The sequence below is a fragment of the Eudoraea algarum genome (genome assembly GCF_050589645.1).
Lineage (GTDB): Bacteria > Bacteroidota > Bacteroidia > Flavobacteriales > Flavobacteriaceae > JBNGOQ01.
The window spans coordinates 290,297-334,407 of record NZ_JBNGOQ010000001.1 but is presented as its reverse complement, the minus strand read 5'-3'; the positions used below and the strand labels follow the sequence as shown (position 1 = coordinate 334,407).

Below are 44,111 nucleotides of genomic sequence, written 5' to 3'. Positions count from 1 at the left end.
ACATCCAGGTCGCCGTCCCCGTCCAGATCACCGGCGTGTACGCAAGAAGCACCGTCCGCCTCGTTGGAGATCATTAATTGTTCCCCAAAATGGCCCGCCCCGTCATTCGCGTACCAGGCGATCTTGTTGCCGTTGAACGAGGCCGAGAGCACATCCAAGTCCCCGTCGCAGTCCAGATCGGCCGTATGGACCGAACGGGCGCCGTCTATTTCAGTGGAAATGATCCGTTGTGCCCCAAAATGGCCCTGGCCATCGTTTTCGTACCAGGCAACTGTGTTATCATCGAACGAGGCCGAGAGCACGTCCAGGTCCCCGTCCTTGTCCAAATCCGCTGTATGTATGGAAGTGGCACCATCCGCCTCGGTGGAAATGATCCCCTGTTCCCCAAAATGGCCGGCCCCGTCGTTTTCGTACCAAGCGATCTTGTCATCATTGAAGGAGGCAGAGAGTATATCCAGATCGCCATCCTTGTCCAAATCCGCTGTATGTACGGAAGTGGCACCATCCGCCTCGGTACCGATTCTTGTTCCTTTAAAGCTGAGCTCATGGTCTATCACGGCCGTCTTGGCACGGAAGGTCCAGGTGTATACATGCGGTCGTAATCCCTGCATAACGGCTACGTTTACCCGTTCCCCCGCCTTAAAGGGTTGTTCCGGATGGAAATTGACCGTGCTGCCCGAGATCCTAAAACTGCCTTCCGCCGGGCCGCTCTCTTCCCCGCTTACCCTGAAGCTTTCCGAGTTGATCGCACCCGGATCGGGGGGAAAGCTGAAATGCACCTCGATATCGGCATTTTCCGGGATATCCGTACTGTTGGGCAGGGGCGAGACCGAAACGATGCCCAATCTTCTTTCCAGGGTATTGTTATACACGGAGATCTTGCCATCGGGGGACGAGACCGAAAATATATCGGGGTCCCCGTCACTGTCCATATCCGCGGCACGGACCGATAGCGCACCGGCCACAATGTTGGAAACGATCTGTTGTTCCCCAAAACTCCCGGCCCCCTCGTTCCGGTACCAGGCGATCGTATTGTCCCAGGACGAAGCGGAGAGCACATCGGGCCTGCCATCGCTGTCCATATCCGCCGTATAGACCGATCGGGGCCCTTGCGGCATGGTGCTGATCAGTTGTTGGCCGCCGAAATTCCCCCCGCCAAGGTTACGGTACCAGGCGACCTTGTTGTCCAGAAAGGAGGCCGAGAGCACGTCGGGCCTGCCGTCCCGGTCCAGGTCTGCCACAGCGACCGATAGGGCGCCGTCCGCCGCCGTGGAGATGATCCTCAGGTTATTCTGCGGTTCCCCAAAATTGCCCTCCCCCATGTTTTCGTACCAGGCAATGGTGTCATCGTCCCAGGAGGCCGAGAGCACGTCCTGGTCCCCGTCGCCGTCCAGATCGGCCGTATAGACCGCCCGGGCGCCCTCCGCGGCCGTGGAGATGATCCTTTGTCCCCCAAATTTGCCCTGCCCGTCGTTTGGGTACCAGGCGATCTTCTTGTCACGATAGGAGGCCGAAAGTACGTCCAGGTCCCCGTCACCGTCCAGGTCGGCCATATGGACCGATTCGGGATGGTCCACCCGGTCGCTGATGATCCTTCTGTTCCCAAAACTTCCGTCCGTGCCGTTCCGGTACCAGGCGATCTTGCCCGCTCCGGAAGGCAACTTCACCTCGGCGGAGACTATATCCAGGTATCCGTCATCGTCCAGGTCTCCCGTATATATGTCCCGTATAGATATCCCGTGGATAACGTCCGAGAACACGGTCCGTTGTTCCCCAAAATTCCCTGTGCTGTCATTGGGGTACCAGGAAATCTTATTGTCCAGATAGGAGGCCGAGAGCACGTCCTGATGCCCATCATCATCCAGATCGGCCGTATGGATAGAAGTGAAATTGTCGGTCGGGGCACTGATGACGTTCCTGTCCAGACTTTCCATATTCATATTATAGTAGGCACTAATTTTATCATCCCGGTAGGAAGCGGAGAGCACGTCCAGGTCCCCGTCATCGTCCAGATCCGCTGTATGGACGGATCGGGCGCCCCTTGCAGCAGTGCTGATCGTTCTTTGATTGTTGGACAGGTCGCCGACAAAATCCCCATCACCAAGATTTTTGTACCAGGCGATCTTGTTATCCCCGGCCGAGGCCGAGAGTACGTCCAGATCCCCATCGCCGTCAAGGTCCGCCGTATGGACAGATCGGGCATAAATGGCTGTGGCACTGATTATATGTAGTACAAATACACGTGAACTAGTTACTTCCCTGTTTTCATACCAGACAATCTTGTTATCCCTGACCGAGGCCGAGAGCAAGTCCATATCCCCATCGCCGTCCAGATCGGCCGCATGGACCGAGCTGGCACCGCTTGCTATGGTACTTATCGTTTGCTGCCTACCAAAGTTTCCTTCCCCATCGTTCTTGTACCAGGCGATCTTGTTGTCATTGTAGGAGGCCGAGAGCACGTCCAGGTCCCCGTCATTATCCAGATCGGCGGCATGTACCGATCGGGCGCCATCTGCCTGGGTAGAGATAAGATGGTTCTGGAATCTCCCCTCGCCCAAGTTCTCGTACCAGGCAATCTTATCGTCCGCGGCCGAGGCCGAGAGCACGTCCATGTCCCCATCGCGGTCCAGGTCGGCCGCATACACCGATTGGGCTGTCTTTGCATCTGCATTGATCAGCTGCTGGTTGGTCTCTCGATCACCAAAATTGCCCCTGCCAAGGTTCTTGTACCAGGCGATCTTGTGGTCATAGGCCGAGGCCGAGAGCACGTCCAGGTCCCCGTCATTATCCAGATCGGCCGCATATACCGATTGTGCGCCAGCTGCCTCGGTAGAGATAAGATGATTACGGAATTTTCTCCCGCCCAGGTTCTCCGACCAGGCGATCTTGTTGTCACTTTCCGAGGCCGAGAGGATGTCCATATCCCCGTCCCCGTCCAGATCTGCTGCATGGACAGAAGTGGCCCAAGAAGCATGGTGATTTACCACGACCGGAGCCGTATATTCGATCTTGTCCTCCTCCCTGGGAAAAACAGCATTTATCGCGTCGGCATAGGGTTTGGTCTTGGTATGGCTGTACCGGCCCGCATTTTCGTAGAGCCAATAAAAGCCCCCGCCGAGCCTACTATCGCAGTCGTTCTTCCAAACGGCCATTTTGGCCTTTACTTTTCTTGGATCTGTCCATGGAATTTTAGGTTTGGTATACGAAAGGCCGGGGTACACCGGGATTCCAAAATCCCATTTGGAGTCACAGGGATTGTTTACCGCTCCTCCGTCATAGCACTGCAGGTAGTTCCGATCTATATTGCCCGGATAAACTGAATTTACCTCATTGACCAGATCCTTCCAATAGCCTGCTCTTGTATAGGGAACAATGCTGTTCCTATACCCGAGACTGGCCAACATCTTGGTAAGTGCCGCTGTAGAGGACAGGTGGTAAGAACTTTCATCGTCATTGTTGAATGCCTCGATGCCCGGGATGGCCTCCTTTAGGGCCGCAAAGTTCTTGTAGAATACACTTTCCTCACCAAAGGCCTCTTCACCGTCTTCCTCGTATACCTCCCTGATGATTCCACCGGGCACGATCATAAATTCGAGCCGGGAAATCGTGGTGGGCGCGGTCTTGAGCTGTGCAACTCCTCTTGCAAATTTCCGGGCCAAAAGATTAGTCCCTCCTACGTAGGCCCCGTTACTTGCCAGCAGGACACTTCCACCCCCGTGCCAACCGGTGCCCGCTACAAGGTCTCCGTTTTTTTCAATATTAAGACCAACAATAACAAGGGTGGAAAAGCCGGAGGAGCGCAGGTCGTCTATAACGGTTTGCTCCCTGAGCCATAGGGATTCGGCCTGTACGTATATCATGGCATCCTGGCCTGTAAGCCGGAACATTATGGTCAACAAGACGATCAGGAAGCTGAAGTGTTTGAGCAGTTTTTTTGTCTTCATGGCTTTGAATTTTCCGTTTGTTTTAGTTTTTTGCCCAAAGCCGTGGGAACGGCAAAAACCCCTGCGTTCCCTAGGGGAAAAATACAAGGGTCCAAAGGCGGTCCGTAATCTACGGTCTTGCTTTGGGAGGGCAGGCCTGGAGCCTTATTTCTAATCCAGACCCGCAGTGATTTCCTCCAGTTCCGCTATGCTGATCGTATCGTCATAGACCCCGGCCCCTACCTGGTAGGGGAGGCCGGCTACCGAGATGATATAACTGAGCTTGCGGGAGGGGTTGCTTTCCCCGCGTCTGGGCCGCCTATATTCCACCCAACCCCCGCCCCATTGCGCAGCTTTTAGGCACAGGGCACGTCCGTAGGGTGTCCCCTTGTCATCGATACGTTGGGAGACCTTGGCCTGCTGCAGTTCCGGAAAAGCGGGGATGGCCAGGATGCTATCGGCATCACAGTCCAGTACAAACACGTAGGTGTCTTTCCAGATAAATTCCGAATTGCTGTCGCGAAGGATTGCCAGGCCCTTTTCGCCCTGTTCTTCCAAGAGTGCAGCGGCCTTGAGCACCTTGGCGACCACCTCAGAGGGTGTTGCCCGCTGCTGCTGCTTTTCCTTGTCCCTGTTACAGGCCGTCCGAAGGACCACTGCCAGGAGCAGCAGTCCCATGCCGGCAATACCTATGTTTTTATAGCTCATTCACATATAAATTTTTCTCCTGGCCCACCCATTTGTGCACCTTGTCCAACCAGCTGTGGAGCGCAAGGCGCTCGTCTTCGATAAGGGGCTCCGCAAAAAGTTTGGGGATCGGTATTTTCATTGTGTTTAAATCCATGTACACTCCCTGTACTTCGCGGTTTGGTAAAACCCTAGGTGGGGAGTGGTTTTTCTACCCTTCCACCCCTGACCGAAGCGTCAGGGGTACCTTCCCTAATCAAGGGAAGGAGCTTTTTGTGTGGTACTATAAAGGATGACTTGAGTCGGAAAGGGGCCAGTATCAAAGCTCCCCTCCTTGGCAAGGAGGGGAATGAATCACGCCTCTGGCGTGAGAAAGGGGAGGTTTTTATGAGGAAAAAGGGAAGAGCGATGAGGGGTTGGTCCAGAGATCAGAAATCAGAAATCAGAAGTCGGAACTGCCGACTGTCAACATACACCGCAGCCTGTGCCTCCGCTATCCACGTTTCGTCAAAACTTCAGTGGAGACAGAAGCTAAGGCGACATCCGGATGGCGTAGGTGTGCCGACTGCGTACTGTTTACTGTTAATTGTTCATTAGTACCTATATTGCACGGGAATTGATTTTTTCTCTCTTTAAATCAACTAAATGCCAACCCGTGATTTTGTTGTTGTACGCGATGTTCCCTACAAGGATGTCAAATCGGCACTTACCCAGTGGATAGCCCTATATGCGGACCAGCTTTCCCAACAACTTCGGTTTCACCTGTACAGGCAGGACGCCTATCACGTCATTTCCGTTGACGGGGAGCTGAACAATGAACTGTTCTTCTTTCTGGTGAATTACTTAAAATACCCGGAAAACATACGCTATGATGTGGATGTTGCCGGATTTACAACAGGCGACGCGTCCGGGAAATTGGAAGGGCAGGACGTATTGGTCTATATCCCTGAGGAAGATACCGAATATGACGTGGTCTATGTGGTGACGGGTGCCCAAGCGCACTATAAAATTGATTTTGGAGGTGGTATGCATCCTTTAAAAGAAGGGCGAACGTATACGGATGCTGCGGTTGATTTTTCCGGGAGTCCAGAAGTTTTAAAGGTTTCCAAGCGTATCTCGGACAAAACGGTACGGAAAGGAATATCCTTTTTTGAGGTGGGTTGGCGTTTTAAATTTATGGTCGCCCTGGTATTGGCAGCCCTCATAATCCATTTTCTCTTGCCCAGTATCATTAATGATCCCAAGTTGTATGACAAGACTTCCACGCTTTTATATTTTGGCGTTGGCATGTGGTTTTTTATGGATGCTGAAATGCTACAAAAAGATTCCCGCTACCTAGCCTGTCTGGTAATTGCTTTTGCAATTTTCGTTTATGGATTTCATGTTAAGGAGCAGTTACAATCAAGATTAACCAATCGGATTGAGCCCTTTATAATCATGCCACTCACTCTTTTAATGCTCCAATGGCCCAGCCGTAGATTGTACAAATTATTATTTAAACGGGAACCAGCTGTTGACAAGAAGGGAAAGTTTGCCGATATGGTGTATTCTTTAGTTCTTGTTTTCGGGGCAATATTTCTACCGTTTCTGATCGTGGACTTTTTAAAAGAACACTTTTGAAAAGGGCAGTGGTTTTTTCTACCCTTCCGTCCCTGACGCTGTTTGGAATTGCGGATGATGGATTACTGGTAAGTCGTGCAAAAGCCCTCTCCTCGGTCCTCTCCCAGAGGGAGAGGAGACTTCTCTGCACAAAACCCCCTTCTCCCTGGGGAGAAGGTCCGCCCACCACAGGCGGGTAAACCGGCAGGCTGGGATGAGGGGTTGATTCAGAAGTCAGTGGTCAGAAGTCGGAGCCTCTAACCGTCAAATCGAGTGATTTTTCGGAATGAAATGAAGAAAAATTGTATCGAGATTCGGTGGTTCGGCCAAAAAACACTGTTCTCGATACGATCTTCCACGCTGTACACAATCGGTACAGCCGAGCCGATCACTCGAACTGACGTGGTTTTTATACTCACTCAATCGGCTATTTACCTCATTGTAGTTTTTTCAAACAAATTCAAATGATTAGGTTTGAGAAAAGGAATACCATGAAAAAAACGCTTATTCCCATCGTCTTAATTTTATGTCATCTAGTGGCCAAAGCCGATACTTGGATCGATCCCAGCTGGAAAAAAATGATTTCGGGGTCTCATGCCATTGCCCTAATCGAATATGCAAGTGATGGTGACTTCAGGGCCCAAGCCAGGGTTCTTCAGGTGTATAAGGGCAAGCTTGGTCTGGATACGATCTGGATTTCGGGTTTTAGCAATAGATATGGCCCCATTGATACGGTAAGGGTTGGAGATAGGTACATTGTATTTCTCATCAAAAACAAGCCAACAAAGGAAAATCTCGATTACTGGAACCAGAAAATTAAGGAAGACAAATCATTGATACCCTATGTTGAGGCCATAAAAAAAAAGGAAGCATTTTATGTTTGGTCACCCACCTCCGGGGATTTAAAGGTTAGAAACCGCACTGTGCAATATGATTTGCTCCAAACCACTTACCATGAGGACCAACAATTCTATGCCATGGACGAATTTGAACGATTCCTTAGGGCGTCCTATAAAAAACGTGCCGGCTTTCACAAAGTGTCTTTGGCAACCCTTAAGAATAACATCAATACCAATAGGGCCGCACAGCTTTTGATGATGCTGTATTTGACCAACTACAAAAAATACGAGTCCCTCTATCAACAAATTAGGGAAACAAACCTGGATAATTCCCATTATGCACTTGCGAAGCTTTTGGGAAATATCGCTGGGGACAAGTCGCGAAAACTATTGGTCGATCTGCTCGACAGTCAGAACAGCATTGTCCAAGGAGAGGCGGTGAGACAGCTTTCAAAGGAGCCGTCGGATTTTATCGGTCCTATTTTGCTTTCCAAACTACCCGTGGCAGGCGAGGAAGGCTTTTTTCCAGGAAGTATAATGGATCCTGTTAGAAACACGCTGGATGGCGGAAAAATAGAGATTATAAAGGCACTGGGCGAACTCGATTACAAACCGGCCATTCCCGAGCTTCTTCCCTTATTGGAAACAGACAATGAGTATCTATTTACCATCACATTTGAAGTATTGGACAAATTGGGTACAAGAGACTATATCCCCTACTTGAATGCGCAGCTCCTAAATCTTGATTCCGATCTTACTCGCGGGATTTGCGACCTTATAACCGAACGGAACCTTACCGAGTGCATTCCATCTTTAATGTCCTTCGTTTCAAATCACGATAGATCCATCCATCCATCAAAAGAGTATACCATATCTTTTCACTCAGGATTGGGTGCATTCAATACTCCGGAAGTTAGGACCTTCCTTATGGAAGATTTCGAGAAAGTTTTGGCAATGGAACGGGAAGGTAGCATCGACAATAAAAAGGATTGGATCTTGGGATATATCCAAACGTTCGACCAACTTAAAATGACCGGGATGAAACCAAGCGTTTTTGATGCCATGTTCGAGTATTATGGTTTCAATAGTGCTTTTAAAAAGGATACCACCTTATTCCGAAAAAAACTGAAATTGGAAGAGACATTCAAAGACAGGCTTGCGAAATTCATGGAAGAACCGATAATAGACAGAATTGATGTTCAAATACAGATCGATTCCTTACCCCATTCCAACGAAATCCTGGATTATTCGCTGAATATCGTTGTTGATACGGACAAAAGGAAGTGGAAAGAAGTTCATCCCATCTTTGACGGTATTCGGGACAAGATGATCGCTGCTGGGTACGACAAGAATGCATTAAGGCTTACCACCGGTAATATGGTTCAGGATCTTGGGGGCGCTAAACCCATTGCATTTAGGGATAATCTAATGTTGGCGTTCCTAGATTACATTTCGAGCAATCCGGACAAAATGGACTTGGTATTTTTAAAACAGTTACGGCAATACGAATACGCAAAATCGGATTATGGCAAAAGAAGATTAAACAACGCCATTGACACTTGCGAAGCAATGTTGCGGGTCAAGAAATAGGATTATTAAGGTGCGGGGTAAGGCCTATTTTGATAATCATCCAAAAATTTACGAACCCAGAACCGTCAAATCGAGTGATTTTTCGAAACGGAGTGAAGAAAAATTGTATCGAGATTCGATTTTTTTCTACCCTTCCGTCCCCGACGCTCACTCTGAATGACAATACACCTTCATTTGTCATTCCGAGCCTGCGAGGAATCTCTAGTTTCAATACCTGCTCTATTGATTATTGCTAATTGTTCACTGTGAACTGTTTACTGTTCACTGTTAATGGAAAAAAGAGCCTCTGATCCCACACAGAAGCCCTTTTACTAACTAAACAAACACCACTTAAAGTTTTATGAACTACAGGGTCGTTTAGTACCTGTATACTTGCTATACGGGAAAAGTGGTGAAAACCCTAGGTGGGGGGTGGGTTTTTTAATCCGAAGGGGGGTTATCCACGTCTATTAGGGTATTGTTCGTATATTGGGTATAGGATTTGTATTCCTGTAGTATAAAGCTTTGGTGAAATGAGATTCCTTTTCTATATGTTTCTATTCTTGGTTATCTCTCCCGCTATTGGACAGCAAAAGTTGGTGAGATCCAAGATCTTGGCTGTGGAATGCGATGAAGCATTGAATACCAAAAGATTGTTAACCAGGATAACGCATGAGGAAATAAAAAAGGCCTCAAGAATACTCGAGTTTACTACGGTGGCATCCTGCTGTGTGGACTTTAACATCACCTCCCATTTGGAAAACAAGCTGGTCCATCTTAAACTGGAAGAAACCGGAGAAGCATGCGACTGCCGCTGTGGGTATCGTTTTAAAGTGGAACTCATGGAAACCTTAGCGCCCGATATCAAATTTCAACTGAACAATAAGGTCTTGGAAAAAAAAGAATTGCAATATCTTCCGTATGAAAAACGGTATTTCATCTTTGAAAATGACACTACGGGATTTGACGACGAAAACGGCTTAAGACAAGGACTCGTGGTCTTTAAAAGAAAAAATGGTCTTCTAAAACAATACTACCGGGACGGAAAACTACTAAAATATGAACTAACGGACGCCAGCGGAAACGTAGTTGCCAAAGGAACGGATATGGACGAACTGCTGGACCTGCAAAAGAATTAAAAACACCATACGGCACAGCTTATAGCACATAGTTGGCCCGTTACAACCCATTCGCGTAAAATGATCAAATCACTCCTTAAAAAACTGTTCTTTTCCAATAAAAAAAGAGATGGGTGTATCAATAATCTGAAAACCATCCCGGGTTTTAGAACGCTTGATGAAATTGAAAACGACAACTCCAATGATCTCCATACCCTTACACTCGAAAAAGGCGAAATCCAACCGCTTTTTTCTCCGGATTTCGGAAATCAAAAAGGATTTAAACTCACAAAATGGTATTTTAAAATTGGCAGTGTAATTCAAGCGGGGGATGTTATCTGTGATATAGAAAATGAGCATTTATTGATGGAATTTGAAAGCGCTTTTGCCGGAAAGATAATTTCTGCCTGCCCCTTAAACATGCACTTAAGGCCGGGCATGGAACTCTGTAAAATTGAGGGATTGTAATTCGTAACTGCACTTGTAAAACCAGCCTCAGCGGACCGGTCCCTTACTCCCCCTGGACAAAGCAAAATACGTATCTTTAGGTACAAACCAACAAGCCATGAAAAAATCTTATCCCATACTCTGGATCGCCTTGTCCCTTGTTTTTCTCGGATGCGGTCCATCCACCAAGAACGATTCCTCCGATACGAATAGGGCCACCCCCTCGCCCCGCCTTAGGGTCCTAAAGGCCGACTCCCCCGAAGAGCAGGAAGCCTTGAACGAGGCCTTTCTAGGGGTGACCAACAGTGGGCAGGTGCAAACCGGACTCTATTCGATAAAAGCCACCGGGGTACCCACGACCCCCATTAAAAATGCGGTCGAAATTTTTCTGTCCTCCCTGAGCCCCGAACAAAAAGCCAACTGTACCTTCCCCATTGATAGCAAGGAATGGCGAAGGTGGACCAATATTGATATTGGGGAATACAAGCGTACCGGAATTGGTCTGCCCGACCTGTCCGATGAACAACGAAAAATGGCCTTTCAGATTCTACAGGAAAGTTTGAGTCCGGCCGGCTTCAAAAAAACCCAGGACATCATGAAAATGGAGGGCTACCTGGCCCGCTTGGCCAATGATTTTGAAATTTTGGGGCCGGACCTCTATTGGTTCACCTTTATGGGCGAACCTTCCGATACCGAACCCTGGGGCTGGCAATTTGACGGGCACCATCTGATCATCAACTATTTTATCCTGGGCGATCAGGTGGTGATGACCCCCACCTTTATGGGTTCGGAACCCAATTATATCGTCGATGGGGAACATGCGGGCACACGGACTTTTGAAAAGGAAGAAGCCCTGGGGATCGCCCTGTACAACGCATTGGACGAGTCCTTAAAAGCAAAGGCAACGCTCTACGATCGCAAGGATTATGATTACAATCAGGGAGAATCTTTTCGGGATAATGCCGTTGTTCCCTATTCCGGTGTAAAGGTCTCCGCCTTTTCACCAGCACAATTGTCCATGCTCGAAATCCTGATCCAGGAGTATATTGGCAACCTAAGGGAAGGGCATGCCCAAATACGCATGGAGGAGATCCTTGCCCATTTGGACGCCACCTATTTTTCATGGATCGGTGCCATGGACGGCAGCGGACCCTTTTATTACCGCATACAGAGTCCCGTCGTGCTCATCGAGTTTGACCATCACAGACCGGTCTTCTTGGAGGGCGATAAGCCGACCAGGAAACATGTACACACGGTGGTCCGTACGCCCAACGGAAATGATTATGGCAAGGACTTGCTTAAACAGCATTTGGAACGGCATCCGCATTAGAACATCTTGGAGCTACAAATACAATTCGGTCGTTGTCGCATGGTCTTGAAAACTATTCCTATTTTTAGGCTATGAACGGGCAAGTAAGAATCACAACCTAAATCATTGGCTTTGTTTATGAAAAAAAATGTTTTAATCGATTTGTCGGGACTAATTGATGAAGAGACATTTCATGAATATGTCTCAAAAAAGTTAGATTTCCCTGGATATTATGGATTTAATTTTGATGCTTTTTGGGATTGCTTGACGGATGAAGACCAATTTGATTCCAATTTTCGGCTCAGGGTAGAAGGTTTGGGTGAATTTCAAAGGCATTTGCCTGATGTGCATAAAAAGTTTATTCAATGCATGCATGATTATAAAAGTAAATTTCCTGAGCGCAATCTGATTTTGATCGATGACAGTCCTTCAGGAAAAGGTATTGGATTTGAAGACGACTTCCGAAAATAGATCTATGAAACATGAATAAACGCTACTTGCTTATTCTGCTCTTTCTTTTTGCTTCGTGCGAAAAGAATTTAAATTTGGAAGGGATATGGATTATTGAAGAAATGTACCACTCGGGCAAACAAATCTATCCTAACACGATTGTTGCGGGAGTTCAAGTCATAATCGAAGTAGATCCTGCCGGCTACGAAAATGCTGAAAAAATCACTTTTGCGGTAACCGATTCTTCGGCCATTCTTCCAGGTTTCGAATCTGATGTACTCAAAACAACATTTAGCGTTCTAAAAGACTCTATCGTTTTTAAACAAAAAGGGGATTCCGTTTACGACCCAAGGGCGAATGAATTTGGGAGAAAAATATTTCTGGACAAATTCGAAATTATCAGATTTCCCAGAGAAGAAATACTTGGGCTGAAATCAAGGTCCACAACAATCAGGTTGATCAATCAGGATTACTTATTTCAACGAAGCTTCGACGAAATTTTTCACAGGTGATACCACGCACAACAATGACCATAATTCGGTCTCCCCTATCCAGACCGGAAATATGTCACCTTTAATCAACTTGATTTTGTATCCCGAAAATACCTGCGTATTTTCCAGGCTTAAATCACATCTTGGACCATTACCCATACATTTTTGAAATATGAACCCTAACCAACCCAATTCAGAATTAAAAACCGAACCCCATCTTGGGAATCGAATTTTGGCCGGACTGATAGACTACATCATCATTTACGGTTTCTTTTTTATCTACGGTTATATGTTTGGCGAACCCGACGGGGAAGGTGGATTTACGTTAAACGGACTCCCAGCAGTTGTTCCAGTGCTATTTTGGGCGCTTATGACCGTTGGACTTGAGCAATTTTTAGGAGCAACACTAGGAAATTCGCTGGTTGGGCTCAAACCCATTTCGATTAAAAAAGAAGTGGATACCCCAACTTGGGGAAATCATACGGACAAGCCAAGCTTTGGTCAATCCTTGAAAAGACATCTTATGGATCCCATAGATATGTTCTTTTTTGGACTTGTCGGCATTGTCACCATAAAAAATACACCCCTAAACCAAAGAGTAGGCGACTTATGGGCGAAGACGGTTGTGATTAGAGCAGTGGAAAAATAAAACGTATAGCTGTAAAAGCTATAACCTGTCTGCCCTACCACTTGACCTAAAAATCTCTACGTTTAACCGACCTCATTTCCCAACCTTAAATTACTGTGCTAACTTCGTTGAAGTTTTTGTGGGTAAATACGTAATTTACAAGTCGAAAAAGTAAGAATGAAGAAAACTGTATTTCTGACCCTCCTAATCTTAAATTCATTTATTGGTTTTGCCCAAAACCAGGGTAAAAACGTACTCTACGTTGTAGATTCCATTCCCATTATCGAAGAACCCAAAGAAGGATTTGGGATGTTGACCGATAAGGAAATTGACCGGGTCGAAGTCCTTAAAAACAAACAGGACATTGTAACGACAGGATATAAGGATGTCGACGAAATTATATACGTCTTCACCAAGGCATATGCCAAAAGACCCGATAGTATCCGGGCCATTCCCACGACAAATCTCATGGTCAGGAAAATGGGAACATGGTATCCGAAAAACGAGTCTACAGCCTATTCGGGGCCTTTCATAGATTATTATCTAAACGGAAAAAAGCAGGGTGAAGGAACACTTGTCAATGGGAAATTAAAAGGCAAACGATTCATCTATCACTTAAATGGAAAAGTGTCCGATGAAATCACCTACGAGAACGGAATCGCGAACGGGCCCCATAAGCGTTTTTATGAGGATGGGACACTGATGCAAAAAGGGCTGTTCAAAGATGGAAAAGAAAAAGGCGTCTGGGAAATGTACCACCCCAACGGACAATTAAAGCAACGTTCTACCTTTAATGAAAATGGAAAAATGGATGGGGAATCCCTTTCCTATTATTCAACCGGGGAATCAAAAGGTAAGAACGTTTATCAAAACGGCATTTATCAAAAAAAAAAGGATACGGACAAAGTTTTTGAACTGTATCAACAAGGGCAAGATTTATTCAAACAGGGCAATTTTAAATCGGCCATAAAAAAATACACCAAATGTCTTGAAATAAAGCCCAATTGGGCCGATGGCTATTTTGCCCGGGGTACGGCACATTTGAACAATTTCGATTTCGATACCGCCCTGGCCGATTTTGATAAAACTTTGGAGATCGAGCCATTCTTCACCAATGCCTATGCGAATCGGGCGTTTGTCATCATCAGAAAGAACGAATTCGGAAATAGTCGGACACTTTCAAAATCCAAGGATGTCCAAATCTTTGCCATGAAAGAAACCGAAATGTCGGAACCCGATTTGGCCAAAATCTGTGAGGATTTGGAAAGAGCTGTATCCTTGGGCGACAAGAACTGGATGGTGTTGGATGCGGCAAAAAAGTATTGTGAAAAATAAAAACCTGTTTCTAACACCGAATACAAACCACAACTAACAAAACATAAACATGGGAGCTAAACAAATCGGAACTGCGTTGACGACGCTTTTTATCTTGGCCCAAGGGGTCGCACAAGCAACTGTTGAGGATTTTGTCAAAGAAGGAGTGCAACACCACGACAACGGAGATTATGACAAGGCGATCGAAACCTATAAAAAGGCACTGAAAACACATCCAAAATCGGCCCTTGTGCATTATGAACTTTCCTTGAGCTATTTCACCAAGGGCGATTATGAACAGGCTATCCAACATTCCGATGTTGTGCTGAAACAAAACGGGGATTACATGCTTCCTGCATACCTAACGAAAGGGTCGGCCCTGGATGTATTGGGCAAAACAAAAGAGTCTATTAAACTTTTGGAGAAAGCAATTAAAAAAACGGAAGGACATCATTTGCTTTTTTACAATTTGGCATTGAATTATTATAAATTAAACGATTTGGGAAAGGCCGAAGAGCATGTAATCAATGCCATTGAAAAAAATGCAAATCACACCAGTAGCCATTTCATGTTGGCCCATATCCACAATCAAAAAGGGAACGTAGTTCAGACGCTCTTAGCATCCCATTATTTTCTTTTTTTAGAACCTAACACAAAAAGGTCGCGGGAGGCGTATCAATTACTTCAAAATAACTTTGGTGCAAATGTATCCAAAGATGCAAACAAGCCAAATACCATAAATATCTTGCTTTCCGCGAACAATGACAGCCAATTTGGGGCAGCGGAATTAATGGTTTCCATGCTTGAAGCTTCAAAGTCATTGGAAGAAAATGAAGGAAAGACCGAAGATGAAATGTTTGTTGAAAACACCGATTCGTTTTTCACTATTCTTGGGGAATTGAAAGAGGAGAAGAACAGGGATATTTGGTGGACTTTCTACACAAGTTTTTTTTATGAATTAGCCCAAAGCGAGCATATGGAAACGTACTGCAAGTATATCACGCAAAGTGCAAACGAACAATCTAAAAAATGGTTGGTTGAAAACGAAGGGAAACTGACCGATTTTAATAATTGGCTGAAACGTAATTAACACGCCAAGCTATACTGCCTGTGAAATTAGTGCAGGTACAAGATACCTGGCCCACATACTAAACTTAAGGTAATATTTGAAATGAAGAGAAAACTATGTATGCTTATCGTCCTTCTAACGATAGCTGGATGCAAGAATTCCGACAAAGGATTTCAAAAAATAATAACAACCGAAGATGGACGGGAAACTACCCAAGCGATATCGGATAATGAGCGATTTGTCAATAGTGGAGTGTTTGCCTATAACGTCCAATATGCCCATTTTTCCACAAATCAAATTGAAAGTAAAGGTGTATGCGATTTGGAAAAATTCCAGGCCGAGTTCAATAATTTTAAGTGGAAGGAACAATTGACCGAGGCAAATATTCGTGGAACGGTATCCCCCACTATTTCCGTCCGACATAATCCATCAAAATACGAAATGGGAATTTCTGTCGTCGGTAATGATTCGACCGATTATGGTTTTTGGATCTTTTTTGGCAAATCTGGTAAAATGGGATTGGTTGAAGTGCTGGATGAAGCAAGTGTACGTCCGTACATTGCCAAGTTTTTTGATAAAGAGTTCGAAAACCTACAGGCTGAGTTTTAAGCAACATCGTACAGCAATGGAACCCTACCAGAAATTCTTATTTGCTTCCCTCAAGTTTCCCTTTCTGTTCGGCCATTTGGGATGGTGTCACCAAGCACTACGTACTACCAACTGCCAACTGCCAACTGCTTACTGCCCACTTATCCCTTAGACTTTTCATCAAACGCCTCCCTGATCTTCCTATAGGCGGCGCCCATATGATATTCCACGGTTTTTATGGAAATGCCCAGGCGTTCCGCGATTTCCCGATAGCCTACCCCTTCCAGTTTGTTTAAACGTACCACCTCCCTGCACTTTGGGGGCAGGGCGTCCAACAGGGCACGTAATTTGGCCATGCGCTTTTCATGGGATTCCTTATCCTCTGTTATCCGATCTCTCAAGGTCCGTTCCCAGAGTTCCTCCAAGAGCCTGTCCTTGCGCTTTCTATTTTTTACGCTATCCACATAGCCGTTATAGGCAATGGCGTACAAATAATTTTTGGGCGATCGGTCCACATACAGCCTACTTCTATTTTCCCAAAGATCCACATAGGCTTGCTGCACGATATCCTCGGACCGTGCCAGATTGTGGGTATAACTCATGATATAGGCCACCAGACGCTGGTAGTAGCGATCGAACAACCATTTGAACACGGTCTTGTCATCCCGTTTTAGGGCCTTTGCCACCTCAATATCATCCATTTCCTCTCTTTTTTATAGCAGGGAGCTGTGTTTGTTCCTAAGCCAAGGGTTTGGGAGGTGGGAGTGGTTTTAGCGGATTGTTTTTACTTCATGCTGTCTTTTTTCTTTTTGTCATTCAGCGTAAAGCGACGCTTTGCAAAGAATCTCAGCGTTCGTGGATTCCCGCCTTCGGCGGGCAGGCCCGCCATCCAGTTTACCTGCCGATAGGCAGGCGGGAATGACAGTACGTTTGGTGTTTTGCATTGTGTTCCTCTTTCTTCCTTCCGTCTTTCGTCTTTCGTCTTTTCTCTTCCCCTTCCCTTCTTTTTCTCCTTTGTCATTCAGAGCAAGGCGAAGCTTTGCGAAGAATCTCGGTATTGTGCCCTTCTTTTTTCCTTCCACCTTTCGTCTTTTTTCTTTTTGTCTTTCCTCTTCCCTCATCGCTCTTGCCCATTTTTCCCTTTTCCCATCATCGGCTTGATCAGCTTCCCCATTTCCCCGGTCGTATTGGCGTCCCTGGTCAGTTCCCAATAGCTGTTTTGATCGGCCACAAGGACCTGGGTAGCAACGATCCAGCTTTGGATCCAGCCTGTAAGCGTGCACCAAGCGCCCCAACCGTGATCGGCATTGGAGGCCCAATAGTCCCACCGTCCATAATCAAAGGCCCGGAACCAGGCCCCGTCCAGATCGGGATGTGCTTTGCTGTCTACCTGTATGCGCGTAAGAAAATCGGATAGTTTTTTAAGGGCCCGATGGTATCTGGGATTTCCGGTGGCATGCGCCGCTTCGTTCAGACCAAAAAAGGCGAAGTTACTGGTGTACAGCATATCGGCCACGGAATCGCCGTTCTCAAAGATCAGGGGCGCTTCCGTTGTACCGTAGGTCGCATTGGAGGTGGTACGTCCAAAACCGCTATGGCCGGCGCCAAGCTCTTCCCGGATCGCTCCGGAAGGCTGCTGGTTGTCCAACAGTTTGGCAACCATGCGGTCTAACCATTCCCGATGTTCTGCTGTGTCCTCTACGCGGACCAGCCAGGCCAGGGGCAAGAGCATCCGGGCCCGTTCCTGTTGGATCCCATTGGTCCATTTCCATTGTTCGGGGTAGGCCTCCATGGTTAAGCGTATGGCTATTTTTGCCTTTTCCAACAAGGGTCGGTAGCCCGTCTTGTCGTATAACCACAGGTAACAGGCCCACATCCAGGACTCGAAATGGGGGTGTGGGTTTACAAAATCGCGCTTGGCAAAATGTTGCCATCCCTTTTCGGATATCGCCATATGGTCCAATCGCCCTTCCTGAAACCCCTGGATGCCGCTCAACCTAAAATTGGAAAGGATATTCGCGGCGATCTCTTTGTTCCAGGCCTCGGTCCCCAGATAGGCGGCAGCCCCGATCACTCCCAAGATGGCTCGGGCATTATCATCCCCATAATGCACGTTTGGATGGGTCAGGGACCAACTGATCAATCCAAAAACCGGGCTTTCCGGATCGGTCTTTCCCAGACCGGAGCTGTAGATAAAATCCACCAGCTTTTTGGCCTGGTCCAGGTATTCCGGTTTTCCCAGAAGGTTTCCGCCAGCAGCCAAAGCATGGGCGGCTTCCCCCTGTACATCGGCCCGTATCCAATACCGGTACTGTTGCGAACCATCCTTGGACACCTTGGAGGCATGCCCCTCTAAAATCCCCAGGCTGCCGTCGCCGTTCGGCATTTCCCGGGGCATGGGCGGACCAAAAGGGGTAACGCCATCTCCTTGATATTGCGACCAGCGTTCCCTTCCTTCCGGATGGATAAAAAACCGGCCCTTGTAAAACCAGTCGACACCCTTGGCAACGGATTTTTGCAACGCGTCTTTTGGCATGGGCTGGTTCCTGGCATACATGGGTGTTACATCGGAGGGCCAGGTCTTGAGCTGAACGGTATCTGCAGATAGCCAGGAAAGGATATATTCCCACACCTTTTTCCAGGAAGCCTGTGGACCATAGCGCGCCGAGCGAAAATTGGTAAGCTTGGTCATGGCTGCCATCACATGGTCTCGTTGTACCAAAAGTGGATAGGTATGAACGTCGTCTATACCATATTCGGCCCTATCAAAGCCCGCCACTTTGGCCAGGACCATCAGGGGATTCTCCGCCTTAGCCTCCAAAACGGTACAGGCATGCATCCCCAACAGTTCCATAGGCTTTAGTGCTTCCCCAAAAACGGTGCTGCTCACCACCCCTCGTTCCAACGTGGCGTGATGACGTTTTCCAGAAATTTCCAAGCCGGGTACCGATTGGGGATATTCCATATAGAGTCTCACCTTTTTTTGGGCTGCCATTTCATAGACGCTGTGTGGAACCACTGTCCTTTCTTCTGGATACGCATCGGCGGCAATGATTACCCCGCTCCCCTTGGGGGCATTCGCAACCGCCGCTTCGGGCGTATCGTAGCGGTGGACATTGAACTTTTCCGCGATCAAAAGTTGGTAGAGGTCATTTTCGGCACTGCCACAAAAGTGGAGTCGCTTTTTTTGCGCACAGCCGGTGACGATCAGCAGTAGGGTCAAAAGACATAGGGCATATTGACGTATTTTTTTCATGATCTATGACGTTTTACGTTATTTATGACGGTTTACGTTATTCATGACGTTTTACGTTATTCATGACGTTCCACGTTATGTTTGGTTTTGGGTCATTTCTGTCTGTTCCTGTCCAATCGCTCATTCCTCTTCGCTCATTGCCTTTTTCTTTCCGTCTTTCCTCTTTTGTCTTTTCTCTTGCCTCATCCCTCATCGCTCATCGCTCTTCCCCCTTCCCTTCTTTTCTCTTTTTGTCATTCAGAGCAAGGCGTAGCTTTGCGAAGCATCTCGGTATTGTGCCCTTCTTTTTTCCTTCCGTCTTTCGTCCTTTTTCTTTTTGTCTTTCCTCTTCCCTCATCGCTCTTGCTTCTTTTCCTCTTTAATTCTTTTCCTCTTTCCTCATCCCTCATCGCTTTTTACCCTTTCTTTCCTCCCTTTTGCCCATCCAATACCGTTCTATTTCCTCCAGGCTTTTGCCCTTGGTTTCCGGCACATATTTGTAAAAGAACAGGACCGCCAGGAGGCAAAAACCCGCAAATACAAAGAAGCCGGCGTCCATACCGATCTGTGCCACAAACCAGGGAAAAACAAAGGCGGTGGCAAAATTGCTGCCCCAATTGGCAAAGGTGGCCACGGACATGGCCCTTCCCCTTAAGCGAGTCGGGTAGATTTCGCCCAACAACACCCATATGACGGCGTTGATCGAAAAGGCCAGACCGGCCATATAGAGGCAGAGGACCACCACGATCCAGATTCCGGGCGGCTGGGCCAGGGAGAACAACAGGCCTATGACGAGGAGGGACATGCTCACGGAGACCATGCCTCCTATCAACAGGCTACGCCTCCCCCAACTGTCTATTTTCCAAAGCGCCAGGGCCGTAAAGATCAGGTTGATCAAACCGATGGCCACTTGGAATTTCAAGGCGCTGTCAAAATTGAAGCCCGCATCCCGAAGAATGTCCGGCCCGTAATAGACGATAATATTGACCCCCGTAAATTGGCCAAAGACCGACAGTCCAATTCCTACGATCAGGGCAAGTCTTAGGCCTGGTCGGAGCAGTTCGCCAAAAGCGGCCGGTGTTCGGGCCAGGGAATTGCGGATGGCCTGCAGCTCCTCCATGGCCTTCATGGCCCCGTGGTATTTTAGAAGGACATCATAGCCCTTTTGTACCTTGCCTGCCTTGATGGACCATCGCGGACTTTCGGGAACCCCGCGCAACAAAAGAAAAAAGAGGGCGGCGGGAATCATTTCCGCAGCGAACATGCCCCGCCATACTTCGGAAACCAGTATCTTATGCAACCATGGCACGCTTGTGAACGAAGCGGTATGCGTAGTGGAAAAATGCAACAGCGCCCAATTGGAGAAATAGGCCAGTAGTATGCCGAGTACAATAGACAGTTGATAAAAGGCCACCAGGCGTCCCCGGATCCTGGCGGGGGCCAATTCGGAAATATACAAGGGTGCCAGGACCGAGGCGATCCCTATGCCCAGGCCACCTACCAGACGGGCGGGAATCAACACGCTAAAGGAAGGAGGTATGGCCGACCCCAAGGCCGATATAAAAAATAGGAGCGCCGAAAGGATCAGTACCGGCTTGCGGCCATAGGCATCGCTTAAGATCCCGGCCGCCAAAGATCCTGCAATGGCCCCTACCAAGGCCGAACTCCCGAACCAGCCCACGGCTATTTTATCCAGACCAAACTGGGCCTCTACTAGGGCCACCGTACCGGAAATGACCGCGGTGTCAAAACCAAAAAGGATGCCCCCCAAGGAAGCTATGGCGCAGGTCAACAACAAATAGGGGGTCTGGGCGGCCTGGCGATCAATCTTTCCGGGACTATGCATGGCGCGATTCCGTTTTTGGGTAATGGGGTTCGCATAGCAGCTGATAAGCGCGGAACAACGCCCGGGGCAGATGAAAAAATCCCTTCCATCCATTGGCCTTTGCCTGCCAAACTGGGCTTCCTTCCCGATTGAGGTAGCCGTACCATTCGCCCTGTTCCTTGTCCGGGAAATGGTCAAAGGTGTAGCGGTGTACCTTGATATACCAGGTTTCCAAATCTTTCCGGCCCGTGCGCAAGTAGGCCAGCAACAGGGCATATAGGGCTTCCCCATGGGGCCACCAGAGCTTTAAATCGGCCTCCAGCGCATGGGTGGGGGTCCCATCTACATGGGTCAGGTACCGGATGCCCCCAAATTCCCGGTCCCAACCCTGCTCCAGGGAAGCGAGCATCATATCGATAGCCGTATCCATCAAGGGGCCCTCTTTTCTTTCCAAGGCGATTTCCATTAGCATCCAGGCGGTCTCGATAGCATGGCCCGGATGGGACAGGCGCCCTTCGGGCAGATTTAGGATGGCCGTGCCGTCCATGGCCACATTTTCCAGAAAAATCCGCTCCTTTGCCTTCCAGTGCCGACTTAGGATCGAATTGATGGAGGTATTGATATCATCCTCAAACTTCCTTTGGGGCCAGATATCCCTGAATACCCTGGCTACGGTAATGCGGCACATATCATGGGCGTGTAAGTGGAACTCCGTAAAAAGCGGATAGCCCAACATGGGCGTATCGGAGGCCTGGCCCAGCCTGGGCATCAGAAAATCGTACATAATCCTGGCCCGTTGCCTAAGGGCTTTGCTTTGGGAGATTTCGGCATATTCCGCCACGGCCATGGTAGCGAAAACCTCGGTATAGAGGCTCAATACCTTGGAAAGGGGCCGTCCCTCGCGGTCGAGGCGGAAGTACATTGTTCCGTCTTCCCGGAAGGCGTTTTTCATCATAAAATCCAGCCCGTGTTCTGCCAATTCCCGCCAGCGTTCTTTTTCTTCATGCTTGCGGTACAGATGACTGAACATCCATATCTGCCGTGCCGTCATCCACATATCCTTATCGCCCGCATAGGCCGTGCCATTTCGGTCCAGCCGCGTAAGGTATCCCCCGCATTCCCAATCGATGGAATGCTTCTCCCACCAAGGAATCATCTCATCGAAAAGTGTTGATCGATACATTTCCCTTAGCCCATTGATCCGAATTCCCTGTGTCATTTCAGTTTTCTATTGTGGGTTTGTTCTTTGTTCTTTGCTAACTCCAATTTTTTTTGGAAGCTGTGGTCCAAGGCCATCGCCTCGGGCAAATCCACGGTAATATTGAACCAATAAAAATTGAATGAAAATGCGACGTAATAAGTGGGCGTATACAATAATAAATGGGACTATTTTATGGGTTTTGTTAAAACTGGCCCAAGTTGCTTAGCGCACTGTGCGTCATCGTCTTTTTTCCCATCTCCTTAAAAAAGACCCCAGCTTCCGGGGCCAAAGGCTACCCGCTTTGAATAATTTCTTGTACCTTGATCATGGAAAGCGGTACGGCATTTTGTTTGTGCCGTTTCCTGAACGCAGCTAGTAGTATATCGTCTCCCTTAAATACCCGTGATCATGAGGTTTTTGGAAACGAATGGTTGGATGCATTTTTCTCTGGTTTTTTTTGATGCCCTAAAAAAACTACCCCTCCTTTTTTGTCTGTGCGGCACCCTCCTGATGGTATTCCCCCAAGATTCCAATGTTGAAACTCGCATAAACGAATTAAAGCTGAAGCTTGCAGCAGCTCACGAAAAAAGCGATCAGCTGGTGCTGCTCGATAGCTTGGCCAAGCTTGTTCGGGACCAAGCGGGATATCCCTATGATTCCCTTGCCCGTAGGGTCATAGCTCTGGCTTTTGAACTGGATTCCGAAAAAATCGGTACGGAACAGACTTCCAATCTTATCGCTTATTTGAATTCCACAGCGCAAAGGGCTTGGGAGGGGATGGCCGTGTTCCAGCGCTTTCAGGAACGGGATATTGTTTTGGACGATCCTCTGTTAGCGGCCCAATTGTACGCCAATGGGGCCGATAGCCATTATTTCTCCGGGGAACTGGCCGCCGCCATCCCCATCTATGCCGCCGCAGAGGCCTTTGCCCTAAAGGGACAGGATTCTATGTTGTATGCCCTGATCAGGACCTACAAAGCCGCGGCCTACTCCGATATCGGTAAATTTGCCGAAGCTTCCCAAGCCTTGTCCGAAAGTGCCCGGTTCTTTAAGCGGGCCCGGGATACGACATCCCTACTGCGTGCCAGGAACTCCCTGTCTATCCTGTACAGCCAAAACGGTTTTTTTGAGGAGGCCAAAAAAGAACGCGACGAAATCATGGCGGTGGTCAGGGCAAGGCAGGACAACAACGCACTGATTCCGCTATTGTACAATGCCGCCCGTGATTTTGACAAAATGGACAAGCAAGCAGAACGCATCGCTGCCCTTGGCGAAGCCTACGCCTATGCGCTTGGACCGGAATACGATCAACCCCTTAGGCCCGTATTGGCTTATGGCCTGTTGAAGGCCCATGTACAAAACGACAGTGTGGTGCAAGCGGAGCGGATGTACCAAAAAATACGGACTGATTTTGCCCAGGGCACCCCTGTTCCCTACGAATGGCTATACCATGAAGCCCTTGCCAACTACCACTTGGCCAAAGGAAATTATACCAAGGCCTTGGGGAACGCAAAATGGGTATTGGAATACGGAACCCGTTCGGGCGAATTTGAACTGGTGTATGATGCGAACAAGCTTCTGGCAGAACTTTACGAAGCCCTGGGCAATACGGCGCTTTCCTATACCCATTACCGGGCGTACATGCGACATAAGGATTCAATCGGCAGCGTTCAAAAGATAAAAGCCTTGTCGTATTACCAAACCTTGTACGAAACGGAAAAACAGGATTTCAAGATCAAGGCCCAGCATACGGAAATAGCCTTGCTGGACACTCAAAATAAACTAAAAACCCAATGGATCTTATTTGGCGGCTTGGGACTATTGGCCTCCTTTACCATCGTTATTTTACTCTATGCCCAAAGATTTAATCGAAAAAAAAGAAAATTACAGACCCAGTTCGCCCAGCACCTTATCAAAAACCGGGAGGATCAGTACACCCATGTATCCCGGGAGCTGCACGATAGTGTGGGCCAAAAATTGATGCTATTGACCAGGAAAATGCGAGGCAATGGAAACAGCGACACCACAAGCCTGGCGGAAAGCGCGCTGGAAGAACTGCGGACCATCTCGCGGGGCCTGTATCCGGCCGATCTGGAAAGTTTGGGGGCCACTAAAGCCATTGCGGCCATGATCAACGAAGTGGATGCCCATACCGATATTTTGTTTACCCATGAGCTAGATGATATAGACCGGGTATTGGACAAGGAAAGTGCGCTGCACCTATACCGCATTGTTCAGGAAGTGCTGAACAATTTGGTAAAACATTCCGGCGCCAAAGCCGCCTCGGTGCGTATAGCGCATCGGGGAAATACCGTTGAAATGGTCATCAGCGACAACGGTAAGGGATTCGATTTTGAAGAAAAGATCAAACAAAGTACAAGCCTGGGTATGCGTACCCTTTTGGAGCGCGCCAAAATAATACGGTCCCGCTTCCATGTGGAAAGTGTACTTTCCAAAGGGACGACCATAACCTTAACCATAGCCGTTCAAAAATGAAAGATAAACAAGACATCACCCTCCTGATCGCAGACGACCACCCCATGTTGTTAAAGGGACTTTATGAAGAACTGGTGGCCAAAAACTACCGTGTTATCGGGCAGGCGATGGACGGCATGCAGGCCCTGGAAGGTATTCTGACCCAACGGCCCACCCTGGCACTTTTGGATATTGACATGCCCCTCTTGACCGGATTTGAAGTGATAAAAACCGCTAGGGAAAAGGGCGTGGAGACAAAATTCATCGTGCTCTCCTTTCACAAAAGGCTGGCGTACGTAACCCAGGCGAAGGCCCTTCATATCCACGGATATTTGCTAAAGGAAGACTCTTTTTTTGAAATTGAACGCTGTATCCAGGCCGTCCTTGAGGGCCATACGTATTTCAGTGCCTCCTTTGGTACGCTGGCATTGGAAAACGCCGGAAGGGACCTAAAAAAGTTGCGCTTGCTCACCCCTTCGGAGCTTACCATCCTAAAGCTCGTGGCAAAACAGGAGTCCACCAACACCATTGCCGATAAACTGGGGGTTTCGGTCAGGACGGTGGAGAAACACCGAAGCAACATCATTGGCAAGCTGGCCCTGGAGGGCGGCACCAATACCCTTACCAATTGGGCCCTGACCAACAAGGAGACCATCCTGGAACTTTGACCCTTGCAGTACTACGTAGTACTACCTATATTTTACGTGTTGTCGCTTATTTCACCCCCTTGGATCGGTCCCTACCTTTGACTCCAAAAAGGTGTGCTATGAGAGCTCCCAAACTTAGGGCCTATATCGTAGAGCCCGACCCCCGGGCACTGCAGGCGCTTTTGTCCATGCTAAAGCACTACTTCCCGGAAATCCAGGTCTTGGGGTCCGCCCCCAATGGGGCCCGGGCCCTGTCCAAGATCAATGCCCTGGCCCCTGATATTGTTTTTTTGGAGATTGCCCTAAAAAATAGCTGTGGTTTTCAGCTTATAGAACGCTATGGCAGGCCCTGTAGTTTTATCATTACCAGCAGTGTGGATACCTACGCCCTTAAGGCCATTGCCCTTAACGTGACGGCCTATCTGTTAAAGCCCCTGGATCTGAAGGAGGTTTTGGTCGCCATCAACAAGGCCAAACAACAGCTATTGCCCTCCTATGAGGGGTATGCAAAGGACATCGGGACCGCCTATGCTATCGATATCCTTGCGCTGCCCTCAAAGGACAAGGTGGAACTGGTGGCCAAAAAAGACATTGTTTACCTAAAAGCCGAAGGGCGCTACACCCAATTTTTGTTGCGCTGTGGGGCCGCCAAATTGGCGAGTAGGAACCTAGGGGCTTTTGCCCGTTTGCTTCCTCCCAATCGGTTTATCCGAGTGCACCATTCCTACCTGGTGAACATGGCCTATGTAACCCATTTGGACAAGGCCGGGGGCTATTATTTGGAATTGATGAACGGGCGCTATATTCCCGTGTCCAAACGCAAGCTGGAGGTATTGAACCGCTTTTTGGGGATTAAGTGAGGCCTATCAACAATGGCCGCGTTATGGGGCATTCCGATAAAAACCACGCCTTTTGTTTTTATGATGGCCTTTGTTGTATTTTCGTGCTTAATCGACATTATTCGCCAAGTATTCCTTTAGGCTTTCCCCAATGAAATAGTTCCAGCCGGCCACCCCACTTTCCCGTTTAAATTCAGGGATATGGTCAGGAAATTTCTCAAGGACGGTGAAGGTCAACCTTAATTTTGTCCGATGCCCTTCCTCCATGAGCTCAAAGGTCGAGATCCCACGGCCCGGATACCCCTCGAATTGCCATTCATAGGCTATTTTCTTCAAGGGGATCACTTCTGTCAATTTCCATAGGTGTGGGAATGTTCTATCTTCCACCTGAATGACAAATCGCGTCTTAAAGCCTACCACAGGCTCAAAAGATGCGATGTTGGGAAAAAACCATTGTGTCATTTTCCCTTGTTCGGTTATCGCTTCCCAGACGTTTTCCAAAGCGGTGTCAAAAATCTGTTCTACAACAATGGGTTCATCTTCTTTTTTCATGAGGTGTTCATTTTATAGCTAGCTGTTCTTTACATGAAGCACAACGGTTTGGATAAACGCCCATTTTAATGACTTTTGTTTCTTGATATGTGCGGGCTTTGTTCCTTTATTATTTCCCATGCTTCAACATCTCCATCCACCACCGAAAAAAGTGGATGAGGGTCAGGTAATTCAATTTTCACTATTTCCTTGAATCTATTTTCATCCCGGGATTTCAATTTATGGAGCAAGTGTTCAAACTCATATCCAAGTTGTCCCTTCGTTACCTTCAATTTAACGACATTAATTTCCCAGTTGATTTTTTCCTTACTAAAATTATATCCTCTCTCAACAGCTTCGTGATATACTGATATCCAGTATTGATTGATACATGCACTTGGATTGATTGTTTCCTTGAATCGATTAAGTTGGGGATGATTTTTATACCCTTTAGTATTTCCTTCCAAAACATGTTTTGCCAGTAAAGTTTCGCGCCATAAAGCCACGAGCCCTTTAGTATCAAGGTATTTTGGATGTAAAGACCAAATTCTCATTGTTCATTTCCAGTTAGCACACAACGGTTTAGTTTTGATACGTTGCCGACATTTCTGCAGGAAACTGTCCGCAGAAGTCTTAAGTCAGTAAATAAGCCCTGGATTTCCCTGTCCGATAGGCAGCCAGGTTATAGGTTTTGTTGAGTGTAGTGATTTTATTTCAAATTCCATTTTTTTAATATTTTATCAATTTTCTCTTTTTCAAATCCCAACATAGATTGATTGACATCAAAGTTCACCAATAAATCTTCTCCATCTTTCATATGAGCGTGATGCCCATAAGTTTCTCCATTCATATTCCAATGAGTTGTTGTTTCCAACGCTTCATAATCTGCGAAATCAGCATTTGGATTTATGAAAGTATTATACTCAAAATCCATTCTGTTTTGCCACACCCAAAAACTTTTTGTAAAACAAATCTTTTTGCTTTTGTGGTAAGGTTTTGTTTTATCTACTTTCTTATTCGACCAATATTGGCAATACCATTTGTTTTCTAAAAAACGATAGCTGGTGGTATCAATAATTTCAGAAGGAAAGCCGTTCATTCCTCTAACTGGCGATTGTAATACAATACTGTCCAATTTCCAACTTTCTGTTATTGGCTTTAATCCATATTCTATCCGTTTTCTATTTAGTTCAACGTCATATTTGTTTGACAAATTATTGCTAATAGGAATTGCTAAAACTGAATAGGCAATAATCAGTCCTAGTGTCAGATAAACTATATTTCGGATTTTCTTATTCAACCTTCAGTTCGATTTACATTGCACACAACGATCCGGGCTATGATTCCTGCTTGCTCTTCAAAGGCAGGTTATAGCCATTGTTACTCCCGGTTTTTATCAACTCAAAACCACATATTTCGAAATAAAAAAGGAAAAAGGCCAATTACAATCCCGATTATTAAACTTAGCTTATCCCCTTTGATATTCCATTCAGATTCATTGGTCCGAATCAAGTATACGGTCAGTTTGTATATTCCAAAACCAATTAAAGCTCTAAATACTATTTCGATGGCCAACCACCAACCAAATGCATAAGTAAACGCGCTTAACGAAAAGGAAAAAACTAAATTCACAAGTATTCCTATGGTCAATGCCTTTATGGAATTCAACCAATTTTTGTTATTTACAAATATTTGAATTCCGGAAATACAGAGTAGGGTCCCAAAGATAAATTCCGCAATAATACTCGAATTGGAGCGCATTATTATAAATAGGGTTGTGGTAAAATTATAGGTAAAAAAATCTGTGAGGCTATGAATTATAAGGCCAATTCCAAAGGTTAGGAACATAAGCCCAAAAATCCAATTGATATTGTTCCTTTCAGTTATTGTTTTCAAATTGGTGGTAACAATTGCACATAGTTATTGCCTAATATCGGAAAACATAGCCAATTATCATCTACTAACGATATCCAATCCTGTATTTAAACCTGTACTTTGTTCTTCTGGACCTATTTCGAAAGTTGTTCGGACACCCATTGTTCTAGCCCGCCTTGTTCCTCAAGTTCAACCAATTTTTGCATCTTCTTATCCTTCCTTAGGCCTCCGGTTTGGTAAATTTTTATCGCGCTGCGTATCCCAGCCAAACTTCCTTGAAAAACATCTTTTGAATAATTGTTCTCCAAGGCATATTTTGTCCAGCCTGCCATAAAAAACACCAACAATTCACTATTCTTATTTGTGAAAGTCAGCACATTGGCATTCAATTCAAGTGTAACCGTAGGAGAATTGGTAAGCCACGCTACCAGGAGGGCATATTGCGCTTTATGCTTTTCCTTTTCCTCATTGATAGGTGTATTCTCTAGCCATTCAATGGTGCCGAGCACTTTTTTCTCACTGGCGATGAACTGCTCTTTGGTTACAGGTACTTCACTTAGGAGCTGTGATTCCTGGGCTGATGAGTAGGCGGTTAGGAATAAAAAAAATACGGCAAGGATACCTTTCGAATAGGTCATATTTTAGTTTTTGGATTTTTCATAATCAGGTGAATCTATTTTTTAAACAGGGCTAAAATGAGATTTATAGGATACAGTATTTGTCCAAACAGTACCCCAAGAATCGATAGCCATAAAACGAAATTTACATACAGTGTTTCATTGACGTCATCGGGTTTCAGCGGATTGTATACCGTATTTAATAGCGCACCCATAATAGTTATAAATAGGATTCCACCAAAGGTTAACAAAATATGTGCTAAAGTCATCCATCGCCTTAGTTGTCCCTTAAATTTTCGGGTCAACCAATACCCAAGTCCAATCCCCGTAAATATTATGGAAAACAAAACCGTTATGTCCTGGTTCGCAATTACAAAATAGGTGTCATGGACATTTATAGCCAAAGTGGAATCCTCCAAAAACAGGCCGCCGATTACCAATAGTGGAATCATGGCAAAAAAAATCAAATAGGGTTTGTCAATCAACCAGTTCATTCCAAAGGTGTCAACCACGTATCACAGGGTTAAAATAGCATTTTATCTTGTCAAATTTTAAAATAATGCTAAATTTATTCGGGACGGGCCAGTGAGGCCTATATTCGTATTTCCAAAGCAGGTTGAACGTAAAAAACATGACCTCTTTACCTGGCAAATGGGGGTTCATGACCTCTTGGCGAACTTAAAGACAAATCAACATTTACGGCTAGGATATGAACAAAAAGGAGAAGGTGATCAGCACCTACAATGCAGCGGCAGATTCATTTGATAAAGGACCTCTTGGGTTCTGGAGTGCGATAGGCAGGGAAACTGTTGCCTGCATGCAGTTAAAAAAGGGGGAGACTGTTTTGGATGTCTGTTGTGGGAGTGGTGCCTCGGCACTACCCGCCGCCGAACTGGTGGGCAGGGAAGGCATGGTAACCGGGGTGGATATGGCCGACAGCCTATTGAGCCTGGGCAGAAACAAGGCAAGGGCCAAAGCATTGGATTGGGTTCGTTTTTTACATGCCGATATCACCCAAACCTCTTTCCAGCCGGGTGAATTTGATGCGGTAGTCTGTGTTTTTGGTATTTTTTTCTTCGAGGATATGGCGGCACAACTCGCTAAATTCTGGGAGTATGTGAAACCTTCGGGCCAGCTGGTTATCACTACATGGGGCAAGGAAATATTTGCGCCGGCCTATTCGATTTGGGCCGAACAAGTGTCCGCAATACGGCCCGAGCTGATCGGCGATTTCAATCCCTGGGACGATATTACCACCAAAGAGGGACTGTCCGATCTTTTTTCCCAGGCGGGAATTTCAAATGTAAAAATAGTACATCTTGAAAGTCAGCAAGCCCTGCATCATGAGGAAGACTTCTGGACTATTGCCCTAGGAAGCGGGCTTCGATGGGTCGTAGAGCAATTGAACCCCGAAGAGCAGGAACTGTTGAAAAAGAACCTTATCTCGGAGATCAAAAAACACAATATCCAATCAGTAAAAACAGATGCCTTGATCGCCAGAGCCATCAAGGAACCTTAGCAAGCTTATTTGTCCGCGCCAATTTCCAAGCGAGGCAGATGAATCCCTATGACCGCAAAAATCGGGTCAATACCCCTGCAAAAGGGGCAATAGTTCTCCTTAAAAAGGGAATGGTGAAGTGTATTGATTTAGCTTTTGACCCATTATTTTAACAAAAATATGGGGGAAATTAAATGTAAAAAATTTTACTTTCCAGCTTACAAACTTCCAATGTGATACGATGAAATAGCTTCGGTGGTTATGAAAAGAGTTTCCGGTCGGATAAATAACGCTGCTCAAGAACATCTGGTTAGGTATTCTTTAATCTTTGCCCTGTCCTTGCTTATTGTCCATTTATTTAGCTACAACAAATTGCCCTTTTCGACAGATTATCGATTTCCCACCATTTCATTCCTGATTATTGTCTCTTTTGGAGTCTTTTTGTGCACGGTGAACTATATATTTTCCAAAAAAGTAAGCTTTAAAAAAGTTGATTCTTATAGGAAAAGAATGCTTTATGAAGCAGCGTTCCATTTTTCGATAACAACGCTTTTTTACAGCCTTCTATACGTATTGGTCAACCATGTAATCTTTGAATTTGATTTTATTTTCGTCAATTATCTTAAATACCTTTTCATATCCATATTGATAGTCCTGTTTGAATATGTTCTCAGAGAGGCGCTCATAAAAAAGAAGGTTGAAAAGGAAAATAACAGCAAACTTTTTGTAAAAACGAGAAATAAAATACTCACCGTGGACTTTGATGATATCGCATTGTTTCACTCTAGACAGGGAATCGTTTCCATCCTATTAAAAAACTCCAAAACCAAATGGATTACACAATTTAATTCCCTTAAGGAAATTGAAAACATATTGCCCCCAGCGAATTTTTTCAAGGTGAACAGACAATATATAGTGCACAGGGATGCTGTTCAAATCGTAGAGAAAGATGTCAATAGAAAATTGACGGTCCACTTGGATTCCTCCCTAAATAATGGACATCCTTCCGAAATAAAAATTAGTAGATACAACAGTCGCAACTTCAAAAAATGGCTAAATGGCCTCCCGGAGATCGCTTGATTCAATAGGTACAATAACTGCCAAACGGTTATATCAAAAAACTTGGGTGGTTATGCACCTCAATCTTCTTTCTTTAAAAAATTGTGGTAGTGGTGCTGCGCTTTAAACTGCGTTTTTAGATATACCTGTTCCCATTTTTCGTCCACATAGCGACCAACAATAAAATTATAGGTGGTATCATCAACGTATTCCCAATGATCCGTTATCAAGCTCCCATTATAGGAGTAGTGATAAAAGATGTCCTTCCCCCGAATGGACATCGTCCCTTCCGTAAGACTCCCAAAAACATCGAACTCCCAGAATTTAACACCCTTTGAAACCGGGTCAAACTTCCTAATCCCGTGATTTCGCAAACCATACCGGGTTTGTTCCTGGTTGACATAACCTTTTGATCTTGCAATGACAATTTGTTTGTTCAAAGCGTATTCAAATGTGCTTTCCTGCTTAAATTTGCTTCCATCTTCCCAATTCCCCTCGGCAATCCACGTTTTACCGATTAAATGTTCGAAAATGGCCAAATCCGACTTTTGACCGTGGACTATTTGCACAAACAACAGCGTCAAAATTGGTATATATTGCTTCATTGAATACGTTTTTATTTGGTTGAAAATTTTAAACCCTAGGGCATCAAAGAATCAGAATGGTATTTGTTATCTCCAACAGGTAGAAGCACATCGTTTGGGCGTAATTCAGTTATATCGAAGGAATTGAATCTGATTTTCTTATACACATGACGGTGCAGATAATCTTCCTTATCCAATGTTAGTTTGTTGTGAAAGGCGGTGGGCATCATAACCCCCTCAATGGCCTGATAATCTTCGTATATCACCCAGGCACTGGCAAATTTGCCTCCTTCTCTTACGGTGTATTGGGCCAATTCTAGCAGTTTTGTTTCCTTATTTATCCATAAGACATACTGATCATGTAGGGCATGGGGTGCTGCTTTCTCCCAAGTTGCATAAACCAATAGATATTTTTTTTTGTTCCTTTCCCTCTCCCCCGCATAGGATTTGATAGGGGCCTGGGCGATACGAAAGGGGAGTTCGGTCAAATAATGTGATGTGGACAATCCAAATTTTATACCGGTATTTTCCTTGAAAAGTAGCTCTTGCCCCGGTTTTTTTATATAGGACTTCCAGGATTGTATCCCCCAAACTTCCCCTTTTGATTCCGTGTTCAAAAACTCCACCCTGATGTTGAACGAATTAGGTTCCATTTTATAATGAAGATCTACGTCGGTTTCGGGCCAGGGACATCCCAAGCTCCCAAAAAACCCGTACCATGATGAATTGGCGGTATATTCGGCAGTTTTGATTTTTTGCCAGTTACGGATGCCATGAGCTTCCAACATCTCAAGCATGAGTTTATTGCCCTTCCTTTCCATTTCCTTGCTAATACCGTTTTCTTCTATTTCCGGAGGTCTGATATCTGCTATGTAGAGACTAAAAAAAATCCCCAGTACCCCTAATATCAGGACCAATCCGAAAATGACATACCGCATTTTTGATAATACTCTTTTCATAAGAATTGCTTTAACCAAGTTTTTAAATGCTGTACCACCGGACCATTACATTTGAATCTTCTCCATAGCTAAGGAAAGGCGACCGTTTCTCAAGTGTACGTCAACTCTTCCACCAAAGTGAACCTTCAGCGGAAATATCCCGATCGCCAATCCTGATCCATTATAGATAAATCCTTTTTATAGGCCTACTTGCAAACCATAGTATGCCTTCCTATGCTACAAAACCCAGATTCCTATGTAGGATTTCCATCTTACCTTCCTTCCAGTAAGATTATGGTTAAGTCAACAATGCCCGCCCTATGCTTTTTAGCTAGCGAATAGTTTTCTGAACTATACCAGTTCTTGGCATGCGCTTTTGATGGAAATTCCAAAAGAACAAATTTGTTATCGTCGCCCATGCCCTCTATAATTTCTGGGGCTTTGCCAGCGGATAATGTTTTGGCTCCAAATTCTTTTCCTGCCGCCCCCGCTAGTTTGGCGTATTGCTTAAACTTTTCCAAGTTCTGAGGCGCAGGTTCGTTGAATTTGATGAGCACATATCCGGGTTTGCTTTCCTGCCCAGATAAATTCATCGATACCATAAGTACCAGTACTGCTGTGAATAGTGTTGAAAGTGTTTTCATTTGTCTTCTTTTTTTCTTTTAATTTTTGGGAATTCATTGAACATTTTGATCGTAAAAAATACTTTTTAACTGCTTATTCTCTTTTAACAGGCGTGAAAGGAGCAGTAAGGCCCCGCCCAGTGCGGAGTCCTTTCCAAAATGCGGTAAACTTTCCTCCACACCTTGCAATATTTCCGGAAGTTGAACCGTGAAGGCAAAGGAGATGATCAATATCCCTAACCAAAAAGTAACCACCTCCTCCTTGTACTTAAAAAGAATACTAAGACCACCCACCCAAAGAAGTATTCCGGTTAGGACTACCATAAATTCGGGCAACACACTTAAAGGCACCTTCATGGATAATGCGCTTACCTTAATAAAATGCATTGTGGCAAAAACAAGCATGGGCACACCAAGCAAAAAATGCGGAATAAAATCGACGATTTTCTTTAGTGTTCTTTTTTTAACCAGATTCATTCTTAACCTTATTTTTTTCGTGCCCGAGCCTTAGCCCATAAATTGAAATATGCCATGGGACAAGAATTAATGGAACTAAAATCTCTATCCCAAGTATTGTCAACTGCAAGTTGCCGGGGACACCATAAATAAAAACAGAACTCATTCTTGCCAACCCCCCAATGAATAGGAAGATCAAGAGAATTCGAAACAACCTGGTATAGAAATCAAACTTGGGCAATATCCAGTAAAAAAGGAAGCCAAACATGAACAACAAAGAAGATAAATACCTTTGACTGCCATCCATGGAAGCCACGATATCAGGATGTTTTTCCAGTTGGTCCAAGACGGACGTGGGAATCCCTTTGATCATCCCATTGGCGCCAAGAAACAGTGGAAAAGCAGATATTATCGCAACTGAGATTTTCAGCATCTTCTTGCTCATGGTCTTAGCTTTCGTATTAATAATATCTGCAACATGCACCATATCTTATGTCTTATTCTTGAATTCCCCTCGTCGGCGAAAAGGAATGGAATCATCTGAATTTTTTGTTGGTCGGTCGGTTGGGATATTTATTCGTTGTGTATATCGCTCTGCCAGCAAGGACAGGTAGAGCGGTATTATCATACAGATTCTCCATAGAACTAGCGATAGAAAATATTTCTATCCTTTATCAGACCAAACAAAGTGAACCTATAGATTCTTTTTAAAGGCTATTTTTAATACTTATTGAAATCCTGACCTTTTTCTAAATGGCCAATATATTTTTTGATAACCTCATGCCGTATTTCAGGTGCTTTGGCCAATGCCTTCTTTTCCAATGCCAGCGCTTTTTTATAATTCCCTTCGGCAGAATACGCTCTTGCCAAACCATGTTCCGCCAGCCAAACATTTGGATAGCGTTTGGCACTAAGCCTGTAGACCTCCATGGCTTTTCCTATTTGGTTTTCGCTAAGTAATGACCTTCCATATACATACAGCGTTTGAGAATCTGCCGATGGATGATTTATGGCGGTTTTCATTAATTGAGCCGATTCTTCATTCTTGCCCATTTTAGCTAAAAATCCAGCTTTTGTTTTAAGGTTTGTAAAATTTTCTTTCTTGCCTATTGATGTATTGATCCAATCCAAGCCTTGCTCTAAAGCAACATTGTTTGTGAGGCAATAGTTAGCCGCATAATACCACGGTTGCCATTGTACTTGTCGTAAATCCTTTAATTGCGCTTCTACCTTTTTCATTACAGCAGTATGGACATCTACTTCCACCTTGAAAGGAATTCTTTTATTGGCCCATAAAAGAGAGGCAACCGCAAAATCTTGACCTTTGTCCGCAAATTCATAGGTCAGCCACTCATAAAACGTTTTGGTTTCTTCCGGACTTACCGTTATTCTAAGTGCATCCTCCGCCTCTTTATAACCAAAGCTTCCCCATGCAGAATTCGTTTTGGAAAACATCACTGTCCAATCTCCTTCGGTCGGAATCATATGAATACCATAGGTCCCTGCAGCTAATTTGTTCCCTTCAACTGAAACATCATCTGTAAAAGTGATCGTTGTATTTTCATTGGCGCCCGCTCTCCAAGGGAAAGGTTTGCCATTGTTATAGGGCACTATGGCTCCCCACACTTTCCGATCGTTGATGCGTGGACTGGAATAGTTGATCGTAATGTCCGTTAATCCTATTCTCTGGGTAACCGATGCGGCCGGACTTTGCCTTGGTAAACTGAGAAAAGGGTCCGATTGACCATAGGACCATTGTAAAACGGTGAACACCATAGCGGTGATAGCAAATTTCATCATAACTTCAATGATTTTTTGATTTTACTTATTATTAAACTTTCCAAAGACGGTATTTCAATTTGGAATTTTGATGTTTTCACAAACGGTAATGACGTCTTCCGATTTGCTTCTTGACCAAACTACATTTAAAAAGAAAGAGCATCTTATAGATTATTCCAGAATTTTAACCAACGGTACATTAAACTAGGTTGAAATGCACATTTTGGATATCGAAACTTCTAGAGATAAATGGATTCCTTGTGCATCCTGGGCCATTTAGATTTTAAATATCCCTGTGTGCCACTGTCTGCGATTCCTCAAATGGGTACGATGCCTCATGTGGATATCGCTTTTTTTGACAATACCTCTGGAAAAACCGTTGTAGAATTTTAAAAAGGTAATGGAATTGAACCTCAAAAACGCAAATGTTATTGTAACCTTAAGTATATAGGTTCCTACCTCTATCGTTCAAAACCCTCCATAATCCTTTCAGTTATTGGGTTAATCATTTCCTCAGGAATATCGTGCCCCATATCAGCTATCCATAAGGTGTCGGCCCCCGGAATTAGGGAAGCGCATTTTTTTCCGTGCTCAAACGGAATAAACGGGTCCGATTTCCCATGGACAACAAGCGTGGGAACGCGAAGGGTTTTTAGTTTTTCATATCGGGATCCCGATAGCCATACCGCGGCCTGATGTTGTTTTGAAACCTCGGGATTATACCCCTTTCGCCTTTGAATATTGTACAAAACCTGTTCGGACAAGGACTTAACGTTCAGCGGGCGGGTAGTTTCCCCCATGAGGATCATACGGCTTGCCAGATGTAATTTGATCATGTTTTCCTCCCCTCCCACAATACCGTATTTTAGGGAAACCTTGATCAGTTCCTTGGCAATCTCGCCGGAAATTTTTGGAAGTTCCGGATCTTCCACATCACCAGAAGACATGATGGAGGTTAGCGATCCGATCCGATCCGGATGATTTATAGCCAGTTCCTGGGCAATCATCCCCCCCATGGATATGCCTATGACATGTGCCTTTTGGATGCCCAGTTGGTCCAACACCGCAACGCCATCATCTGCCATATCTGCCAGCGAATAGGCGTGGTCGCTGTCCCAGTCCTTTATCCAATCGGACATGCCCGTGCCCCGATGGTCGTACCGTATCACCTGATATCCGGCCCTGACGAAAGCTTCCAGAAAATTCGGCGGCCAGCCGAGCGCGTCATTGGAAATCCCCATAACGAGAAGTACAGCCCCTTTTGAAGTGCCCTTGGGTGCTAGGCTTTCGTACCAAATGTTTAGATCCTTCGATGGTGCGAAGCCCGTTTCGCCCTGTACCATTTCGGGCAAAGGGCCGGTCATGACCTCTTGGATTACCGCTTCCGTGTTGTCCGGTAATGTAGGGCCCGAAGTATATAAATAACCCGCACTACCGGCTAGGAGCACGAGTGCGATTATGCCTATAATTTTTAATGTCTTCATATTGTATTTTTTATTGTTTTAAATCGATTTCTTCAGCTTCGTCCTCATCCGTGTCGTCAGATTCCATAAGGAGTTCTATGGTATCTTTTTTTCTGTTGGCCGTGGGCATGGGGACACCTCCATTGAGGCCTACCCCGATAGCGGCGAAGACCACAAGCACCATTAGGCCCAACAGCCGTAATGCTTTTTTGAAACGTATCATTTTTAAGATAGATCACATCCATTGATAAGGACGCAATCGTTTGTTTTTAAGTAAAGTATTAAAGAAAAAAGGGGATAGCGTTTTATCCTATGGGGAAAGCCTAAGGGTGGGTCTCCTCATTTTGGGGGATTTTTTTAGCTTGATAAAAGATGCCAACGGGCATTGTGATGTAAACTCGATCGGAATAGCTGTCAAACTTAATCTTATGCATTTGGTCATAAGCCATTCGTAGCCCAATTGCACAGCTTTTGGAAAAGTGAAGGCTAGTGTTGTTACTCCCTTGGGCAAGGGCCTTTTGATAAGTAATACTCTGTCCGCCGGTTTTTGATCCGAAATGGGACACGAGCTCAATTGGGTTTACCGTCCGTTCAACTGATGCATGGCCAACATAGTTGGAAAAAGAGAACGTGCTAAGCAAAAAGGTTACGGACAGCAGCCATTTTGTTGCACTTTTCAATCGATATGTTTTTAAAACCACCATTTCGCGTACAAAGTTAGCTTTTTATTGTTTGTATGGCCCATGAAGGTTCATGTTCCTACCGGAACCTCTTCTTTTAAGGCTTATGCGGCAAAATTATCCTTGCCCCTATTTCGTTTTAAGTTCTTTATGGATCAAATGGGTAATGTGGTCGATTTCGTTCATAGCTTGGTGATAGACCTTATCTTTTTCTTCCATGACATCGAGCAGCGTTAAGATCATGTTTTGAAATTCATAAGAGAACAGTCTGTCCGGTTGTTGGATCTTCCCGTCGGAAAACCGTATAAGCGGCATTATCCCGGAAGCCACATAGTTCATCATAACGTCATAATGGATGTTTTCCATACGGTTAATGTACAGGTACTTTTCCTCCAAGGTCCGGATGCTGTTCACGATCTCATAATTCCGCAGCAGTTTTATTTCGCCGCTGTTGATCAAGGTCTCATAGATGTTCCCCTGGCGGTCAAAATCGGAGTATTGGGTAAGGTTAAGAACGATACGGCCCAAGGTGTCCATCCTATTTCGGTTGTTGGTTTCCAAAATCCTCAGGGCATAGGTGTATTCGGCTTTATAGCGATTGTTAAAATTCACTTGCTGCAGCACCAAATTTTTGTCATCGGCAATTTGGTCCTTAAGGTTTTCATAATACCGGATTTCGGCATTTTTCTTCATTCTATTGTCGTTCCAGTTGTTGACCTGAAAGGCCAGACTGATACCGATCATAACCAACAGGATCTCGCCAAGGGCATACGATAGATATTTTTTCAAGTTGCCTTCTTTAATTAAGGTCTGCCGTATTTTTCTAAACAGTTTCATCTTTATGCTTTTTTAGTACACCATTATTTGTCAAAAACCGGGGTTTTGGTAGCTTGATTGCTTGGAACCATCCCTCTTTTTGGTTTTCGTTTCATGCCGAAAGCAATTCTTAAGGGGTTGAATTTTCTAATGATAAACCAACAACAAAGTAGTATTGAGGCCAGGGAGAGAAGCGTTATCAAAACGGCCTGAAAGCCATAGGAAATATCCCATTGCAAGACCACATAGCCTACAAAAATTAGGGCGGGTTGGTGCAATAGATAGAAGGGGTAAATGGCTTCATTCAGCACCTTTCTATACTTGTTATGATTTGATTTTGATTAAAAATCCTAGATTTGTGACAACGTGATTTAAACAATATGCATTATGTTAAATTTTCTAATATTTATTTGGGCATTAGCCGGCGCTATTTTGTTTTACTTCTATAGAGAAATGGCGGCAAAAGGAGTTACTTTCAAATCGAAGTTCCTAGAAAAAATATTCAAAAACAATAGGTCCAGATTGAGTGTTTTTCTATTAACCTGGATAAGTATTGGTATTTTTTTAGTTTTTGTGAACACTCAAATATCAGCTAACAAAAATGAAGCTCAGGATACTCAAATCAAAGAAAACCGTGAAGAGGACAAAAAACAAAACAAGAAAATCGACTTCACCATCACATTGCTAATTGGCAACCTTATTAGGTCCAATAGTGGTTTTAATATTTCACAAATAAAGGACCTACTACACAATTCTTTGGGCTATACGACTGAGGAGGCAGACAATATAATAAATGACCTATTGAATTCAGGTGTTTATATAGACAAAGCCATTGGCCTATATGCTCAGGGCATGTACCAAAAATCCATTGAATTATTTAATAAACAAATCGAAAACTCAGATAATAAATTCATCATTGCCTTGAGTAATTCTTATCTGGGAAATATATATCTCAACAAAATAAATGGCGCTGAGGATAAAGACCCAGGAATTAATTTGCTACGAGCTGAACAAATTTACAATACGATAACGAACCCTAAGGAGGAAGAATTAGCCTCATTAGCTTCAAATTACAGCGATTTAGGAGTGTATTATAAGCGTATTGGGAACTATCAACAATCAGAAGTATATTATAATAAAGCGATTACTACGTTCGAAAATCTAAGTGAAAATAGTAAACAATTATATTATATGAATTTGGGTATGGCCTATAATGATCTATATATTTTGAAAAATCAAACAACCCCTGAAACTACTTCCCTTGAATTACTAGATAAAGCAATAGAATTTAAAAAAAAAGCCCTCGATTCTTATCCTGCAGTAGGGTATTTACAGCTATTAATCAACTCAATTGACATTAAAGGCAACTATTATGTCGATAGAAAGAATTTTGACCAGGCAAAGTTGAATTATGAAGAAGCTCTTAAAAAAATTAAAATAATAGAGGATATCAATCCTTCCAATACCCAAATTAACCCCCTTAAAGCAAAAGTCCTCATTGATTATGCGAATTGCTTTCAGACACAATATTATCATACAAGAGAATCAAGATGGTTAGATTATGCTTTAGATAAGCTAAAAATGGCGGAGCCCTTGCTTAATGAGGAATTGCCCAAAAACAATAGTAATTTATTAACATTAAGTTCATTTTACTACGCGATGGGAGTTGTATACCTAAATAAAAAAGATATTTCCAATTCATCATTTTACTTAATTAAATCTGCAGAGGTAAGAAAAGAACTTGTGGACTCTTTTCCAGAAAATGTTGATTTTATTTCTCAATTAGGCCATTCATATTATGAATTGGCACGTTTATATTTTAGCATAGATAAGAATTGCCCGAGAGCTAAATATTATGCAGAATTGGCAGTTGAACGATACAACTCAACAATGAAATTTCACCAGCACAACCAAAAATGGCTAAGAAATTGTGAAAAAATCATTAAAGCATGTCCCGATATGTAATACACAAACTGCCAAACATGTCAAATGCGTATAATATTATTTAAACAAGGTCTCGTAGTCATTTCCAATTTAACAAGAAGGGCGACACTTTGGCCGCCCTCAAATTAGCTAATAATATATTTCCATTTGTAACCACCACTTTTCTCTCTTTCACGCCAGCAAACCCGGGAAATACAGGTCTTGCTTATTTTAGTTTGTTTACTGGCTTCAGAGACTGAAATAAGCTCATTTAAGAATTCGCCATCAAGGGAATATTAATAAACTTGTTATGCGCTTAATCCTTGGTCACCTTGCTTGGACTCTCCAGCCAAGCTTTTCCATGAAAAAAGCCTTACGGTCTCCCGTAAGGCTTGTCGTCGCTATGCTCCTCCTCTTGGGCTCGAACCAAGGACCCTCTGATTAACAGTCAGATGCTCTAACCAACTGAGCTAAGGAGGAAAATAAATTCTTTCTCTCTATTTTAAACTATGCCCTTCCTGCTCTAATGCCGACGAAGCTTTGCTTGTCGGCATCCTGATAACAGCTTCGCTGTTCGTCAGGACCAACTGAGCTAAGGAGGAATATGTGGTTCGTTTTAGCGAACCTCTCCTGCCAACGCAGTTTAAAAGCTGCAAAGGCGGGTGCAAATATAAAAGTTTTTTTAGTCACCCCAAACAAAAAAAAACAGTTTTCAATTTGATATGCCCCAGAATGATGGAACAAGGGTAAATTTTTTGTTCTATTTGAATATCGCCTTGTAAATATCATTGCCGTTAGCGAACAAAATAAGCGCCAATAACAAAAAGAAGCCTACCATTTGTGCATATTCCAAAAACTTGTCGCTAGGTTTACGGCCGGTCACCATTTCATAGAGCAGGAACATCACATGGCCGCCATCCAGGGCGGGAATGGGAAGCAGGTTCAGTACCGCCAGCATAATGGACAAAAAGGCCGTTATGCTCCAAAAGGCCTGCCAGCTCCAAGTACTGGGAAAAATATCAAAAATGGCCTTAAATCCGCCTACACCCTTATACGCTCCGGTACTTGGCGTAAAGATCTTTTTTAACTGCTGTCCGTAACCCGCTATTTGGTCCACCAGCTTTTTGGTGCCCACACCAAAGCTCTCAAAAAAGCCATATTCTTTCTGAACGATGTCATAGTAGCCCAGTTCCTGGAAACGAAGGGGGTGCTCTGCCCTATAAATCCCCAACTTGCCCTCGGTATCGACCTGTAGTTCCAAGTTTTTGGAGCTTCCGTCCTCCTTAAGCACGTCAGCTACAATAGCTTGGTCTTTGTATTGTTGCAGTTTGGAAGGAAACTGGTCAAAATATTTGATTTCCTCTCCATTTATACCAAGAATGACATCTCCCGCCTCCAATGCTGCCCCTTTGTTCAAAGAGCTGTCGGAGACCTGCCCGACCATAAAGGGGACGCGGAGTTCAAAAAAGGTCCGTTCCGTGTTTACACTCAATTTCCCCAAAAAATCCTCAGGAAGCGTAATCACCTTGGTCTCTCCATCCCGCTCCAGGGTAACTTCCTCGGCTGTGATCAGGTTTTTCCTCAAATCCGAATAGTTCGTATACGACTCCCCGTCAATGGCAACGATGTTATCGCCCGTTTGCATGCCCAGATCGGTAAGCACGGTATTTGTTATCCAGTACCCGTTCTTAATGCTTTTGGTGGAAATATCGGTATCCCCATAGTAAAATGAGGTGAAAATATAAATGAGGAAGGCGATCAGAAAATTTACGGTTACCCCGCCCAGCATGATGATCAATCGCTGCCAGGTAGGTTTGCTCCGAAACTCCCACGACTTGGGTTCCTCGGCCATCTGCTCGGTATCCATGCTCTCATCGATCATCCCGGCTATCTTCACGTAACCCCCCAGTGGCAACCAACCAATACCATAAACCGTCTCCCCTATTTTTTTCTTGAAGAGCGAATATTTGATATCAAAAAAAAGGTAGAACTTCTCCACCCGGGTCTTGAACAATTTTGCCGGAACAAAATGTCCCAGCTCGTGCAGCACGATCAAAAGGGAAAGACTTAAAAAGAATTGTATGGTTTTTATAAGTATCGGGCTCATCCAGTTATTCTAAAATTAAAACGCACAAAAGTACACTTTTACAGGGTCTTATAAAAGGGAACCTTTTAGCTCAGAACCTTTTTAAGAAAGTTTTAGCAGCAAAGCCCCATGAAACCTTTGATTGATATGACATGCTGCCGTACCTTTGCTAGAAGATATATGCGCTCCTTTTTTAGCAAATACAAACTTTTTGGCACCGTCCTTTTGGGGCTCTCGGCAGTAATCATCTATTTGTTCTACAATGCGCTGCAGCCCAAAAAAACCCTGCCGGTGTACCAGCCGTCCGATTTTAATCCGGAACTGGTAGACAGCAGCCTGCATGCGAAAAAAAAATACCATACCATAGCAGATTTTTCGCTGACCAATCAGAACAATGAAACCATAACAGAACAGGACTACGCCGATAAGATCTATATTGCCGATTTCTTTTTTACCACCTGCCCCACGATCTGCCCCATTATGACCAAGAACATGGCCGGGATACAGGAAAAGATCCTGGACGACCCGGAGGTGCTGTTGCTGTCCCATTCCGTGACGCCCCATATCGATTCCGTGCCTCAACTGAAAAAGTACGCCTTGGAAAAAGGAGTCATCGACCAAAAATGGAATCTGGTCACAGGAAGTAAAAAGCACATCTACGAACTGGCACGCCGGTCATACCTTGCGGTAAAGGACGATGGCGATGGAGGCCCTTTTGACATGATCCATACCGAAAATTTTATCCTGGTCGACAAGGAACGCCGGATCAGGGGCACCTACGATGGGACCAATACCGAGGAAATAGAGCAACTCCTAGCAGATCTGGAAATCCTGAAGGCCTCGTACGCGGAATGATGGTTGATGGTTGATGGTTGATGGTTGATGGTTGATGGTTGATGGTTGATGGTTGATGGTTGATGGTTGATGGTT

Annotated in this window: 42 protein-coding genes and 1 tRNA gene; 18 read left to right on the top strand and 25 right to left on the bottom strand. The window is 44.9% G+C overall.

The genetic code is table 11. The annotated features are described in order from the left end of the window. From ACRD67_RS01500 to ACRD67_RS01490, 3 genes are all read right to left on the bottom strand, one after another. The coding region (locus ACRD67_RS01500) for an FG-GAP-like repeat-containing protein (protein WP_430965260.1) at nucleotides 1-3,944 on the bottom strand (3,944 nt) is incomplete at its 3' end. A gap of 150 nt (nucleotides 3,945-4,094) precedes the next feature. After that, on the bottom strand, nucleotides 4,095-4,631 hold the full coding sequence (locus ACRD67_RS01495; protein ID WP_430965259.1) for a cache domain-containing protein: 537 nt from the start codon (nucleotides 4,629-4,631) through the stop codon (nucleotides 4,095-4,097). Further along, nucleotides 4,621-4,752 (bottom strand): hypothetical protein, encoded by a 132-nt coding sequence (locus ACRD67_RS01490; RefSeq protein WP_430965258.1) that lies wholly within the window; start codon nucleotides 4,750-4,752, stop codon nucleotides 4,621-4,623. Before ACRD67_RS01490 ends, ACRD67_RS01495 begins: the two co-directional genes overlap by 11 nt. A gap of 503 nt (nucleotides 4,753-5,255) precedes the next feature. Between ACRD67_RS01490 and ACRD67_RS01485 the strand changes: the two genes are divergently transcribed. The 11 genes from ACRD67_RS01485 (at nucleotide 5,256) to ACRD67_RS01435 (ending at nucleotide 16,052) form a co-directional block, all read left to right on the top strand. Beyond that, entirely contained in the window at nucleotides 5,256-6,230 is a 975-nt protein-coding gene (locus tag ACRD67_RS01485) for a hypothetical protein (protein ID WP_430965257.1), read from the top strand. A 470-nt stretch (nucleotides 6,231-6,700) separates the two neighbouring features. Beyond that, nucleotides 6,701-8,638 carry a HEAT repeat domain-containing protein gene (locus tag ACRD67_RS01480; RefSeq protein WP_430965255.1) on the top strand — a complete coding sequence of 646 codons (1,938 nt, stop codon included), beginning with the start codon at nucleotides 6,701-6,703 and terminating at the stop codon, nucleotides 8,636-8,638. A gap of 512 nt (nucleotides 8,639-9,150) precedes the next feature. Then, nucleotides 9,151-9,756, top strand: a complete 606-nt coding sequence (locus ACRD67_RS01475) for a hypothetical protein (RefSeq protein ID WP_430965253.1) — start codon at nucleotides 9,151-9,153, stop codon at nucleotides 9,754-9,756. 60 nt (nucleotides 9,757-9,816) lie between these two features. After that, the gene (locus ACRD67_RS01470; protein ID WP_430965251.1) at nucleotides 9,817-10,203 is read left to right on the top strand and encodes a biotin/lipoyl-containing protein; all 387 of its coding nucleotides are present in this window, start codon (nucleotides 9,817-9,819) and stop codon (nucleotides 10,201-10,203) included. Between the two features lie 97 nt (nucleotides 10,204-10,300). After that, a complete protein-coding gene (locus ACRD67_RS01465) occupies nucleotides 10,301-11,512 on the top strand; it encodes a DUF3500 domain-containing protein (protein ID WP_430965249.1) in 1,212 nt (403 codons plus the stop codon). 117 nt (nucleotides 11,513-11,629) lie between these two features. Then, nucleotides 11,630-11,962, top strand: a complete 333-nt coding sequence (locus ACRD67_RS01460; protein ID WP_430965247.1) for a barstar family protein — start codon at nucleotides 11,630-11,632, stop codon at nucleotides 11,960-11,962. A 74-nt stretch (nucleotides 11,963-12,036) separates the two neighbouring features. Then, a complete protein-coding gene (locus tag ACRD67_RS01455) occupies nucleotides 12,037-12,453 on the top strand; it encodes a hypothetical protein (protein WP_430965245.1) in 417 nt (138 codons plus the stop codon). 151 nt (nucleotides 12,454-12,604) lie between these two features. Continuing rightward, the gene (locus ACRD67_RS01450; protein WP_430965244.1) at nucleotides 12,605-13,081 is read left to right on the top strand and encodes an RDD family protein; all 477 of its coding nucleotides are present in this window, start codon (nucleotides 12,605-12,607) and stop codon (nucleotides 13,079-13,081) included. Nucleotides 13,082-13,237: 156 nt separating this feature from the next. Continuing rightward, entirely contained in the window at nucleotides 13,238-14,395 is a 1,158-nt protein-coding gene (locus tag ACRD67_RS01445) for a tetratricopeptide repeat protein (RefSeq protein ID WP_430965242.1), read from the top strand. A 49-nt stretch (nucleotides 14,396-14,444) separates the two neighbouring features. Next, nucleotides 14,445-15,464, top strand: coding sequence for a tetratricopeptide repeat protein (locus ACRD67_RS01440; RefSeq protein ID WP_430965240.1), 1,020 nt, complete (start codon nucleotides 14,445-14,447; stop codon nucleotides 15,462-15,464). Nucleotides 15,465-15,545: 81 nt separating this feature from the next. Continuing rightward, on the top strand, nucleotides 15,546-16,052 hold the full coding sequence (locus ACRD67_RS01435) for a hypothetical protein (protein ID WP_430965239.1): 507 nt from the start codon (nucleotides 15,546-15,548) through the stop codon (nucleotides 16,050-16,052). 140 nt (nucleotides 16,053-16,192) lie between these two features. On the opposite strand, the gene ACRD67_RS01430 is transcribed toward ACRD67_RS01435, so the two are convergent. The 6 genes from ACRD67_RS01430 to ACRD67_RS01405 form a co-directional block, all read right to left on the bottom strand. Continuing rightward, a complete protein-coding gene (locus tag ACRD67_RS01430; RefSeq protein WP_430965238.1) occupies nucleotides 16,193-16,732 on the bottom strand; it encodes an RNA polymerase sigma factor in 540 nt (179 codons plus the stop codon). 111 nt (nucleotides 16,733-16,843) lie between these two features. Beyond that, nucleotides 16,844-17,152 carry a hypothetical protein gene (locus ACRD67_RS01425; RefSeq protein WP_430965237.1) on the bottom strand — a complete coding sequence of 103 codons (309 nt, stop codon included), beginning with the start codon at nucleotides 17,150-17,152 and terminating at the stop codon, nucleotides 16,844-16,846. Beyond that, nucleotides 17,149-19,287: a hypothetical protein gene (locus ACRD67_RS01420; protein ID WP_430965236.1), complete on the bottom strand. Its 2,139-nt coding sequence runs from the start codon at nucleotides 19,285-19,287 to the stop codon at nucleotides 17,149-17,151. Before ACRD67_RS01420 ends, ACRD67_RS01425 begins: the two co-directional genes overlap by 4 nt. Nucleotides 19,288-19,520: 233 nt before the next feature. Beyond that, nucleotides 19,521-19,676, bottom strand: coding sequence for a hypothetical protein (locus tag ACRD67_RS01415; RefSeq protein ID WP_430965235.1), 156 nt, complete (start codon nucleotides 19,674-19,676; stop codon nucleotides 19,521-19,523). After that, nucleotides 19,673-21,112: a sugar porter family MFS transporter gene (locus ACRD67_RS01410; RefSeq protein WP_430965233.1), complete on the bottom strand. Its 1,440-nt coding sequence runs from the start codon at nucleotides 21,110-21,112 to the stop codon at nucleotides 19,673-19,675. The genes ACRD67_RS01415 and ACRD67_RS01410 overlap by 4 nt, the downstream gene beginning before the upstream one ends. Next, nucleotides 21,105-22,310 (bottom strand): AGE family epimerase/isomerase, encoded by a 1,206-nt coding sequence (locus ACRD67_RS01405; protein ID WP_430965231.1) that lies wholly within the window; start codon nucleotides 22,308-22,310, stop codon nucleotides 21,105-21,107. The genes ACRD67_RS01410 and ACRD67_RS01405 overlap by 8 nt, the downstream gene beginning before the upstream one ends. Before the next feature lie 390 nt (nucleotides 22,311-22,700). Here ACRD67_RS01405 and ACRD67_RS01400 point away from each other — a divergent pair, with 390 nt between their 5' ends. From ACRD67_RS01400 to ACRD67_RS01390, 3 genes are all read left to right on the top strand, one after another. Then, on the top strand, nucleotides 22,701-24,788 hold the full coding sequence (locus ACRD67_RS01400; protein ID WP_430965229.1) for a tetratricopeptide repeat-containing sensor histidine kinase: 2,088 nt from the start codon (nucleotides 22,701-22,703) through the stop codon (nucleotides 24,786-24,788). Beyond that, nucleotides 24,785-25,435 (top strand): response regulator, encoded by a 651-nt coding sequence (locus tag ACRD67_RS01395; protein ID WP_430965228.1) that lies wholly within the window; start codon nucleotides 24,785-24,787, stop codon nucleotides 25,433-25,435. The genes ACRD67_RS01400 and ACRD67_RS01395 overlap by 4 nt, the downstream gene beginning before the upstream one ends. A gap of 98 nt (nucleotides 25,436-25,533) precedes the next feature. After that, on the top strand, nucleotides 25,534-26,274 hold the full coding sequence (locus ACRD67_RS01390) for a LytR/AlgR family response regulator transcription factor (RefSeq protein ID WP_430965226.1): 741 nt from the start codon (nucleotides 25,534-25,536) through the stop codon (nucleotides 26,272-26,274). A gap of 87 nt (nucleotides 26,275-26,361) precedes the next feature. On the opposite strand, the gene ACRD67_RS01385 is transcribed toward ACRD67_RS01390, so the two are convergent. From ACRD67_RS01385 to ACRD67_RS01365, 5 genes are all read right to left on the bottom strand, one after another. Beyond that, on the bottom strand, nucleotides 26,362-26,805 hold the full coding sequence (locus tag ACRD67_RS01385; protein WP_430965224.1) for an SRPBCC family protein: 444 nt from the start codon (nucleotides 26,803-26,805) through the stop codon (nucleotides 26,362-26,364). A 65-nt stretch (nucleotides 26,806-26,870) separates the two neighbouring features. Continuing rightward, nucleotides 26,871-27,338, bottom strand: coding sequence for a pyrimidine dimer DNA glycosylase/endonuclease V (locus ACRD67_RS01380; RefSeq protein ID WP_430965222.1), 468 nt, complete (start codon nucleotides 27,336-27,338; stop codon nucleotides 26,871-26,873). A gap of 155 nt (nucleotides 27,339-27,493) precedes the next feature. Continuing rightward, entirely contained in the window at nucleotides 27,494-28,084 is a 591-nt protein-coding gene (locus tag ACRD67_RS01375) for a hypothetical protein (protein WP_430965220.1), read from the bottom strand. A gap of 709 nt (nucleotides 28,085-28,793) precedes the next feature. Continuing rightward, complete coding sequence (locus ACRD67_RS01370) at nucleotides 28,794-29,297, bottom strand: hypothetical protein (protein ID WP_430965218.1); 504 nt, start codon at nucleotides 29,295-29,297, stop codon at nucleotides 28,794-28,796. Between the two features lie 35 nt (nucleotides 29,298-29,332). Further along, nucleotides 29,333-29,770, bottom strand: a complete 438-nt coding sequence (locus tag ACRD67_RS01365; RefSeq protein WP_430965216.1) for a hypothetical protein — start codon at nucleotides 29,768-29,770, stop codon at nucleotides 29,333-29,335. 215 nt (nucleotides 29,771-29,985) lie between these two features. Between ACRD67_RS01365 and ACRD67_RS01360 the strand changes: the two genes are divergently transcribed. Together ACRD67_RS01360 and ACRD67_RS01355 are read left to right on the top strand one after the other, a co-directional pair. Further along, a complete protein-coding gene (locus ACRD67_RS01360) occupies nucleotides 29,986-30,795 on the top strand; it encodes a class I SAM-dependent methyltransferase (RefSeq protein WP_430965214.1) in 810 nt (269 codons plus the stop codon). 489 nt (nucleotides 30,796-31,284) lie between these two features. Beyond that, the gene (locus tag ACRD67_RS01355; RefSeq protein ID WP_430965212.1) at nucleotides 31,285-31,854 is read left to right on the top strand and encodes a LytR/AlgR family response regulator transcription factor; all 570 of its coding nucleotides are present in this window, start codon (nucleotides 31,285-31,287) and stop codon (nucleotides 31,852-31,854) included. Between the two features lie 59 nt (nucleotides 31,855-31,913). On the opposite strand, the gene ACRD67_RS01350 is transcribed toward ACRD67_RS01355, so the two are convergent. From ACRD67_RS01350 to ACRD67_RS01310, 9 genes are all read right to left on the bottom strand, one after another. Beyond that, on the bottom strand, nucleotides 31,914-32,438 hold the full coding sequence (locus tag ACRD67_RS01350; RefSeq protein ID WP_430965210.1) for a hypothetical protein: 525 nt from the start codon (nucleotides 32,436-32,438) through the stop codon (nucleotides 31,914-31,916). A gap of 35 nt (nucleotides 32,439-32,473) precedes the next feature. After that, nucleotides 32,474-33,376 carry a hypothetical protein gene (locus tag ACRD67_RS01345; RefSeq protein WP_430965208.1) on the bottom strand — a complete coding sequence of 301 codons (903 nt, stop codon included), beginning with the start codon at nucleotides 33,374-33,376 and terminating at the stop codon, nucleotides 32,474-32,476. A gap of 251 nt (nucleotides 33,377-33,627) precedes the next feature. Beyond that, the gene (locus ACRD67_RS01340; protein ID WP_430965206.1) at nucleotides 33,628-33,999 is read right to left on the bottom strand and encodes a DUF1330 domain-containing protein; all 372 of its coding nucleotides are present in this window, start codon (nucleotides 33,997-33,999) and stop codon (nucleotides 33,628-33,630) included. 33 nt (nucleotides 34,000-34,032) lie between these two features. Further along, entirely contained in the window at nucleotides 34,033-34,455 is a 423-nt protein-coding gene (locus ACRD67_RS01335) for a hypothetical protein (protein WP_430965205.1), read from the bottom strand. Next, nucleotides 34,442-34,921, bottom strand: coding sequence for a DUF4345 domain-containing protein (locus ACRD67_RS01330; protein WP_430965203.1), 480 nt, complete (start codon nucleotides 34,919-34,921; stop codon nucleotides 34,442-34,444). The genes ACRD67_RS01335 and ACRD67_RS01330 overlap by 14 nt, the downstream gene beginning before the upstream one ends. 233 nt (nucleotides 34,922-35,154) lie before the next feature. Beyond that, nucleotides 35,155-36,234: a DUF2911 domain-containing protein gene (locus tag ACRD67_RS01325; protein WP_430965201.1), complete on the bottom strand. Its 1,080-nt coding sequence runs from the start codon at nucleotides 36,232-36,234 to the stop codon at nucleotides 35,155-35,157. Nucleotides 36,235-36,674: 440 nt separating this feature from the next. Beyond that, entirely contained in the window at nucleotides 36,675-37,697 is a 1,023-nt protein-coding gene (locus tag ACRD67_RS01320; protein ID WP_430965200.1) for an alpha/beta fold hydrolase, read from the bottom strand. Between the two features lie 10 nt (nucleotides 37,698-37,707). After that, nucleotides 37,708-37,899 (bottom strand): hypothetical protein, encoded by a 192-nt coding sequence (locus tag ACRD67_RS01315; RefSeq protein WP_430965199.1) that lies wholly within the window; start codon nucleotides 37,897-37,899, stop codon nucleotides 37,708-37,710. A 586-nt stretch (nucleotides 37,900-38,485) separates the two neighbouring features. Beyond that, nucleotides 38,486-39,193, bottom strand: coding sequence for a DUF6090 family protein (locus tag ACRD67_RS01310; RefSeq protein ID WP_430965197.1), 708 nt, complete (start codon nucleotides 39,191-39,193; stop codon nucleotides 38,486-38,488). Between the two features lie 366 nt (nucleotides 39,194-39,559). Here ACRD67_RS01310 and ACRD67_RS01305 point away from each other — a divergent pair, with 366 nt between their 5' ends. After that, a complete protein-coding gene (locus ACRD67_RS01305; protein WP_430965195.1) occupies nucleotides 39,560-41,137 on the top strand; it encodes a tetratricopeptide repeat protein in 1,578 nt (525 codons plus the stop codon). A gap of 364 nt (nucleotides 41,138-41,501) precedes the next feature. Here ACRD67_RS01305 and ACRD67_RS01300 read toward each other — a convergent pair. Further along, nucleotides 41,502-41,575 (bottom strand) — tRNA-Asn (locus tag ACRD67_RS01300). Nucleotides 41,576-41,855: 280 nt separating this feature from the next. Beyond that, the gene (gene rseP, locus ACRD67_RS01295) at nucleotides 41,856-43,202 is read right to left on the bottom strand and encodes an RIP metalloprotease RseP (protein WP_430965193.1); all 1,347 of its coding nucleotides are present in this window, start codon (nucleotides 43,200-43,202) and stop codon (nucleotides 41,856-41,858) included. 159 nt (nucleotides 43,203-43,361) lie between these two features. Between rseP and ACRD67_RS01290 the strand changes: the two genes are divergently transcribed. After that, the gene (locus ACRD67_RS01290; RefSeq protein ID WP_430966173.1) at nucleotides 43,362-44,036 is read left to right on the top strand and encodes an SCO family protein; all 675 of its coding nucleotides are present in this window, start codon (nucleotides 43,362-43,364) and stop codon (nucleotides 44,034-44,036) included. Nucleotides 44,037-44,111: the final 75 nt, after the last annotated feature.

Bases quoted from the DNA above. Each gene is read 5' to 3' on its own strand.
- ACRD67_RS01480 (WP_430965255.1), top strand. From the start codon at position 6,701: ATGAAAAAAACGCTTATTCCCATCGTCTTAATTTTATGTCATCTAGTG.
- ACRD67_RS01470 (WP_430965251.1), top strand. From the start codon at position 9,817: ATGATCAAATCACTCCTTAAAAAACTGTTCTTTTCCAATAAAAAAAGA.
- ACRD67_RS01430 (WP_430965238.1), bottom strand. From the start codon at position 16,732: ATGGATGATATTGAGGTGGCAAAGGCCCTAAAACGGGATGACAAGACC.
- ACRD67_RS01350 (WP_430965210.1), bottom strand. From the start codon at position 32,438: ATGAAGCAATATATACCAATTTTGACGCTGTTGTTTGTGCAAATAGTC.
- ACRD67_RS01400 (WP_430965229.1), top strand. From the start codon at position 22,701: ATGAGGTTTTTGGAAACGAATGGTTGGATGCATTTTTCTCTGGTTTTT.
- ACRD67_RS01390 (WP_430965226.1), top strand. From the start codon at position 25,534: ATGAGAGCTCCCAAACTTAGGGCCTATATCGTAGAGCCCGACCCCCGG.
- ACRD67_RS01310 (WP_430965197.1), bottom strand. From the start codon at position 39,193: ATGAAACTGTTTAGAAAAATACGGCAGACCTTAATTAAAGAAGGCAAC.
- ACRD67_RS01485 (WP_430965257.1), top strand. From the start codon at position 5,256: ATGCCAACCCGTGATTTTGTTGTTGTACGCGATGTTCCCTACAAGGAT.
- ACRD67_RS01445 (WP_430965242.1), top strand. From the start codon at position 13,238: ATGAAGAAAACTGTATTTCTGACCCTCCTAATCTTAAATTCATTTATT.
- ACRD67_RS01345 (WP_430965208.1), bottom strand. From the start codon at position 33,376: ATGAAAAGAGTATTATCAAAAATGCGGTATGTCATTTTCGGATTGGTC.
- ACRD67_RS01335 (WP_430965205.1), bottom strand. From the start codon at position 34,455: ATGAATCTGGTTAAAAAAAGAACACTAAAGAAAATCGTCGATTTTATT.
- ACRD67_RS01315 (WP_430965199.1), bottom strand. From the start codon at position 37,899: ATGATACGTTTCAAAAAAGCATTACGGCTGTTGGGCCTAATGGTGCTT.
- ACRD67_RS01435 (WP_430965239.1), top strand. From the start codon at position 15,546: ATGAAGAGAAAACTATGTATGCTTATCGTCCTTCTAACGATAGCTGGA.
- ACRD67_RS01355 (WP_430965212.1), top strand. From the start codon at position 31,285: ATGCTTTATGAAGCAGCGTTCCATTTTTCGATAACAACGCTTTTTTAC.
- ACRD67_RS01410 (WP_430965233.1), bottom strand. From the start codon at position 21,112: ATGCATAGTCCCGGAAAGATTGATCGCCAGGCCGCCCAGACCCCCTAT.
- ACRD67_RS01460 (WP_430965247.1), top strand. From the start codon at position 11,630: ATGAAAAAAAATGTTTTAATCGATTTGTCGGGACTAATTGATGAAGAG.
- ACRD67_RS01425 (WP_430965237.1), bottom strand. From the start codon at position 17,152: ATGAGGGAAGAGGAAAGACAAAAAGAAAAAAGACGAAAGGTGGAAGGA.
- ACRD67_RS01380 (WP_430965222.1), bottom strand. From the start codon at position 27,338: ATGAGAATTTGGTCTTTACATCCAAAATACCTTGATACTAAAGGGCTC.
- ACRD67_RS01320 (WP_430965200.1), bottom strand. From the start codon at position 37,697: ATGAAGACATTAAAAATTATAGGCATAATCGCACTCGTGCTCCTAGCC.
- rseP (WP_430965193.1), bottom strand. From the start codon at position 43,202: ATGAGCCCGATACTTATAAAAACCATACAATTCTTTTTAAGTCTTTCC.
- ACRD67_RS01365 (WP_430965216.1), bottom strand. From the start codon at position 29,770: ATGAACTGGTTGATTGACAAACCCTATTTGATTTTTTTTGCCATGATT.
- ACRD67_RS01325 (WP_430965201.1), bottom strand. From the start codon at position 36,234: ATGATGAAATTTGCTATCACCGCTATGGTGTTCACCGTTTTACAATGG.
- ACRD67_RS01495 (WP_430965259.1), bottom strand. From the start codon at position 4,631: ATGAGCTATAAAAACATAGGTATTGCCGGCATGGGACTGCTGCTCCTG.
- ACRD67_RS01330 (WP_430965203.1), bottom strand. From the start codon at position 34,921: ATGGTGCATGTTGCAGATATTATTAATACGAAAGCTAAGACCATGAGC.
- ACRD67_RS01405 (WP_430965231.1), bottom strand. From the start codon at position 22,310: ATGACACAGGGAATTCGGATCAATGGGCTAAGGGAAATGTATCGATCA.
- ACRD67_RS01385 (WP_430965224.1), bottom strand. From the start codon at position 26,805: ATGAAAAAAGAAGATGAACCCATTGTTGTAGAACAGATTTTTGACACC.
- ACRD67_RS01415 (WP_430965235.1), bottom strand. From the start codon at position 19,676: ATGAGGGATGAGGAAAGAGGAAAAGAATTAAAGAGGAAAAGAAGCAAG.
- ACRD67_RS01305 (WP_430965195.1), top strand. From the start codon at position 39,560: ATGTTAAATTTTCTAATATTTATTTGGGCATTAGCCGGCGCTATTTTG.
- ACRD67_RS01370 (WP_430965218.1), bottom strand. From the start codon at position 29,297: ATGACCTATTCGAAAGGTATCCTTGCCGTATTTTTTTTATTCCTAACC.
- ACRD67_RS01360 (WP_430965214.1), top strand. From the start codon at position 29,986: ATGAACAAAAAGGAGAAGGTGATCAGCACCTACAATGCAGCGGCAGAT.
- ACRD67_RS01340 (WP_430965206.1), bottom strand. From the start codon at position 33,999: ATGAAAACACTTTCAACACTATTCACAGCAGTACTGGTACTTATGGTA.
- ACRD67_RS01465 (WP_430965249.1), top strand. From the start codon at position 10,301: ATGAAAAAATCTTATCCCATACTCTGGATCGCCTTGTCCCTTGTTTTT.
- ACRD67_RS01450 (WP_430965244.1), top strand. From the start codon at position 12,605: ATGAACCCTAACCAACCCAATTCAGAATTAAAAACCGAACCCCATCTT.
- ACRD67_RS01440 (WP_430965240.1), top strand. From the start codon at position 14,445: ATGGGAGCTAAACAAATCGGAACTGCGTTGACGACGCTTTTTATCTTG.
- ACRD67_RS01475 (WP_430965253.1), top strand. From the start codon at position 9,151: ATGAGATTCCTTTTCTATATGTTTCTATTCTTGGTTATCTCTCCCGCT.
- ACRD67_RS01395 (WP_430965228.1), top strand. From the start codon at position 24,785: ATGAAAGATAAACAAGACATCACCCTCCTGATCGCAGACGACCACCCC.
- ACRD67_RS01490 (WP_430965258.1), bottom strand. From the start codon at position 4,752: ATGAAAATACCGATCCCCAAACTTTTTGCGGAGCCCCTTATCGAAGAC.
- ACRD67_RS01290 (WP_430966173.1), top strand. From the start codon at position 43,362: ATGCGCTCCTTTTTTAGCAAATACAAACTTTTTGGCACCGTCCTTTTG.
- ACRD67_RS01420 (WP_430965236.1), bottom strand. From the start codon at position 19,287: ATGAAAAAAATACGTCAATATGCCCTATGTCTTTTGACCCTACTGCTG.